We start from the raw sequence: 55,510 nt of genomic DNA, 5'->3' as shown, positions 1-55,510 counted from the left end.
ACGCTGAAGTCGATGTCGGTGGGGACGGCGTACGCGATCTGGGCCGGCGTCGGCACGGCCGCGATCGCCGCGATCGGCATGGTCTTCATGGGGGAGGCCGCGACCGCCGCGAAGATCGGCGGCATCGCGCTGGTGATCGCCGGGGTCGTGCTGCTGAACCTCGGGGGGACCACGCACTGATGGCCGCCGGAGTTCCGGCGGCCATCAGCGGGCGCCGGGGCTGTCGGGGGCTTGTCGGGTCAGGGGCGTCCGCTACCGGACGTCGACGAGGTCCTCGCGGCTCGCGGCGTTGAAGTAGTACGGCGTGGCCGGTTCGTAGCGGGCCTTCCAGGTCCCGTCCTTGCCGGCCGTGAAGGCCCTCTTGAACGTGCCGTCGGCACGCGTCGTGGTGGTACCCGTCAGCTTCCACGTGGTGGTGCCGGTCGCGCGGAAGTAGATGCGGACCGGCTGGTCGCCGTGCCCGGTCCAGTTCGGCTTGGAGTACCACTTCTGGGTGAGCCTGCCGGTAATGGTGATCGGCCGGCCTGCCTTGACCGGCTCCGGGGTGGCGTTGAATTCCGGGATCGCCGTCATCCCTCGGCCCGCGAAGGCGGACCCCGAGGCGGGTCCGGCGGGGATCTGGACGGCTCCGGCGTACCGCAGCCGCCAGTCGCCGGGGCCCGGGTAGGGCAGCGTCGTCGTGACGAGGGCCGTGCTGGTGCCGGCCGGGGCGCCGCTGTCCACGGTCGCCTTGGTGGTCCAGTCGGGGGCGCCGTAGGGACGGAACTCGGCTAGGACCTTCAGCTTCACGGGAGCCGGGATGTCGTACCGGTCGATCTTCGCGGTGACGGTGACCTTCTTGTCGGCGCTGACGGAGGTCGTCGTCTGCTCGTGGAAACCGGCGCTGGTGGAGGGGTCCACGACCACGGGCGTCGCCCCGGCGGCCATCCAGACCGAGTTGGACAGACTGATGCGCCCGGGCCGCGTGCCGTTGATCAGGACCTGTGTGGTGAACCGGCCGTTCTCGCCGGTCTTGAACTCCCCCGCGGTGTCGTGGCGCAGGGCGGTTCCGACGGGCACCGGCTTCGGGGTGCCGTCGCCGCCCACGAAGGTGACCCGGCCGCTCACCGGCGCCTTGGAGCCGTCCGGTCCGACCACCTTGGCGGAGTCCAGGGTGATCTTCGGGGTCGGGAAGCCGGCGATGTCCACCTCCCGCTCCTGCCCGTGCTCGGGGAGGCGGTCCCTGTCCTCCGGCCGGAGTTTCACCATGAGCCGGGCTATGTTCAGCTGCTCCGTGCCCGTGAAGGTGAACGGCGTCTCCAGATGCCCTGCGGCATCGGTGACCATCGGGGTGGCGGCCCCTGGTGTGTCGAGAACCAGCTTGCCGTTGGCGAGTGGCTGGTCGGTGTCGTTGCGGGGGTCGCGGGCCACGGCGTCGGCCTTGATGGTGACCGTCCGGTTCTCCAAGTGCGGCCTGCCGACCACCTCGAAGGCGGTGACCCGGGGGATCAGGCGGTAGTCGAGGGTGGCCTTGTTCTTGTGCAGGATCGTTTCGCCCAGGGTGTCGTCGTACTCGACGTCCAGGCTGTACTGACCCAGGTCCGCCAGCCGCAGCGGTGCGGACTGGATGCCCCAGAAACCCGGGTCGTCCTGGCAGGACGGGCTGCACGGGTCCTCGTCCTCCATGTACTCGAACGAGGTGACCGTCGCGACCGGGGTGTCCGTGCCGGTCTTGCGCAGGTGCACCTTGAGGTCCTTCGGCTGCTGGGTGCCGAAGTCCAGGTAGAGCCGCGTCTGGTCGGTCCAGGACCTGAAGCCGGACGGGTGGGGGTCGGCCGCCTGGGCGGTCGCGGGAATCGTCAGCACGACTCCGAGCGCCGTGACCGTACACAGAGCGGCCAGGCTGCGTTTCCTCATGGGTGTCCCTCCGGGAGGCTGATGGATGATCAGCATTCGGAGAGGAGACCCGTTTACGGGGCGAACGGTTGTACGGGGATCCGGCCGGACCGCGCCGCGATGCGGCCGGCGGTGTGCGGGGGCGTGCTTGTGTACTGTCGTACGCATGCCTTTCCTGTCGCCCGCCGCCGCGCTCACGGGCGCCGCCCGCTGATGGCCGGCTCGGTGCGCCGCTACGACCCGGACCGGCGGGACCGGATCATCGCCGCGGCCATCCGGGTGGTGGGCGCCCGGGGCATCGCCGGGCTCAGCCACCGCAGCGTGGCCGCGGAGGCCGATGTGCCGCTCGGCTCGACCACGTACCACTTCAAGACCCTGGACGACCTGCTGGTCGCCGCGCTGCGGCAGGCCAACGAGGGCTTCGCCCGGGCGGTGGCGGACTCCGCGGCGCTGGCCGATCCGGGTGCGGACCTGGCGGGCGCCCTGGCCGTCCTGCTGGGCGAGTTCCTGGGGGCGGGCCGGGCGCGGGCGGAGCTGGAGTACGAGCTCTACCTGGCAGCCCTGCGCCGCCCCGCGCTGCGTCCCGTGGCGGCGGAATGGTGCGAGGCCGTCTCCGCGGCGCTGTCCGCGCGGACGGACCCGGCCACGGCGCGGGCGCTGGTGGCGGTCATGGACGGGATCAGCCTGCAGGTGCTGCTGACGGGGGCGGAGTACGACCGGGCGTACGCCTGCGAGGTCCTGCGGCGGGTGCTGCGGGCCTGACGGCGGCAGGCCCTAAGCGCCGCGGACCGCCGCCAGGGCGGCGGCCACGCTCGCCTCGATGTCCCGGACCGGGTAGAAGACCTCGCGGACCGTCCGGTCTCGGTCCACGACCAGCGTCAGGCGCTTCAGCCGGCTGATGCCGCCCGCCCGGAACGTCGGCAGCCGCAGCGCCGTCACGAGCCCGAGTCCCGCGTCGGAGAGCAGGGGGAAGCGGAGCCCCTCGGCCTCCGCGAACTCTTGCTGCTCGTCCGGCCTCTGGGTCGACACCCCGTGCACCGTCGCGCCCGCCGCCGTGAACTCCCCGAGCTGGTCCCGGTAGGTGCACGATTCGAGGGTGCACCCCCGCGCCCCGGGGATCGCGGCCCACCCCGGCGGGTAGGACTCGGACCGGGCGAACGCGCCCGGGAAGCAGTACAGGACGGTGAACGGGGTGTCCGCCACCGGGTCGCGGAGCTCGCCGAAACGGTCCGGCAGCGTCAGCTCCGGCAGCCGGGTGCCGCGCAGCGCGTGGACCCGTACGGCCTCGCGCGAGGTCTCGTCCGTCGTCGCCGTCATTTCTCCCTCCCCCAGAATCCAGGTGTCCCCCCAGTCCTGGAGGGCGACCAGCACCGGCAGCAGCCCGCGTCCGCGCGGGGTCAGCCGGTACGCGTGGCGCACCGGGCGGTCCTGGTACGGCTCGCGGGTCAGTACGCCCGCTTCGACGAGCAGCTTCAGCCGTTCCGTCAGGACCTTGCGGGACATGCCCAGTTCGCGCTGGAACTCGTCGAAGCGGTGCACGCCGCGTGCGGCGTCGCGCACGATCAGCAGCGTCCACCAGTCGCCCACGACGTCGAGGGCCTGGGCGATGGAGCAGTCCGCGTCGTCGAGGTGCGTGCGCTGGGCCATGGGCACTCCTTTGTCCGTTGACCCGAGGCTGCCATGCTGACATGGTGAGTTCCCAAAGGGAACTCACTGAGGGTGCGGGGAGAAAGAGTGTGCTGCAGGGATTCAAGGACGTACCGAGGGTCGTGTGGCTGCTGGCTGCGGGGATCCTCGTCAACGCCGTCGTCAGCTTCACCTTCGTCTTCGTCTTCCTCTACCTGACCGGCCCGCGCGGCCTCGGCGCCGCCCAGGCCGGTCTGATCGTCGGCATCGGCGGCGTCGGACTGGTCGCCGGGAACTTCACCGGCGGCTGGTACGGCGACCGCTTCGGCCACCGCCGGGTGCTGCTCACCGCCTCCGCGCTCGGCGGAATCGCCCTGGTCGTCCTGCCGGCGGTCTCCACCGGCCTGCTGGCCCTCGTCCTGCCGCTCGCGCAGTACGCCTCGGGGGTGATCCGCGCCGCCAACTCCGCGCTGGTCGCGGTCACCGTGCCGGAAGGCTCCCGGCGCCAGGCCTTCGCGCTCACCCGCTTCATGTCCAACGCCGGCTTCGCGGTGGGCTCACCCGTCGGGGCCCTCATCGCGACCGGGCTCTCGTACGACTGGCTCTTCGTCGCGGACGGCCTCGGCACCCTCTTCTTCGCCCTCTGGACCGCCCGGGTCGTCCCGGCCAGGGCAGCCACCGCACCCCCCGCGGCCCCGGACGGGGGTCTGGGCCGCGGGGGCCTGTGGCGCGAGCTGCGCGCGCGGCCGGCCGTACTCGTCCTGCTCGGCGCGATCCTGGTCATCGACACCGTCTACCGGCAGCACTACACGACCTTTCCGGTCGTGCTGGCCGACCACGGTCTGGACACCCGCGCCTACGGACTGCTCATCGCGGTCAACGGCGGTGTGATCATGCTCCTGGAGATCCCCGCCGCCCTCGCCCTGCGCAAGCGCTCCCCGCTGCACATCATCGGCACCGGGCTCGTGCTGGTGGGCGGCGGCTACGCGATGCTGGCGCTCGGAGTGGGCGTCCTCACCGCCGTCACGATGATGGTGCTGCTCACCCTCGGCGAGATCCTCTACAAGACCACCGCCACGGCGTACGTCGCGGACGAGTCGCCCGAGCACGCCATCGGCCGGTTCCAGAGCCTCTACGCGGGCGTCTCCGTCAGCGGTGTGGTCCTCGCCGCGCCCCTCGGCGGAGCCCTGTACGACGCCGCGCCGGGCCTGCTGTGGCCGCTGTGCGCGGTCCTCGGCGCAGCCGCCGGCGGGACCGTCCTGGTCATGGGTTCGCGCGGGGCCCGGCGACGCGTGCGCCCGGCACATGAGACCGGTTCGCGACCGCGGGCCGTCGCCGGTTAGGTTTCGGGCATGACTGCTACGCGTACCACCGGCGCCGTCGCCGCCGGACTTGCCACCATCACCGCCGACGGCACCGTCCTCGACACCTGGTTCCCCGCCCCCCAGCTGGTCGCCGAGCCCGGCCCGGCCGGCACCGAGCGCCTCACCGCCGAACAGGCCGTGGAGCTGCTGGGCGCCACCGCGCCCAAGGCGATCCGCCAGGACGCGGTCCGCGGCGTCGAGGTCGTAGCCGTCCGCACCGTGATCGCCTCCCTGGAGGACAAGCCGCTGGACGCGCACGACGCGTACCTGCGCCTGCACCTGCTCAGCCACCGCCTGGTCAAGCCGCACGGCCAGAACCTGGACGGCGTCTTCGGCCTGCTGGCCAACGTCGCCTGGACCTCGCTGGGCCCGGTCGCGATCGACCAGGTCGAGACGGTCCGCCTGAACGCGCGCGCCGAGGGCCTGCACCTCCAGGTCACCTCGATCGACAAGTTCCCGCGGATGACGGACTACGTCGTCCCCAAGGGCGTGCGCATCGCCGACGCCGACCGGGTCCGCCTCGGCGCGCACCTCGCCGAGGGCACCACCGTCATGCACGAGGGCTTCGTCAACTTCAACGCCGGCACCCTGGGCACCTCCATGGTCGAGGGCCGGATCTCCGCGGGCGTCGTGGTCGGCGACGGCTCCGACATCGGCGGCGGCGCGTCCACCATGGGCACCCTGTCGGGCGGCGGCAAGCAGATCATCTCGATCGGCGAGCGCACCCTGATCGGCGCCGAGGCGGGCGTCGGCATCGCGCTGGGCGACGAGTGCGTCGTCGAGGCGGGCCTGTACGTGACCGCGGGCACCCGCGTCACCCTGCCGGACGGCCAGGTCGTCAAGGCCCTGGAGCTCTCGGGCGCCAACAACATCCTCTTCCGCCGCAACTCGGTCTCCGGCGCCGTTGAGGCCCGCCCGTACAAGGCGGCCTGGGGCGGCCTGAACGAGGTCCTCCACAGCCACAACTGACCGACCCCGGTCCGGTCACGCGAACGCCCTCCCACCCCGACGGGGTTGGGAGGGCGTTGTGCGTGGTGAGAGCCCTCCCGCCCCGAGCGGGGGAGGGACTTCGCGCACGCGGGTTCCGCGCGGGCCGGGGATCCGGCCGGCGGCGGCGTCAGTGCAGGGGGATCGTGCGGACCAGGCCGGCGAAGGCCTGCTGCTCCGCCTCGGTCAGTTCCACCGACTCCATCGGGTGGACGGACCTGCCGCGCTGGGCCGGGATGACCGCGAGGCCTTCGAAGGCGCCTGGTTCCGGGTGGTGGAAACGGCTGTCCCACAGCATGTGGCCGAGGCCGATCAGCCAGACGGCGGCGGCCACGAGCAGGACGGCGATGCCGATTTCCTGAGCGAGGGAGATGGAGGGGAACACGCGGTCCTCCAAAGGAGTGCTGGAGCGGTACAAGATCGGGCGTGGGGACACTCAACACCAGAACCGCCCGAATGGGTAGGGATGTGCTGAGCGTCACGCCAGGGCCAAAGGTCCCTTCCTCGGCTCCCGACCGTCCCGACTAGCGCAGCGGCAGCTTGAAGCCCTCGTGGCTCCGGGCGTAGCCCAGCCGCTCGTAGAAGCGGTGCGCGGCGGTGCGCCGCTTGTTGCTGGTGAGCTGCATCAGGCCGCAGCCGCGCTCGCGGGCCCGGTCCGCCGCCAGCTCCATCAGGCGGGCCCCGAGCCCCCCGCCCCGCCGGTCCGCGCGGATCCGTACGGCCTCCACGAGGGCCCGCTCCCGCCCGCCCCGGCCCAGACCCGGGATGTACGTCAGCTGCAGGCAGCCGACGAGGTGCCCGTCCTCCTCCAGGACCAGCATTTCGTTGCGCGGGTCCGCCTCGATCGCCGCGAAGGCCCGCTCGTGGGCCTCGGAGACCGGCTCGGAGATCGGCTCGGAGACCGGCTCGGGGGTCGGATCCCCGGTGCCGGCCGCGGCCGCATCCGGGTTCTCGTCCTGAGCCAGCAGGGCGAGTACGGCGGGCAGGTCCTGACGGGTCGCGGTACGGAAGATCATGCCGGGATCATGCCAAAGGGGCCGGGCGGCGGTGCGGCCCGGCCCCTTCGGCGCCGCCGCTACGGGCGGAAGCGCACGACCTGCGGGTCGTGGTCGCTGTTCTGGTTCGAGAACTCGGCGTTGATGTGCACGCTGTCGTAGCTGAACTGCTTGATGCCCGGGCTCGTCAGGATCTGGTCGAGGACCTGCGCGTTGCCCTGGTAGACGTACGAGTAGCGCTCCGGCCTCGGCAGCGACTTGATCGCCGCGTACAGCGCCCCGCCGTCTTCCAGCGCCTTCGTGGTGTCCGAGAACTCGAAGTCGTTGATGTCGCCGACCACGAGGACCGCGGCCTTCTTCTCCACCGCCAGGATGTCCTTCACGAAGCCGTTCACGGCCTGCGCCTGGAGCAGCCGCTTGGCCTCGGAGGAGCGCACCGGAGGCTGGTGCGAGGAGGTCAGGCCCTCGTCGCCGCCCTTCGACCCGAAGTGGTTGGCGATCACGAAGACCGTCTTGCCGCGGAAGACGAACTCTCCGGCCAGCGGCTTGCGGCTGTCCACCCACGCCGGGTTGGCCGGGTCGATCCGGCCCGGGGAATGGGTCAGGGCGGCCTTGCCGTTCTCCTTGACCACGCCGGTCGCCGTCACGGCGTCGCCCGGGGCGCGCTCGGTGAAGGAGACCCGCGCCGGGTTGAAGAGGAACACCTGGCGGATGTTGCCGCCGGGCTCGCCGCCGTCCTTCTTGTCCTCCGGGTTGATGGTTCGCCACTGGTAGGCCGGGCCGCCCGCGGCCGTGATGGCCGTGGTGAACTTCGTCAGCGTGGCCTCGGCCGAGACCGTGCCGTCGTTCTTGGCGCCGTTGTCGTCCTGGATCTCCTCCAGGGCGAGGATGTCGGGGGAGGCGAGGTTCTCGACGACGGCCTTCGCCAGGTTGTCGAACTTCTCCTGCGGGTCGGACGGGTCGAGGTTCTCCACGTTGTACGTGGCCACCGCGAGCTCGTTCGAGGCCTGCGCCTTGGTCTTCTCCGGGGCGAGGGTGCCCGGCTTGACCGTGCCGAGGGTGCGGGCCACCAGGGTGTAGCCGCCGAACTGGTTGAAGTCCAGCGGGCCTTCGGTGGGGCCGGTCAGCTTGTCGCCGACGTTGGCCACCGGGAACGGCTGCTGCGCGAGGGGCGCGAGCTGCTGGATCTGGAGGCGGCCGGTGTTCTGGGAGTCGTACGAACCGTAGACCGTGCCACCGCGCTTGGCGTTGTTCTCCCAGCCCTTCACCGTGACCCACAGCTCGGCGTACGGGTCGGTGGCGCCGACCACGCGCGAGTTGCCGATCGCGATGTTCATGCCCTCGAGGGACTCGTAGTAGTCCAGGGCGTAGCGCGAGGGCTCCAGGGTCAGGCCGTTGATGCTGCCGGCTGCGGCCGGGTCGCCCTCCGGGGCGTACGCGCAGGGGACGGAGTACTCGTTGACGGCGGTGGCCGCGGGCAGCGCGTTGCCGGAGGAGACCACGGTCACGACGGGCTTGGAGATCTGGGTGACCGACTGGTTGCCGGAGGCGACGCCGCCGGGGATGTACTCGCCGACCAGGCCGGAGACCGTGACGGCGTCGCCGACCGCGACGGTCGGGACCGAGCTGGTGAAGACGAACACGCCCTCGCTGGTGGCGTCGTCGTCGTCCGTGTCCGGGTCCTGGATCCAGAAGCCGCGCGAACCGTACGTACGAACGCCCGTGACGACGCCCGCGACATCGGCGACCTGCTTGCCGGCCAGCGGGGATATCCGGGTGGTGCCCTGGATGTCGTGGATGCGTATCGGATCGGCGGACGCGGCGCCTTCGGCCGCGTCGGCGGTGCCCGCGAGCAGGCCGGTGGCCAGCGCGGTGGCGACGAGGGCCGCGACGGCGGCGGAACGGGGATGCGAGGAGCGCATGGGCGGGAACTCCGGTGTGTGGAGGAGGAAGCAGATATCTACGCGCGTCAATTTCCTTCGTGGCCGGCAAAGTTGTCAAGCCCTACAGGGAATACGGAGGTTGACTGTGGGATGAACCAAAGGGGAGAGGCCGCCGGGAGCGCCCGAAATGCGTCTACTCTGGGGCGCCATAGGCCTGTACCCGAACCACAGGTACCCGAACGATCCGCACCGAATGCCCCGTACGCGAACCACCCGTATGCGAACGATCCGTACCCGAACGCCCCGTGCCCGAACGCCCCGTGCCCGCGAGGAGAACCGCCCCATGTCCGCAGACTCGCACCCCACGCTGCCGCCGGTACGGCTGCTCCCCGACGCGGAACTGGCCCGCGACGCCCTGGCCGCCCCGCTGTTCGCCCGCGCCGTGCGCCTCGCCCGCTGGGCCGGACCGGACACCCGCGTGGACACCGGCGGCGAGCTCGTCCCCGGGCAACTGCCCGAGGCCGTGGCCCTGCTGGGCCTCGACCCCGCCGACGAGGACTCCGCCGCCCACGCGAGCCAGGCCTGGCGGGTGGCCGTCGACACCGGCCTCGTCGACGTCACCGAACCGGAGGAGGACGGCTCCGACGCCGGCGGGGCGGCCGAGGGGGAGGGGGATTTCGGCACCGCCGAGCCCGGCGAGGACCTGGCACTGGTGACCGGCGGAGCCCCCGGTGACGTGCTCGACCTGTGGCTGGCCGCCCTGGACACCGTCCTCGCGGACGCGGCGGTGCCCGCCCTGGACGACCTCGTCGACGCCCTCGACGCGGGTGGCGAGATCGACTTCGACCAGCTCGACTGGAACCCGCGCCGCGAGGCCGACTTCCTCGACGGGGTTCTCGCCAACCTCTACCTGCTCGCCGTCGCCGAAGGCGGCACGGCCGACGGCCCGGTCCCCCTTCCGGTGCTCGCCGCCTCGATGGTGGTGCCGGACGGCATGGGCGAACCCACCGACGCCGTACTGGAGCAGGTCTCGGACGCGATGATGCGCCTCGACGACCAGTTCCGGCAGCTGGAGCCGATCGGGCTGGTCGAGTTCCGACCCGTCGACGAGGAGCTGATGGCGGAGGCCGAGGACGAGGAGTTCCTCGCGAGCGCGGGAGCGGGCGCAGGGGCGGGCCCCGGCTCCGGCTCCGCTCCCGACGAGGAGGACGTCTCCCGGTACGGGCTGGTACGCCTGACCCCGCTCGGGCTGTACGGGATCCGGGCGCGCATGCTGGAGGCGGGCGTGGAGGCGCCGGCCGTCGGAGAACTGGCCGGCAAGGGCGCGGACGTACTGCTCGACGTGATCTCCCGCTACTCCGAGGCCGCCGCCCAGGCCGAGATCGAACAGTGGCTGGCCGGCCGCCCCGTACCCGAGGCCGCCGCGGAACTGCTCGCAGCGGCGCGCGGCTCCGACACGGGCGGTCCGCTGCGCCGGCTGCGCTGCCAGCAGGCCCTCGCGCCGGCCGGAGCGGAGGCCGAACCGGCCGTCCGCGCGGTACTGGACGACGCGGAGCTCGGCGGGCTCGCCCGGGTCTGGCTGGCCGAGCGCGGGGTGGCCGACGTACCGGCGCCGGACGAGGAGATGGTGTTCTGGCTGACGGTCGACACGATCGCGGCGCAGCTCGCCACGGGCGGCGGGAGCGGCGGGGGAGCCGGGGGCGGGGAGGACGCCGAGGCGGAGCTTCCGCTCCTGATCGAATCGCTGACCGCCCATCACGCCGGGTTCTTCGAGCAGGCCTGGCGGGTGGAGCACCCGGCGACGGCCCACGTGCTGGAGGCGATGGGGCGCCTGCACCCCGACAAGAAGGCCGCCAAGGAGGCCCGGAAGGCCGCGTTCAAGGCGCGTTCCCGGGGCGTATGAGGCATGGACAACCAGCCGTTCCCGAACGGGACTCGGCCAACGCGGTCACCGGACAAGGGGTCGATTCGTTTTTCCGGGTAGTTCAGTCGGCGTTCACGTGCGGGCGGGAGCGTGTGCGCCGACGACCGCACGACAGGCGCACCACCTCCCCACCCCTGGAGACCCGATGCCGCTCAGCCGCAGAGACTTCACCACCCGCACCGCACTCGCGGGCGCGGGAGTCGCCCTCACCGGGACGGTCGGCGCACTCGCCACCGCCCCCGGGGCCCTCGCCGCGGACGACGGCGCACTGCAGGACGCAGACCGCGAAGGCCAGGGCGGCCACGGCCACGGCCCCGGCTACGGCCCGCTCGTGCCCGACCCGGCCGGCATCCTGGCCCTCCCCGCCGGATTCGCGTACCGGGTGATCACCCACAGCGGCGTCACGAAGCTCGACTCCGGCGAGAGCACCCCGTCCAACCACGACGCCACGGCCGCCTTCGAGGGCCACCGGGGAGTCACCCTCCTCGTCAACAACCACGAGCTGAAGGGCCCGCGCACGAACTGGACGCACCCCGTCCCGCTCACCGAGGGCCTCGTCTACGACCCGGCCGCGGCCGGCGGCTGCACGGTCGTCGAGGTCCGCCGCGGCGGCGAGGTCGCCGAGTGGGTGGGCATCTCCGGCACGTCGACCAACTGCGCGGGCGGCACCACCCCCTGGGACACCTGGCTGACCTGCGAGGAGAACTCGGACCTCGCCGGCAAGAACGGGATGACCAAGGACCACGGCTACGTCTTCGAGGTCGACCCGCACGACCGCCGCGCCAACCTCGCCCCCAAGCCGGTCAAGGCGTTCGGGCGCTACGACCACGAGGCCGTGGTCATCGACCCGCGCCACGGCCACGCCTACCTCACCGAGGACGCCTCCAACCCGAACGGGCTGCTCTTCCGCTGGACCCCGCCGGCAGGCTTCCGCCATGGGCGCGGCAAGCTCCGTCACCTCGCCGACGACGCCGGTGTGCTGGCGGCCGCCAAGTGCTTCGACAGCGCGGGGCGGTTCGTCGACGACCTCTCGCGGGCGACGAAGATCGGGACCACCTACGGGGTGGACTGGGTGCCGGTCCCGGACCGCGACGCGCGCACCCTGGCGGTGCGCAAGCAGTTCGGCGAGGCGGCCGTGACCCGCGCGCGCAAGCTGGAGGGCATGTGGTGGGCCGACGGCGGCGCGTACTTCGTCTCCTCCTACGCCCGTGAGGAGAGCCCGGGCGCGGCCCACGACGGCCAGGTGTGGTTCTACGACCCCAAGCGCCGCACGGTGCGGCTGCAGGTCCTGCTCGGGGTGAACGCCGATCCGTCGGTGGAAGGCGGGTACGACGGCCCGGACAACATCACGGTCTCCCCGTACGGCGGTCTGATCATCGCCGAGGACGGCTCGGGGCTGCAGCACCTGTTCGGCGCGACCGAGTCGGGGCGCACCTACCCGCTGGCCCGCAACGAGATGAACATGGGGACGGCCGAGGAGCCGGAGTACTCGGAGTTCACGGGCGTCTGCTTCTCGCCGGACGGGCGGACGCTGTTCGCCAACATCCAGGACCCGGGCATCATGCTGGCCGTCACGGGACCGTGGCGGCGCAGGCGCTGACCCGCCGGCCGCGGACATGAGAAGAGCCGCCGGCCTTCGGGCCCGGCGGCTCTTCTCTTTGCCTCATCTGTTCGTCTGTTCGTCTGTTCGTTTACTGAGCTTCGGCGCGGCTGGCCGCGGCCCACTCCTCGAGGAGGAACTCGTACGCCTCGGAGGGCCACTCGCCGTCCACCCGGCTCTCGACGAGCTGCCGGATCGCCTCGTTCGCCTCGGCGGCGGACGGGCGCGCGGGGCCCGCGGGCTGGAGTGTCTGGTGCATGGTTCCAAGGCTACGGGCGGGCACTGACAGCCACCTCCGTATTAAGGGTGGAACAGATCACCCGGGGAGGGTGTCCGTCGCTCCATGTGCCCGCCCACCTGCTCAGAGTGCCTGTGCGGCCGGTTTGACCATGCCCCGCACTGTGCGCGACTTCACAAACTCGCCCATGGCCGTCATCTCCCATTCGCCGGAAAACTGCTTGATCAGCTTGGCCATCATCACGCCGGTCTGCGGCTCGGCGCTCGTGAGGTCGAAGCGGACCAGCTCCTCGTTGGTCGCGGCGTCGATGAGGCGGCAGTAGGCCTTGGCCACCTCGGTGAACTTCTGGCCGGAGAAGGAGTTGACCGTGAAGACGAGGCCCGTCGCATCCGCGGGCAGCCGGCCGAGGTCCACGACGATCACCTCGTCGTCGCCCGCGCCCTCGCCGGTGAGGTTGTCGCCCGAGTGCTTGACCGATCCGCCGAGGATGGACAGCTTGCCGAAGTAGCAGCTGTCGATGTGGTTGCGCTGCGGGCCGTACGCGATGACCGAGGCGTCGAGGTCGATGTCCCGGCCGCGGAACGCGGGCTCCCAGCCGAGGCCCATCTTGACCTGGGAGAGCAGCGGGCGGCCGCCCTTGACCAGGGACACGGTCTGGTTCTTCTGGAGGCTGACCCGGCCCTTGTCGAGGTTGATCTTCCCGGCGCCGGGTGCGGCGGCGGCAGCGGCGACCGGAGCCGGGGCGACCGGTGCGGGGGCGACGGGCGCGGGTGCCGGGGTCGCCCCGGGTGCGCCGCTGGTGAGCCAGGGCGAGGCCGCGTACGTGGGCGGCGCCGCCGGGGGAGCCGGGGGCGCGGGCGGTACGGGCGGGGCGACGGGGGCCGGGGCGGCTGCCGCCGGAGCCGGCTCCTCCTCCACCGAGACGCCGAAGTCGGTCGCGATGCCGGCGAGGCCGTTCGCGTACCCCTGGCCGACCGCGCGCACCTTCCACACGCCGCCGCGCTGGTAGACCTCGACGACCACCAGGGCGGTCTCCGTGCCGAGCTGCGGCGGGGTGAAGGAGGAGATCACCGCTCCGCTGCCGGCGTCCCGGACGGTGGCGGTGGGCTCGATGCCCTGGAAGGACTGGCCCGCGGCGTCCGGGCTGGCGGTGATGACGATCCGCTCGATGCCGGGCGGGACCGCGGCGGTGTCCACGGTGATCGAGTCCGGTGCCGTGCCGCCGCCCGAGCGGTAGGTGACGCCGGGGCCGGACGGCTGGTTGAAGAAGATGAAATCGGCGTCGGAACGCACCTTGCCGTCGGCGCCGAGGAGCAGCGCGGACACGTCGAGCCGCACCGGGGCAGCCACGTCGACCGTCACGCGGACGGCATTGAGCGGCAGGTTGGAACCAGGGGTCATAGCGGTCATGCCGGGAGAACGACCGAGGTGGCTTTGCCGTTCCCTTACTTTCACCCGGTTTCCCGGTTCTTCACTCCCGCCACACTCCGGCCCCACTCTCGCTCCACTCCGGCCCCGCTCTCGCGCCCGCGCCTCAGGCGCGGCCCCGGTTGCGGGGGTGGTTCCTGGCGGTCCGCTCGTTGCCGAACTTGTAGGAGCCGGTCCAGCGCGCCATGACGAGCTGGGCGTCACCGGCTTCGACCTCGGCCAGGAACGCGGCGGCCCGACCGCCCCGGAGGGTGGCCGCGGACCGGCCCTGGTGGGTGATGACGACGCTCTGGTCGCCCCGCTGTTCGTACGAGAATCCGTGAGGTTTCGGCATGGGCCGAGGGTGCCGTCCCCGGGCGGCGGCCTGCAACGCAATTCCTCGACCCGCCTCGCGATGCGGTGTCAGCTCCGCCGAGTAAGATCCCTTTTGCGGCGATTTCATGCGCTATGGAAGAGGTTTGTCATGCCTGCTGGTGCAGCACTCACGGCCGAATCGATCGGCCCGGTGGACGTCGCCGTGGTCAGCTTCGACGGCAACCGGTTCAACGGCGATGTCGCCCCGGCCCTGCGCGAGCTCCAGGAGAGCGGAGTGGTGCGCATCCTCGACCTCACCTTCGTCCGCAAGGAGCGGGACGGCGCGGTGTCCGTGGTGGAGCTCGCCGACTCCGAGGTGGCCGATCAGTTCGAGCGGGTCCTCGGCGAGGAGTTCGACCTGCTGAGCGACGAGGACCTGGAGACCGTGGCGCAGGGCCTCGCCCCGGAGTCCTCCGCGCTCGTGGTGGTGTGGGAGAACGCCTGGGCCACGCGCCTGGCCTCGGCGGTACGGGAATCCAACGGGCAGGTGCTCTTCATGGAACGCATTCCACGGGACGGCGTCGAACGGGCCGTCGCCGCACTGACCGAGAAGTAGGGAGGAGAGTCATGCGTCGACGCATGGGGCGCCCGGGTCTGCTGGGCGCGATGGCCCGCACCGCGGTCGTGGCGGGTACGGCCACCGCGGTCTCCGGCAGGATGCAGCGGGGCCAGGCCGAGCGCAGCGCGCAGCAGCAGGCGGCGGCGGACGCCGAGCAGCAGGCCCTCGTCAACCAGGCGGCGGCCCAGGCGGCCGCGCAGCAGCAGGCCTGGCAGCAGGCGCAGCAGGCCCAGCCGCCGGCCGCCGCGGCTCCCGCGGTCGACCGGGTCGGCCAGCTCACGGCGCTGGCCGAACTGAAGGCCCAGGGCCTGCTCACCGACGAGGAGTTCGCGGCGGAGAAGGCCCGGGTCCTGAGCGCCTGACCCCGCCGCGGCCCCCGATGGCCGACCTAGCCTCCCGTGACCCGTCGCGGGAGGTTCAGGGGGTTGGCCTCGCGGAGTTCCGCCGGGAGCAGGGCGTCCGGGACCGACTGGTAGGCCACCGGGCGCAGCCAGCGCTCGATCGCGGTGCCGCCGACCGAGGTGGAGTGGGAGGTCGCCGCCGGGTAGGGGCCGCCGTGGTGCTGGGCCGGGGCCACCGCCACACCGGTCGGCCAGCCGTTGACCACGACCCGGCCCGCCAGCGTCGTGACCTGGGAGATCAGCTCCGCCGCCGGACCCGGGCCGCCGTCCGCCTCGGCGGCCGACAGCTGGAGGGTCGCGGTGAGGTTCCCGGGGAGCCGCCCGAGCACGGCGGCGGCCTCGTCCTGGCCCGCGTACCGGGCCAGCACGGTGACGGGGCCGAAGCACTCCTCCAGGAGCACCTCGTAGGGCCCGCCCTCGAGCAGGGTCCGCGCGGGCACGCTGAGATAGCCCGCGCCGACGGTGTGCTCGCCGCCGGAGCCGGGGGTGACGGGCGCGTCGACCCCGGGCAGCGCCGCGCGTTCGCGGACCCCGGCGACGAAGTTCGCCCGCATCCGGTGGTCGAGGAGCACTCCGGGCTCGGTCTCCCCGATCGCTTTGGTCAGGGCGCCCGCGAGCCGGTCCCCGTCCGCGCCCTCGGGTACGAGGACCAGGCCGGGCTTGACGCAGAACTGGCCGACGCCGAGCGTGACCGAGCCGGCCAGCCCGCCGCCGATCTCCTCGGCGCGCTCGGCGGCGGCCGCCGGGGTGACCACGACCGGGTTCAGGGAGCCCAGTTCCCCGTGGAAGGGGATCGGTACGGGCCGCGCCGCGGCGGCGTCGAACAGGGCCCGCCCGCCCCGGATGGACCCGGTGAACCCGGCGGCGCCGACCAGCGGGTGCCGGATCAGCTCCAGGCCCGCGTCGAACCCGTGGACCACGGCGACGACCTCGGCCGGCAGCCCGGCGGCGACGGCGGCCCGGCGCAGCAGCGAGGCGCACAGCTCGGAGGTGGCCGGGTGGTCGGGGTGCGCCTTGACCACGACCGGGCAGCCCGCGGCCAACGCGCTGGCGGTGTCGCCGCCGGGCACGGAGAAGGCGAGGGGGAAGTTGGAGGCGGCGTAGACCGCGACCACGCCCAGCGGCACCTTGTAGCGGCGCAGTTCGGGGCGGGGCGGGGTGGTGGTGGGATCGGCGTGGTCGATCCGGATGTCGAGGTAGGAGCCCTCGTCCACGGCGTCGGCGAAGGCGCGGAACTGGCCCGTGGTGCGGGCGAGCTCGCCGGTGAGCCGGCCGGGGCCGAGCGCCGTCTCGGCGTCGGCGGCCTCGATGACGTGGGAGCCCGCCTCGTCGAGCAGATCGGCGGCGGCCCGCAGGAAGGCGGCGCGCCTCCCGGCGTCGGCCAGCGAGCCGCGGGCGGCGTGGGCCGCGCGCACGGCTTCGTCCACCTCCCGGGGTGTGGCCTCCACCGCAACCTGCTCGCGGTGCTTCCCGGTGCGGGGGTCCACACTCCAGACTGGTGTTGCTGCCATGGCGAACTGCCTCCTGGATCTACGCTGACCCGCGCGGATGCGTTCAGTATTGTGAACGCTGTTCCGTTGGATGAATGATCACATCCACCGTGGACTCTATTTCCGTGTCTTCCGGGTTGACAAGAGACAGCAAGAGACAGAGGGGCACGAAGGCGGATGACCACCACAGCTGAGTCGGGGGGCTCGGGAGCGCCGGCGGCCGTCAAGTCGGCGGTACGCACGGTCCAGTTGCTGGAACACTTCGCTTCCCGGCCGGGGCTGCACAGCCTGGCCGACATCCAGAGCGATCTCTCCCTTCCCAAATCCAGCCTGTACATGCTGCTGCGCACCCTGGTGAACCTGGGCTGGGTGGAGACGGACGCGACGGGCACGCGGTACGGCATCGGCGTGCGGGCGCTGCTCGTCGGCAGCTCGTACATCGACGGGGACGAGGTGGTCGCGGCGGCGCGGCCCACCCTGGACCGGCTCTCCGACGACACGACGGAGACGATCCACCTGGCCCGGCTGGACGGGACGAGCGTGGTCTACCTGGCGACCCGGCAGTCCCAGCACTACCTGCGGCCCTTCACCCGCGTCGGGCGGCGGCTGCCGGTGCACTCGACGGCGCTCGGCAAGGCGCTGCTGGCCACGCACACGGACGAAGAGGTACGCGCACTGCTGCCGCGGCGGCTCGAAGCCGTCACCGAGCACACCATCACCGACCGGGAGCGGCTCATCGAGGACCTGGCACTGGTGCGGGAGCAGGGGTACGCGGTGGACCGGGAGGAGAACACGCTCGGACTGCGCTGCTTCGGGGTGGCGGTGCCGTACCGGACCCCGGCGCGGGACGCGGTGAGCTGTTCGGTGCCGGTGGCGCGGCTGACGCCGGGGCACGAACGGGGCATCAAGGCGGCGCTGTTCGCGGCGCGCGACCGGCTGTCGGTGGTGACGCGGCGGATGTAGCCGCGGGTGGTGCGGCGGACGGCCTGGTTCCTCCCCCGGGTGGGGGAGGCGGTTCCCCTTCAAGGGGGAGGTGGCGGGGGCGCGGACGCGGGACCGTTGAGTCATGACCACACGAGCCGTTCACACGCCGCGGTCACCACGACCGACGCACGACGCAGCACAGCCCTCCTCCCCCCGGCTGGGGGCCTGGCGCGGGATCCTGACCGCGGTGGCCATCGCGGCCACCCTCCCGTACCTGACGCTGAAGATCGCCTGGCTGGCCGGGAGCCACATCGGAATACCCGCGGGCAGCGTGCTGCTGGAACCCCGGTTGTTCCTCACCGTGGCGAATGCCGTCACGGTGCTCATGGACGCCAGCGTGATCGCGCTCGTGCTGGTGCTCACCAGGCCCTGGGGCAAGCGGGTGCCGTCCTGGCTGCTGACTGTCCCGACCTTCGTCGCCACCGGCCTGCTCACACCCATCGTGCTCGGGTTCCCCGGCCAACTCCTCCTGAGGGGAATGGGGCTGGGACCGGACACGGCCAAGCAGGCGGCCAATCAGCCCTTCCTCGATGACTGGGTGTTCCAGGTCGTCTATTCGGGCTTCATCCTCCAGGCGATAGCCCTGGCGGGTCTGTTCGTGCCCTATGCGCGGGAGCGCTGGGGCCGGCGCTGGCAAGGCCCTCTCGGAGCGCGGCTTCCGTCACCCACGGGGGTGGTGGCGGGAGCCGCGGCGGCGCTGGCCGTGGTGGTCGCTGGGGCGCACTTCTACTGGGCCTTCGGCGGCACGGCCGGACAGAACGCGTCGCAGATCGCGCAGTACTCCTCGGACACCGCCGTGGGCACCGCGGTCCACGGGATATGCGCGCTGACCGCCGGGGCGGGGGCGGTACTGCTCGCCAGAGGCGGGGTCAGGCGGGCCAGGTGGCCGCTGGCCGTGGCGTGGACCGGGTCGGCGGCGACCCTGTGCTGGGGGATGTGGATGCTGATCGCCTTCACGGGCGGGGACCCCGGCCCGGACGAACGGACCACCGCGGCGACCTACTTGATCTACGCTGGCCAAGTGATCACCGCCATCCTCGCAACGGCCGTCATGGGACGGTTCCTGGCCGGCCGCCGAGCGGGCTGAAGGGGGCAGGGGTGGAGCGGCGACCGGGGGCGCGGATACGGCCGCGCCGGAGGCTCCTGAGGCAGGTGGCTTCGAGCCGGGTTCATCTGAGGTGGGTCCATCTGATCCTCGGCGGAGCCCTGTTGATGCCGTACTTCCTGCTGACACAGGTGGGGGTCGGTATGGCGGCCGGCCGCAGCAACGTCCTCGGTTCCCTCCCCCTGGCCCTCGCCGCCTACGCGGCGGCCCTGCCCCTGATCGCCATGACCGCGATGGCCCCGCTGGTCAGGCCGATGTCGGTGGCCGCGGTCCGGTCCCTGTGCGGGGTGGCGGGGGAGCGGCTGGCCGAGGGACCGGCCCGGAGCTGGGCGGCCCGGGGGCGGACTGCCGCCTGGTGGACCCTGCACCTGGGGGTCGGTGCACTGGTCAGTGCGCTGAGCCTCGCGGTACCGCCCTGGGGGGTGGCGATGATTGCCGTGCCGTTCGTGAGCGCGCTACGGGAAATGCCGCTCGGGCTCGGCTGGTTCAGTACGGGCGCCGAGCCGTACGTGGCCCCCTTGCTCGGGATCGGGCTGCTGGCCGGGCTCGTGCTGTGCGCCGCCGCGGCGGGGGCGGTGCTGGCGCGGCTGGCGCCCGTACTGCTCGGGCCGACGGCGGCGGACCGGCTGGCGGCCGCCGAGGAGCGCGCCGCGGACCTGGCGGTCCGCAACCGGCTCGCGCGGGAGCTGCACGACGCCGTCGGACACGCCCTGAGCGCGGTCACCCTCCAGGCGAGCGCCGCCCGGCGGGTGCTCGACAGCGACCCCGGCTTCGTCCGGGAGGCGCTGGCCGCGATCGAGGACACCACCCGGCGCACGGTGGGGGAGCTGGACGCCGTTCTCGGCCTGCTGCGCGAGGGCGACGGAGCGGGCGCCGGAGGCCCCGGGCTGCCCGCCGCTCCGACGCTCGACGCAGACCTCGACGGGCTGCTGGCCCGCAGCCGGGCATCCGGCACCCCGATCGCCGCCCGCCAGGACCCGGGACCGGCCGGTGACTGGGGGTGGCTTCCGGCGATCGCCTCCCGCGAGGCGTACCGGATCGTGCAGGAGGGGCTGAGCAACGCACTGCGGCACGGGACGGGCCCGGTCGACCTGCGGATCCGCGTACGGGTGCGCGGCGGACACGGGGAACCCGGTGGGCAGGGGAAGTCCGGCGGGCGGGGGCGATCCGGCGGACAGGGGGAAGCAGGTGGGCATGAGGAACACGGCGGGTACGAGGAGCGCGGTGGGCATGAGGAGCGCGGTGGGCACGAGGAACTGGAGATCATCATGACGAACGATCCGGCGGCGGCGGCGGCGGCCGAGGCCGCTCCGCGGGCCCGGGCCACCGGGGGCCGGGGGCTGCACGGCGCCGCCGAGCGGGCCGCGCTGCTCGGCGGGCGGGTCGAGGCCGGGCCGCACGAAGGCCGGTGGCGGCTGCGGGCGGTCCTCCCGCTGGGCGAGGCAGCCCGATGAGGCCTCCTTCGCCGCAGCCGCAGCCGCAGCTGCCGCCCGGGGCCCCGTCCCCGGTCGTGTCCGGGACCGCGGCTGCGGAGCCGGCCGCGCCCGCGACCCGGGAGGCGACTCCGCCCGCGGCCCCGGTGGCATCCCCGGCGCCCCGCCCGCCGCTGCGCCTGGTCGTGGCCGACGACGAGCGGATGGTCCGTACCGCCCTGCGGGTCATCCTCGACGCCGAGCCCGACCTGGAGGTCGTCGGGGAGGCGGCCACGGGAGCAGAGGCCGTTGCCGTGGTCCGGGCGCTCGCCCCCGACGTGGTGCTGATGGACGTGCGGATGCCGGAGATCGACGGCATCCGGGCCACCGAGCGGATCCTCGCCACCATGGCGGAGCCGCCCCGGATCGTGGTGGTCACCACCTTCGAGAACGACGCCTACGTGTACGAGGCGCTGCGCGCGGGAGCCGCCGGGTTCCTCCTCAAGCGGGCCGATCCCGACGAGCTGACCGCCGCGGTCCGGCTCGTGGCCCGAGGGGACTCGCTGCTCTTCCCGGCGGCGGTCCGCTCCCTGGCCGCCGCCCACACCGGGCCCGGGGCGGTCCCGGCCGCCGCGCCCTGGGTCGCCCGGCTCACGGACCGGGAGGCCGACGTACTGCGGCTGATGGCCACCGGGCTCTCCAACCACGAGGTGAGCGAGCGGCTCGGGGTCGGCCCGCAGACGGTCAAGACGCACGTGGCCGCGGTCCTGGCCAAGACCGGGTCCCGGGACCGCACCCAGGCGGTCATCGCGGCGTACGAGGGGGGCTTCCTCATGAAGAAAGGCTGAGAACTCCGCCACAATCGGGGCAGAGCGGAACGGCTGGGGCGGCCGGGACGTCCTTCTGGGGGATGAACAAGACGATCAGGCGTGCGTCGGTCTTCTGTCTGCTTCTGGTGCTGGCCCTTTTGGTGCGGGTCACCTGGGTGCAGGCATATCAAGGCCAGGCCCTCGCAGACGACACCAACAACCGGCGCAACCTCATCGGGAAGTACGAGAACCCGTTGGGGAACATCATCGTGGGCGGTGAGGCGATCACCGGTTCCCAGGACACCGGCGGCAAGGACTTCCGGTACAAGCGGACCTATACGGACGGCCCGCTGTACGCGCCCATCACCGGCTACAGCTCCCAGGCCTTCGGGTCGAGCATGCTGGAGGGCGTCTACAAGAACATCCTCAACGGCACCGACAACCGGCTCAAGACGATCATGGACACGCTCACCAACAAGCGGGCCGCCCCGGGCAACGTCCTCACCACGATCGACAAGGACGTCCAGAAGGCCGGCTACGACGCGCTCCAGGGCAAGCAGGGCTCGGCCGTGGCGATCGACCCGGCGACGGGCGAGATCCTGGCCGTCGTGAACAACCCGTCCTTCGACCCCGGCAGCATCTCCGGCGCGGGCGAGGCGGAGCAGAAGGCCTGGTCGGCGCTCAGCGCCGACCAGGGCAAGGCGATGGAGAACACCGCCCTGCGCAAGCCGCAGGCGCCGGGCTCCACCTTCAAGCTGGTCACCCTCGCCGCGGCCATCGAGAACGGTCTGGTCACGAACATCGACACGCCGACCGGGATCCCCGGCGACTACACGATCCCCGGGACGCGGACCAAGCTGCGCAGCGAGGTGGACGACTCGCTCTGCAACAACGTTTCCCCCCGGACCGCGCTGAAGCTGTCCTGCAACAACGTCTACGCGGAGTTCGCCCACAAGCTCGGCCAGGACAAGATGCGCGCCATGGCGGAGAAGCTCGGCTTCAACGTGGTGCAGAAGACCCCCGTCTGGACCAGCCCGTCCAGTAAGTACCCGACGAAGAAGATGTCGGTCGACCAGGTCGCGCAGACCGGTATCGGCCAGTTCGACGTCCAGGCCACCCCGCTGCAGATGGCGATGGTGACGGCCGCGATCGAGAACGGCGGCAAGCTGGTCTCCCCGCACGAGGTCTCCGAGGTCACCGACTCCAACGGCAACGTGCTGGAGAGCTTCAAGGACCCGAAGTCCGCGCAGGTGATGAGCGGGAAGACCGCCTCGATGCTCCAGGACGCCATGCGGACGGTCGCCACCGAAGGCGGCGGCAAGAACGTCCAGATCCCGGGCGTCGAGTCGGGAGCCAAGACCGGTACCGCTCAGCGCGGCGTGAACAACAGCCTGCCGCCGCTGGCCTGGTACACCACGTATGGAAAGACGAACGGCAAGCAGATCGCGGTCACCGTCGTGATCGAGAACTCGGACACGGACCGCTCCGAGATCGGCGGCGGCAAGCTGGCCGCCCCGGTGGCGCAGAAGATGATGAAGGCCTGGCTGAAGAAGTAGCCCGTGGAGCGCGCCGGGAACCGGCAGGATTCCCGGCGCGTTCTCCATCCCGTGATCAGGACCGCGCAGCCCGAAGACCTCGACGCCATCGCCGCCCTCCACACCCGGGCCCGCGCCACCTACTACCGGGGCCGGGTACCCGAGGAGACCTACGGCGGCGCCGCCGAACTGGCGCGGACCCGCGAGGGCTGGTCCCGTGCGGTGGCCCGGTCCACGGCCGACGGCGGGGTGCTCTGCGCCGAGAGCGGCGGCGAGCTCACCGGGGTGGCGGCCTTCCGCACCGCCGACGGCGAGACCACCCTCACCCAGCTGCACGTGGACCCCGTCCACTGGCGCCGCGGCACCGGGGCGGCCCTGCACGCCGCCTGCCTCGACACCTGGCGCCGCGCGGGCGTCCGCAGGGTCCGCCTGGAGGTCTACGAGCACAACCTCCGCGCCCAGGCCTTCTACGCCACCCGTGGCTGGCTCCCGGACCCCGTCGGCGCCCGGGCCGCGGGCTCCCACCGCATCCTGTGGCTCACGGTGGAGGACCCGTCCGGGGAATGAGACGCGGGCGCAGATGGTTGAACACGGAACAGTTGATTCCGTGGAGGGAAGAAGGAACATGCGCGTCGAGATCTGGAGCGACATCGCCTGCCCGTGGTGCTACATAGGCAAGGCCCGGTTCGCCAAGGGGCTGGCCGGCTTCGCACACCGCGAGGAGGTCGAGGTGGTCTACCGCTCCTTCGAGCTCGACCCGAACGGCCCCAAGGGCCAGGTGGCGCCGGTCGTGGAGATGCTGGCCAAGAAGTACGGCCGCACCCTCGACGAGGCCCGCGGCATGGAGGAGCACGTCGCCGCGAGCGCCCGCGCCGAGGGGCTGACGTACCGCACCGAGGGCCGTGACCACGGCAACACCTTCGACATCCACCGCCTGCTGCACCTGGCCGCCGACCGCGGCCGTCAGGAGGAGCTGCTCGACCTCGCCTACCGCGCCAACTTCGGCGAGGAGCGCTCCGTCTTCGACCCCGAGGTGCTGGTCGCCCTCGCGGTCGAGGCCGGACTGGACGAGGCGGAGACCCGCTCGGTGCTGGCGGACGGGTCCGCGTACGCCGCCGAGGTGCGGGCCGACGAGCGCGAAGCGTCCGAGCTGGGCGCGAACGCCGTACCGTTCTTCGTGCTCGACCGCAGGCTCGGGATCTCCGGGGGTCAGCCCGCCGAGGTGTTCACGCAGGCGCTGGAGCAGGCCTGGGCCGGTCGCGAGGTCCTCGCGACCGCCGCCCCCGAGGGCGAGGCGTGCGAGCCCGACGGCGCGTGCGCGGTGCCGCGCCCGTAGGGCGTGGTCATAAGTAATCCTTTGGTGTAGAGCGTGGAACTCGTCAATGGACTTTGTGATGGTCCTGGCGCAGAGTGAAGGGCATGGACCTCTCTGCGCCCGGGACCGTCCGCGACGAGTTCGCGCACTCCATCACCTATCTCAACACCGCCAACTACGGGATCCTCCCGCGAGCCGCCGTCGCCGAGGTGCGGCGGCTCGCGGAGGCGGCGGGGGACGGACTCCCGGAAGGCTTCGGCGACTTCGGCCGCGTCGAACGGGTCCACGCGTCGTTCGCCCGCCTCGTCGGAGTCCGTGCGGACCGCGTGGCCGTCGGCTCGGCCGTCTCCACCCACGTCGGCCTGGTCTCCGCCTCCCTCCCGGCCGGATCCGAAGTCCTGTGCCCCGAGGGGGAGTTCGCCTCGGTCATCAACCCCTTCGTGGTCCGCGACGACCTCAAGGTCCGCTTCGCCCCGCTGGAGTCCCTCGCCGAAGCCGTGGGCCCGGACACCGCACTGGTCGCGCTGAGCGCCGTACAGTCCGCCGACGGGCGTACGGCGGACCTGGAGGCCGTCCGCGCCGCGAGCGCCGCGCACGGGGCGCGGATGCTGGTCGACGCCTCCCAGGCGGCGGGCTGGCTGCCCTTCGACGCGAGCCCCTACGACTACACGGTCACCGCCGGGTACAAGTGGCTGCTCGCCTCGCGCGGGGTCTCCTACCTGACGGTCTCGGAGGAGGCGCAGGACTCCCTGACCCCGCTGCACGCCGGCTGGGTGGCGCTCGCCGACATGTGGGACGCCATCTACGGCCCGCTGCGGGAACTGGCCCACGGAGCCCGGCGCTTCGACGAGTCCCCGGCCTTCCTGGCCTACCACGCCGCCGAGCCCTCGCTGGCCCTGCTGGAGCGGATCGGCATCGACGCCGTCCACGCCCACGACACCGCCCTGGCCACCCGCTACCGCGCCGGCCTCGCCCGCCTGGGCCACGAGCCCGTCCCGGGCCGATCCCCGATCGTCTCGGTGCCGGGCCTGGCCGGCCGTCAGGGCGCCCTGCTCGCCGCGGGCATCTCCACGTCCGCCCGCGCGGGAACCCTGCGGGCCTCCTTCCACCTCTACAACACCGAGGCGGACGTGGACCGGCTGCTGAACCTCCTGGAGGGCTGATCCCGGACGGGTGATCCCTGACGGACCGACGGACGGACGGACCGACGGACGGGAGGGAGGACGGGTGGGCGGGCGGTGGCCGTCCGTCCGGCTCAGGCTGAGGGCAGGGCCGCCGACCAGGCCGAGCCCGCCGCCGCGAGGGCACCGGCCGGGTCCAGGGACAGCGCCGCGGCCAGGGCCGTCAGGCCGGCGCCGACGGCGTCCGGGGAGGCCGCCGTGCCGTAGTGGTTGACCCGGACCATTTCCCCGGCCGGCGCGCCGCCGCCCGCCGCGAGGGGGGCCGCCGGATCCGCCGCCAGGGCCTTCGCCACCACCAGGGAGGCCTCCGGGACCCGCAGGGTGGTGGCCACCGGGGCCGCCGCGGCCTCCCGGCCGACGTACGGGGCGATGCCCAGCGCCACGGCGCCCGCGCGGGTCGCCGCGGCCGCGGCCGAGTGACGGGCCGTCACCGCCGGCAGGCCCTCGGCCGCGATGCGGTCCAGGCAGGCCTCCAGCGCCAGCATCTCCAGCTGCGCCGGCGCGTGCGGCAAGGCCTTGCGCCCGCCGTCGATCCAGCGCTCCTTCCAGTCCAGCAGGGAGAGGTAGGAGCGGCGCGGCGCCGAGGGGTTCTCCGCGAAGCGGGCCCAGGCGCGGTCGGAGACCGACACGGCGGAGACGCCCGCCGGTCCGCCCATCGCCTTCTGCGCGCCGATCACGCACAGGTCCACGCCCCACGCGTCCGGCAGCAGCGGCTCCGCGCCCACCGAGGCCACCGCGTCCAGCATGAACAGCGCCCCGTGGGCCCGTACGGCCTCGCCGATCTCCGCCACCGGGTTGGTGTTCCCGGTGGCCGCCTCCGCGTGGACCAGGGAGACGAAGTCGATCTCCGGGCGCTCCGACAGGGCCCGGTCCACCTGGGCGGCGGACACGGCCGTGTCGAAGGGGACCTCCAGGTCCACGACGCTCGCCCCGCAGTCGCGCAGCCAGTTGCCGAAGGTGGTCCCGTAGGGGCCGGTCACCACGTTCAGCGCGGTCGAACCGGGTCGCGCGCCCGACCGGATGCACCCCTCCAGCGGCAGCAGGGCCTCGCCCTGGGTGATCACCACGTCGGCCCGGGTCCCGAGCAGCTCCGCGACCCCCCGCTCGATCGACGCGAAGCGCGCGGCGGTCAGGGGCGGAAGGTCCAGGAGGGGGTGGGTCACGGCGCCGCTCTCTTCGTTCTCTCGGTCCGGGGTCGTTCTCCCGGGGCGGACCGCCCATGCGGTCCCGGGGCGTTCGTCCGGAAAGGTCCGGACCGACCTGGAGAGCCTACCGAGCCCGCGCATAGAGTGCCGCCATGAGCGACGAGGTCAAGGGTGACAGCGCGAGTTCGGGGCCGCTGCACGTCAAGGGGCGGGTACTGGTCGGACCCGAGGAGGTCCGCGACGAGCTCTGGGTGGTGGGCGGCCGGATCTCCTACGAGCGTCCGCGCGGCGCCGGGGAGGTCACCGAGGTCACCGGGTGGGTGCTGCCCGGACTGGTCGACGCGCACTGCCACGTGGGGCTCGACGCCCACGGGCCGGTGGACGCGGACACCGCCGAACGGCAGGCCCTGGCCGACCGGGACGCCGGCACCCTCCTCATCCGCGATGCCGGATCCCCGTCCGACACCCGCTGGATCGACGGCCGCGAGGACCTGCCGAAGATCATCCGGGCGGGCCGGCACATCGCCCGCACCCGCCGCTACATCCGCAACTTCGCCCACGAGATCGAGCCCGCCGACCTCGTCGAGTACGTCGGCCGCGAGGCCCGGCGCGGCGACGGCTGGGTCAAACTGGTCGGCGACTGGATCGACCGCGAGGCCGGGGACCTGGCCGCCTGCTGGCCGCGCGCCGAGGTCGAGGCCGCCATCGCCGAGGCCCACCGGCTCGGGGCGCGCGTCACCGCGCACTGCTTCGCCGAAGACTCCCTGCGCGACCTCGTCGAGGCGGGCATCGACTGCGTCGAGCACGCCACGGGGCTGACCGAGGACACCATCCCGCTGTTCGCGGAGCGCGGGGTGGCCATCGTCCCGACCCTCGTGAACATCGCGACGTTCCCGAAGATGGCCGCGGGCGGCGAGGCCAAGTTCCCGCGGTGGTCGGCGCACATGCGCAGGCTGCACGAGCGCCGCTACGACACCGTCCGCTCCGCCTACGACGCGGGCATCGGGGTCTACGTCGGCACGGACGCGGGGGGTTCCCTGCCGCACGGCCTGGTGGCGGCCGAGGTCGGCGAGCTCGTCAAGGCCGGGATCCCGCCGCTGGAGGCCCTCTCGGCGACGGCCTGGGGCGCGCGCGAGTGGCTCGGCAGGCCCGGCCTGACCGAGGGCGCGCCGGCCGACCTGGTGGTCTACGAGGCCGATCCGCGGGCCGACGTACGGGCGCTGGCGCAGCCGCTGCGGGTGGTGGTGAACGGCAGGGTGGTGGCCTGAGGGCCGCAGGGGCGCGCGGCGTGGGGCCGCGGGGGCCTGGGGTCGCAGGAGCGCAGGCGTACGGGAGTTGACGTGGCGTGACGTCGGTGGCCGCGCGGTCGTTGTGCATGCCCGGTGGGGGTCCCGGCGGCCGGGTTTCCCGGGACGGGAGGGAACTCCCGTTCCGGTTGGGGCGTGTCTATTCGAACCTATGCCTGGAAACCACCCTTTGGGGTGAACTCACGCCGGGTTCACCCCTGTTCACTCTCAGTGCGTAAAGATTCCGGGGTCGAGGCCGTCGGCGCGCGCAATGTCCCCCATTGGCGGCGCGACGGCTCCCATCTCCCTGGGGGTTCCACCACCTTGAACAGCAACACCTTCCGCATGCCCGCGGCCGCGCTCGTCGCCACGGGAGCGGTTGCCCTGCTTACCGCCCCGCCCGCCTTCGCCACCGGATCCCACCCGGCTCAAGGCAAGGCGAGCGCCGTCGTCCTGCGCACCACGCTGGACGTGGGCCTGCTCAACAAGACCGTGCACGTCCCGCTGAAGGCGACCCTCAACGAGGTCAGCGCCCCGGCGGACGCTGAGAAGACCGCGCTGACCGTCACCCTCGACGGGGTCGAGGGCGGGCGGCCGGTGAGCATCCTGCGCGCCGACGTCGCCACCTCCAAGGCCACCGCCGACTCCGGCCGCGCCGCGGCGGAGGCCAACCTCGCCAAGGCCCGGGTCCACGTACCGGGCCTGCCCCTGCTGTCCCTGATCCAGGTGGAGAAGGTCAGCTCCAAGGCCGTCTGCGAGGCGGGCAAGAAGCCGGTCGCCACTTCCAACGTCCTGGGCACCGTGACCGTCCTGGGCAAGAAGGTCACCCTCTCGGCCGGCGGCCCCACCAAGGTCGAGGTCCCCAAGGTCGGCGTGGTGAGCCTGGAGCTCTCCGCCGCCGAGACCACCTCCACCACGGCCGCCGCGGCCGCGCTGCGGCTCAAGGTGTCGGTGAACCCGCTCGACCTGAACGTCGCCCAGGTCGAGGGGGAGATCGTGCTCGCCGAGGCCCGCTGCCAGTCCCCGGCAGCCCCCGCCCCCAGCGCCAGTGCTTCGAAGCTGCCCGACGTCAAGCCCCAGACGGGAACCGCGGGCGGGAGCCAGGCCGGCCTCGCCGAGACGGGAGGCGGCTCGCTCACCCCGTTCGTGACGGGCGGTGCGCTGCTCCTGCTCGGCTTCGGCGCCGCCGCGCTGGTCGTGACCCGGCGCGGCAGGGCCTCGTAGGCCGGGGCCGGCCCGGGGCGGGTCCTTCGGGCCGAACCGGGCCCGCACCGCCCGCCGCCGCACCGCCCGCCGCCGCACCGCCCGCCGCCGCACCGCCCGCCGCCGTGCCGCGTCCTACTCCGTCGCGCGCGTCAGTCCCTGCTCCCCGGCGCCGCGTGACATCACGGCCTTCGTCACCTCGCGGTCGGCGGCGGCGTACGTGCTGTCGGCGGAGGAGGCGGCCGCCTCGCAGGATGTGCAGACGACCCGGAACGGCGGCCGCATGTCCGAGAACTGCGTGAGGTACTCGGCCTTCACCACCTCCCAGCGGCCCGGATGCGCGGCCGCCGGGGCGAAGGTGAAGCGGGGGACCGAGGACATGTTGCCGCGGGCCTTCTCGGCCTCGTAGAAGCTGGCCACCTGGTCGCCCATGCCGTACACCACCCAGGTGCCGTTGACCTTCTCGTACGGCTGCGGCACGTGGTTGTGGGTACCGAGGATCAGGTCGATGTCGGGGAGGCCGTCCGCCCCGCGCGAGGCGGTCAGCGTCCGGGCCAGCTCCAGTTGCTGCTTGTCCGGGGCGGTCTGCCACTCGGAGCCCCAGTGGACGCTGAGGAGGACGACGTTCGCGCCGGCCGCGCGCGCGGCGCGGGCGTCGGCGATGATCCGGGCCGGGTCGATCAGGTTCACGGCCCAGGGCTTGCCGTCGGGGAGCGGGATGCCGTTCGTCCCGTACGTGTAGTCCAGTTGCGCGACCTTGGCCCCGCCGGCTTCGAGCAGGGCCGGAGCCTTGGCCTCCTCGGCGCCGCGGGCCGAGCCGACGTGGCGGATGCCGACGCGGTCGAGGTGGTCGAGGACGCGGACGAGGCCGTCGTACCCGTCGTCCAGGGTGTGGTTCGAGGCGGTCGAGCAGCTGTCGTAGCCGGTGTCCTTGAGGGCGTCGGCCAGTTGGTGCGGGGCCTTGAAGAGGGGGTATCCGGTGTAGGGGCCGCCGGGCCGGCCGTACGGTATCTCGTGGTGGCATATCGCCAGGTCGGCGGCGGAGACGATGGGCTTGACCCCGGCGAGTATCTTCCGGAAGTCGTAGCCGCCCTTCTCCGCGGCGTCGTCGGCGGCCCGCTGGATGATCGACGGGTACGGGATGATGTCGCCGGTGCCGACGAGGGTGAACGGCTTTCCTCCGGGGACGGCCGATGCCGTGGCCGTCGCCGTGGGTCCGGCCGCGGCCTCGCGGCTCGGACTCGCCGCCGCCCCCGGCTTCGCCCCCAGCCGCTGTCCGGCTGACGCGCCGCCGTCCCGGCCGGCCAGGTGCGTCACGCCGTAGGCGGCGCCTCCCACCACGGCCAGCCCGGCCACGGCCGCGCCTATCTTGCCGGCTGTCTTCATCCCCGTACCCCCCGGTGTCGCATGGTTGCCGCCTGCGGAAATGGTCGCGCACCGGCACGGGCGTTGCCATGCGCGACCCGCGGAAACGCGCCGTTGGGGTGATGGGTCCGGTGATCGGGCGGGTGCGTGGCCGGGTGCGAGCTCAGCGCGAGCTCCGGGTGCCGGCGAGGGCGAGGTCGAGGGCCTGGAGGAGGCGGCCCGTCGTCGCGCGGTCGCGGACCGCCAGCCGCAGCCAGGAGCGGTCCAGCCCCGGGAAGGTGTCGCCGCGGCGCACGGCGAAGCCCAGCGCGCGCAGGCGGGTGCGGATCTCCGCCGCGCCCTCCACCCGGATCAGCACGAACGGCCCCGCCGCCGTCCCGGCCACCGAGATCTCCTCGAACTCCGCGAGCCCCGCGAGCAGGTGCTCGCGGTCCACCGCGATCTGCCGGGCCGCGGCCTCCGCCTCGGCCAGCGCCGCGGGGGAGACGCACGCCTCGGCCGCCACCAGCGCCGGCGTGGACACCGGCCACAGCGGCTGCGCCGCCGCCAGCTTCGCGATCACCCCGGGCTCGGCCAGTACGTAACCGATGCGCAGTCCGGCCAGGCCCCAGGTCTTGGTCAGGCTCCGCAGCACCACCAGGCCCGGTACGTCCGTCCGCCCGGCCAGCGCCTCGCGTTCGCCGGGGACCGCGTCCATGAAGGCCTCGTCGACCACCAGGATCCGCCCGGGCCGGGCCAGCGCGGCCAGGGTCGCCGCGGGGTGCAGCACCGAGGTCGGGTTGGTCGGGTTCCCGACCACCACGAGGTCGGCCTCCTCGGGTACCGCCGCCGGGTCCAGCCGGAAGTCGTCCGCGGCCCGCAGCACCACCCGCTCCACCCGGTGTCCCGCGTCGCGCAGGGCCGCCTCCGGCTCGGTGAACTGCGGATGCACCACCACGGGCCGGACGGCGCCCAGCGCTCGCGCGATCAGTACGAACGCCTCCGCGGCGCCCGCGGTCAACAGCACCCGCTCGACCGGCAGCCCGTGGCGAAGGGCCACGGCCGCACGGGCGGCGCGGCCGTCGGGGTACGCGGACAGGACGTCGAGCGAAGCCGCGATCCGGTCCTTCAGCCACTGCGGCGGGGTGTGGGACCGTACGTTCACCGCGAGGTCGACCAGCCCCGCACCCCCGTCCGAGACCTCCGCGTCCCCGTGGTGGCGCAGGTCGTGCGTGTGGGCCGTGGCGACGGCGCAGGTGGCCGCCACCGACCGCCGCTTGGGTACGAGGAGTTCCCCGCCCCCGGCGAGCGCGGCGGCCTCCGCCACCGACGCGGTGCCGGCGGCCTCGCGGGCGGCGTCCGAGGGGTGCGGTACCGGGATCGCCGCGAGCCGCTCGGCGGGGTAGCTCAGCAGGGGCACGCCGAAACGTTCCGCCGCACCCGCTATCCCCGCCTCCAGGACCTTGCCCTCCACGGTGGCCAGGGCCGTCACCGACTCCGACGCCAGGCCGGCACCGCGCAAGGTCTCCTCCACCAGCGCGCACACCTCCGCCACGGACACGCCCGCGCGGCCACCGACCCCGACGACCAGTTGCGTCGCGTACTCGCCCAACAGGTTCACCCGTTCTCCGTCGTCGTGTTCGTGGTGCGGATCGCGCACGTGTTCGCGCTCGTGTTCATGCGCGTGTTCGTGCATGGTGCCGTACGCGTGCGCGAAGGCTCAGTGCGCCGGGACTTCGGGTGCGGCCGGCCCGTCAACCATCCGTGCTCCGCCACCTCGGCGCGGAAGTGCGCGGGCGGCGCGGAGTCGGTATGCAGGGGCACATGGCCGTGATCGTGGCGTTGGGCGCGTTCCTGATGACCCTGGCAGGCGGATGGACGGCGCAGCGCGTCACCGACCGCCGCCACCTCGTGCTGGGCCTGGCCGGCGGGCTGATGCTCGGCGTCGTGGGCCTCGACCTGCTCCCGGAAGCCATGCACGCGGCCGGCGACGAACTGTTCGGAGTCCCGCTCGCCCTGCTGCTCTTCGTCGGCGGGTTCCTCGCCGCGCACTGCGTGGAACGGGTCCTGGCCGTCCGCCAGGCCTCCCACGGGGCCACGAACGGCGACGGGCAGCCCGACCCCGGGGAACGGGTCCCCCAGGTCGGCCTGACGGCGGCGGCCGCCATGGTCGGCCACAGCCTCGCCGACGGGGTGGCCCTCGGCGCCGCGTTCCAGGTCGGCGGGGGGATGGGCGTGGCCGTGGCGCTGGCCGTCATCACCCATGACTTCGCCGACGGGTTCAACACGTACACCCTCACCCGGCTGTACGGGAACGCCCGCCGCAAGGCCCTGCTCATGCTCTTCGCGGACGCGGCGGCCCCCGTCGTGGGCGCCGCGTCCACCCTGCTGTTCACCCTTCCGGAGGAACCGCTCGGGGCCTACCTCGGCTTCTTCGGCGGCGTCCTGCTGTACCTGGCCGCCGCCGAGATCCTGCCCGAGGCCCACCACAAGCACCCCGCGCTGTCCACCCTGATGTGCACCGTGGGCGGGGTGGCGGGGATCTGGCTGGTCGTGGGCCTGGCGGAGTGACCGGACCGGCCCCGGGCGTCTCCGGTTCACCGATGCGCTGCCGCGGCCTCGGCGAAGCGCAGGGCCACGGACGGCTCCGCCGCCCAGTGCGTGTGCAGGTAGCTGGCGTGCACTCCGTCCGCCACGAAGCCCTCGATCCGGCGTTCCGGATGCGTGAAGCCCCACGCCGGTGAGCCGCCGGCGCCCGGCTCGATCACCGTCCGGTGGAACTCGTGCCCGCGCAGCCGGGTCCCGGCCGCCGCGAGGACGCTGTCGGAGACGGCGACCGCCTCGCGGTAGCCGAGCGTGAGCCGCTCCGACATCCGCGCATCGGCGTCGAGCACCCCGCACATGGGCTTGCCGTCCAGCGACCGGGCCAGGTACAGCAGCCCCGCGCACTCCGCCGCCACCGGGCCGCCGGCCGCGGCGAAGGCCGCGACGGCCTTGCGGAGCGGCTCGTTCGCGGACAGCTCCGGGGCGTACACCTCGGGGAACCCGCCGCCGATCACCAGGCCGGTGGTGTGGTCGGGGAGCTTCTCGTCCCGGAGGGGGTCGAAGGTGACGACCTCCGCTCCGGCGGCGGTGAGCAGTTCCGCGTGCTCGGCGTAGGAAAAGGTGAACGCGGCCCCGCCCGCAACGGCAATGACAGGTCCCCCACCCCGCCCCTTCCCGCTGTGCCGGATTGCGGCTTCGCCGCGGGCGTGCTCCGCCCGGACCCGGTCCTCAAACGCCGGACGGGCTGGAAAATCCAGCCCCGCCGGCGTTTGAGGCGCGGGGTTCGGGGCGGAGCCCCGAGTGCCCGCGAGGGCACGCTCCGGAACCCAGGCTTCGCAGTCCAGCGGCGGGGCCGTACGGGCCAGGGCCATCAGGGCCTCCAGGTCGCAGCCCGCCCGGACCTGGTCGGCCAGGGCGGCCACCGAAGAGACCGCGTCCGAGCGCCGCTCGGCGACCGGCACCAGCCCCAGGTGCCGCGAGGGCGCGGCCACCTGCGGAGCCCGCCGCAGGACGCCGAGTACCGGCATCCCCGCTTCCTCCAGCGCCTCCCGCAGCATCACCTCGTGCCGGTCGGAGCCGACCTTGTTCAGGATCACGCCGCCGAGGCGCACCTGCGGGTCGAAGGAGGCGAAGCCGTGCACCAGCGCCGCCACCGACCGCGACTGCGAGGACGCGTCGACGACCAGCACCACCGGTGCCCGGAGCAGCTTCGCGACCTGCGCCGTCGACGCCAGTTCGCCCCGCCCCGCGGCACCGTCGTAGAGCCCCATCACGCCTTCGATGACGGCCAGATCGCATCCGGCGGCCCCGTGCGCGAACAGCGGGGCCACCAGGTCCGGCCCGCACATGAAGGCGTCCAGGTTGCGTCCGGGTCGGCCCGTGGCCAGCGCGTGGTAGCCCGGGTCGATGTAGTCGGGCCCGGCCTTGTGCGGGGACACGGCGAGGCCGCGCTCCGAGAAGGCCGCCATCAGGCCCGTCGCGACGGTGGTCTTGCCGCTGCCGGAGGAAGGCGCGGCGATGACCAGTCTCGGTACGTTGAACGAGGTCACCACTCGATGCCCTTCTGGCCCTTCTGGCCGGTGTCCATCGGGTGCTTGACCTTGGTCATCTCGGTCACGAGGTCCGCGAACTCCACCAGCTTCTCCGGTGCGTTGCGCCCGGTGATCACCACGTGCTGGGTACCGGGACGGTTCCGCAGCACCTCGACGACCTCGTCGACGTCGATCCAGCCCCAGTGCATCGGGTACGCGAACTCGTCCAGCACGTACAGCTTGTGCGTTTCGGCGGCCAGATCGCGCTTGACCTGTTCCCAGCCCTCCTTGGCCGCCTGCTCGTTGTCGAGCTGCGCGTCGCGCTGGACCCAGGACCAGCCCTCGCCCATCTTGTGCCAGACGACGGAGCCGCCCTCGCCGGAGGCGCCGAGCACCTTCAGCGCGTTCTCCTCGCCGACCTTCCACTTCGCCGACTTGACGAACTGGAACACCCCGATCGGCCAGCCCTGGTTCCAGGCGCGCAGCGCCAGACCGAAGGCGGCCGTCGACTTGCCCTTGCCCGGCCCCGTGTGGACGAAGACGAGCGGGCGGTTGCGGCGCTGACGCGTCGTGAGTCCGTCGTCCGGAACGACGGACGGCTGTCCCTGCGGCATTACGCGGCCCTCCTGAGGGTCGGGGATGGGGTACGTACGTTTTTGACGAGCCCGGCGAGCGAATCGGCCCGCAGCCCGTCGAGGGTGACGGCCAGGCCGCCCAGATCGGCGGCCAGTACTCCGGCCAGGCCGAGCCGGACCGGCCCCGACTCGCAGTCCACGACCACGGAGGCGACCCCGCCGGCCGCGAGCAGCCGCGCGCTGCGCGCCGAGAGGGCGCGGGGATCGCCGCCCACGGAGCCGGCCGAGGTGGCCCGCCCGTCGGTGACGACCACGAGCAGCGGGCGCCGGCTCGGGTCCCGCAGCCGCTCGATCCGCAGGACTTCGTGGGCCTTGAGCAGCCCGGCGCCGAGCGGGGTGCGCCCGCCGGTGGGCAGGTTCTCCAGCCGGGCCGCGGCGGCGTCGACGGAGGAGGTGGGCGGCAGGGCCAGGTCGGCCGAGGCGCCCCGGAAGGTGATCAGGCCGACCTTGTCCCGGCGCTGGTAGGCGTCGAGCAGCAGGGACAGCACCGCCCCCTTGACCGCGCTCATGCGCTGCCGGGCGGCCATGGAGCCGGAGGCGTCGACGAGGAACAGGACGAGGTTGCCCTCGCGGCCCTCGCGGGTCGCCTGCCGCAGATCGTCCTTGCGGACGACCAGCCCGCGCCCGGTGCGTCCGCGCGCCTTCTGGTGCGGGGCGGCGGCGTGGACGGTGGCCGACAGGTGCAGTTTGGTCAACTGGCCGCGGGGGCGCTGGGCGCCGGTGGTGCGGCCGTGCGCGGTGCGGGCGCGCGAACGCCTGCCGGACGCGCCCTCGCCGAGGCCCGGCACGCTGAGCATCTTGGTGCGGAACGGCTCGGCGGCCCGTACGGGTGCCTGCTCGGCCGGACCGGCCGCCTCGGTCTTCTCCTGGGCGGAGGGCTGGGCCTCGGGCTGCTGCTCGGGCCCGGTCGGCGCCTCGGGTTCGGCCCCGGGCGCGTCGGGTCCGGAGCCCTGCGGCGGTACGCCGCCCTCGCCGTCGGGACCCTCGCCGTCGGGACCACCGTCATCGGGGCCGTCGTCCGTGGGCCCCTCGCCCGGACCCTCCTGCTCGGGCTCCGGCTCCGGGTCCGGCTCGTCGTCCGGGAACCCGTCGAGGATCCGGTCCAGCTTCTCCTCGTCGAGACCGGGCGCGTCGAAGGGGTTGCGGCGGCGGCGGTGGGGGAGCGCCAGCAGGGCGGCCTGCCGCACGTCCTCCTTGCGCACCTCGGTCCGCCCGGCCCAGGCGGCGAGCGCGGTCGCGGTACGGGCCATCACGATGTCGGCGCGCATGCCGTCGACCTCGAAACCGGCGCAGGTCGCGGCGATCTGCAGCAGCGAGGTGTCGCCGAGCCGCACCTGCGGGAGCAGAGCCCGCGCGGCCACCACCCGGGAGCGGACCTCGTCCTCGTCCCCGGACCAGCGGCCCGCGAACCCCGCGGGGTCGTCCTCGTAGGCGAGCCGGCGACGCACCACCTCGACCCGCTGGAGGGGTTCCCGGGAGGCGGCGACCTCGACGGTCAGCCCGAACCGGTCGAGCAACTGCGGGCGGAGCTCGCCCTCCTCGGGGTTCATCGTGCCGACGAGGAGGAAGCGGGCGGCGTGCCGTACGGAGACGCCCTCGCGTTCGACGTAGGAGGCGCCCATCGCGGCGGCGTCGAGGAGCAGGTCGATGAGGTGGTCGTGGAGCAGGTTGACCTCGTCGACGTACAGGATCCCGCGGTGCGCGTCGGCCAGCAGGCCGGGCTCGAAGGCCTTCACGCCTTCGGAGAGGGCGCGTTCGATGTCGAGGGCGCCGACGAGCCGGTCCTCGGAGGCGCCGACGGGCAGCTCCACCATGCGGGCGGGCCGCGCGGCGGCCGGTCCCGGCTCGTGGGGGCCGTCGGGGCAGACGGGGTCCGGGGCGGTGGGCGCGCAGCTGAACCGGCAGCCGGGGACCACGTCGACCTGCGGCAGCAGGGTGGACAGGGCGCGGACGGCGGTGGACTTGGCGGTCCCCTTCTCGCCGCGCACGAGAACACCGCCGACCGCGGGGCTCACGGCGTTGAGCAGCAGTGCGAGGCGCAGGTCGCTCTGGCCGACCAGTGCGGTGAACGGGTAGGGCGTGCTCATGCGGTGGCCCCTTCTTGTATGCGGGTACGGATACGAGTGCGCGGGCGGGTGGGGACGGCGGGGCCGGGTCGGGTGCGCCGCTGCGCGGGGCGAAGTCCCCGACCCCCCCTTCCACCGTTCCCCGGGCTCCGCCCGGACCCGGTCCTCAAACGCCGGACGGGCTGGATTTGGTCGGCGTCGTCCTGCACTTGACCGCCGGGGGCTGGAAAATCCAGCCCCTCCGGCGTTTGAGGAGCGGGGGTCCGGGGGCCGGCCCCCGGGAACGGCGCCGCACGAGGGAGGGGGTCCGGGGCGGAGCTCCGGGGAACGGGGGAAGGGCGGGTAGGGGACGGCCCCCGCAGGGCTGCGCCGCTCACGGCGCGCCCGGCGGGAGGAAGGGGAGGCCCGACGGGGCTCCGGTCTCGATCAGGCGGAGCAGGGCGTCCGTGTCCGCGTGCTCCTCGATCAGGTCGCCGAGGAGGTCGAGCTGCTCTTCCCGCAGGGAGGAGAAGGACGTGTCCGGGGCCGGGACGAAGCGGCGGCCCGCGGCCGAGGCGACCTCGCGGAGGAACGCCCGGCGGAAGCCGTCCGACTCCAGCGAGCCGTGCCAGTGCGTGCCCCACACCTCCCCGACCCGGCACCCGTCCAGGAAGGGGGTGCCGCCGAGGACTTCGGCCACCCCGTGGTGGATCTCGTAGCCCTCGACGGGCTCGCCCAGCGCCGAACCGACGGGCCGGGCCAGGGTCTTCTCCCGCTCGAAGCGGACCCGTACGGGAAGCAGCCCGAGCCCCGGCACGGAGCCGGCCTTCGACTCGACCTCGTCCTCGATGTGTTCGCCCAGGACCTGGAACCCACCGCAGACGCCCAGGACCGGCCGGCCCTCGGCTGCCCGCCGGACCAGTGCGTCCGCCAGGCCCCGTTCGCGCAGCCAGGCCAGGGCCTTGACCGTGCCACGGGTGCCGGGGACGACGACCAGGTCCGCGTCGGCCAGTTCCTCGGCCCGGTCCACGAACCGCACCACCACGCCCGGCTCGGCCGCCAGCGCGTCGACGTCCGTGAAGTTGGACATCAGCGGCACCGCGCAGACCGCGACCCGCAGCACGTCCTCGCCCACGGGCGGGGCGACCACGGATTCCCGTACCGCGCCCCGCAGTGCTGTGTTTTTGAAGAGGGGCCGCAGGCCGTCCTCCTCGTCGATGCCCAGCCCGTGCTGGAAGGGGAGCACGCCGTACGTGGCCCGACCGGTCAGGCCGCGCAGCATCTCCATGCCCGGTTCCAGCAGGGTGACGTCGCCGCGGAACTTGTTGACCAGGTAGCCCGCGATCAGCGACTGGTCCTCGGGGGAGAGCAGGGCCGTCGTACCGAAGAAAGACGCGAAGACCCCGCCCCGGTCGATGTCGCCGACGACGACCACCGGGAACCGCGCGGCCCGCGCGATGCCCATGTTCACGATGTCCGTCCGGCGCAGGTTGATCTCGGCCGGGCTGCCCGCCCCCTCGCAGATCACGGCGTCATACGTGCCCCGCAACTGCTCCAGGCAGTCCGTGACGATGCCGAGCAACTGCTCCTGCCTGCCCCCGTGGTAGCCGCGTGCGCTCATCTCACCCACCGGCTTGCCCAGCAGCACCACCTGGCTGCTGCGGTCACTGCCGGGCTTGAGCAGCACCGGGTTCATCAGCGCGGTCGGCTCCACGCGGGCCGCCTGGGCCTGCATGGCCTGCGCGCGGCCGATCTCGGCGCCCTCCCGCGTCACGAAGGAGTTCAGCGACATGTTCTGCGCCTTGAACGGGGCCACCTTCACGCCCTGCCGGGCCAGCCACCGGCAGATGCCCGCCGTGACCACGCTCTTGCCCGCGTCCGAGGTCGTACCGGCGACGAGGAGACCCCCGCCGCGCTTCGCTCCGCCGCTCATGCGCGCCGCCCCTTCTTCGTCTTGTCCGCCGTACGGGAGACCAGCGTCCGGGCGGCCACGCAGGCCCCCAGCGCCACCCACGTCACCTGGCGCGACAGCCGGACCGCGCGTTCGATGTCGGCGACCTCCACGGGCCGCCCGGCCGCTCCGTTGAGCACGGCCCGGTGCTCGACCCGGCCCGCGTACGCCAGGGTGCCGCCCAGCCGTACCCCGAGCGCCCCGGCGAAGGAGGACTCCACGGGCCCCGCGTTGGGGCTCGGGTGCTTGGCGGCGTCCGCGCGCCAGGCCCGTACGGCGCCCCGCCGGTCGGGCCCGGCCAGTACGGCGGCCAGGGCCGTCAGCCGGGCGCCCGGCCAGCCGGCCACGTCGTCGAGCCGGGCCGAGGCCCAGCCGTAGCGCAGGTGGCGGGGGGACTTGTGGCCGACCATCGCGTCCAGGGTGTTCACGGCCCGGAAGGCCAGCAGCCCGGGGACGCCCGCGACGGCGCCCCACACGAGGGCGCCGACCACCGCGTCGGAGGTGTTCTCGGCGACCGATTCGACGACCGCGCGGGCCATCTGCTGCTCGTCCAGTGCCTGCGGGTCGCGCCCGCACAGGTGGGGCAGCCGTTCGCGGGCCACTTCGGCGTCCCCGGCGGCGAGCGCCCCGCCGATGGCGCGGGCCTCCCGGCCCAGCGAGGTGCCGCCTACGACGGCCCAGGTGGCGGCGGCGGTGAGGGCGATGCGGGCGGCCGCGGGCCGGGAGCGCACGGCGCGGGCGCCCAGCGCGCCGACGGCGGCCGCGCCTCCGGCGCACAGCAGGGTGTGCAGGACGCCGCGGGCGCGGTCGTCGCGCCACAGGGCGCGTTCGACGGCGGCGGCGGCTCGTCCGAAGGCGGCCACGGGGTGCCCTCGGCGCGGATCCCCGAGGATCCGGTCGCCGATCAGGCCCGCCGTGACGCCGTACGCGAAGACGCGATCGGCACGCATGGTGGCAGGTATGTCCTCACTCAGGGTCCGCGCCCTGGTTCGACGTGTCCGGCGGCGAGAGTTCCTGGCTCCCGGCCGCACACGGCCAGAGGTCCGCGTGCGCCGGTGACAGTGGCGGGACCGCGCCGGATTCGCACCGGACTTCCTCTCCATGCCGCCGTAATGGCTCGGGCAGTCCACCACGCAGCGCGAAGGCCCGTCAACTCGCCGTTGACCTGCGGTGGGGTGGCGGGGGAGGGGGCGGGGTCAGGCCCGCCCGCCGGGGGGCCGGGGCGGGTCCGGGGTGGGCCCTGGGCGGGTCCGGGCATGCGAAGGCTCCCTCCGGTACGAACCCGGAGGGAGCCTTCGTACGTGCCGTCCCGCGCCTCAGGCGACGATCAGGTAGATCCCGTAGGCCACGGCCGCCGCGCAGAGCGCGAAGCAGGCGTACGCACCGCTGCGGGCCAGGGTGGCGGCGCCGCCCTGTTCGGTGGCGGCCTCGTGCTTGGAGAGCCCCATCAGACCCAGGGTGAACAGGGTCACCAGGACGACGGTGGCGGAGAGGCTGACCCCGAAGACGGAGCCGAGTGCTTCCCAGTCGATCTTCATACCGCTGAATCCTCTGTCGTTCTCGGGTCAGACCGCTGCGGCCGGAGCTGCGGGGGTCGTCGTCGCGGAGGCCGGGATGGTGGCCTTGAGGTCCTCGTCCGTCACCGCTGCGGTGCTGCCGGCGACGGCCGCGGTCGGCGGGACGCTGACGGCCGCGATGGCCGTGGTGACGACACCCGGCTCCTCGGCGCCGGCGGACCCGACCTCGTTGACGTTGGTGTGGTCGACGACCTGGCGGCGGGAGATCAGCCAGATGGCGACGCAGGAGCCGATCAGGAAGACCGTGACGCCGGCGACGCCGATGTCCCCGGTGCGCATGACCAGCTCGGCACCGGCGGCGACCAGGGCCGCGGCCGGGAGGGTCAGGCCCCAGGCGATGAACATGCGGGAGGCGGTGGACCAGCGGACCACGCCGCCCTTGCGTCCCAGACCCGAACCCATGACGGCACCGGAGCACGCGTGGGTGGTGGAGAGGGAGAAGCCGAGGGAGGAGGAGGCCAGGATGACGCTGGCGGCCGAGGTCTGGGCGGCGAAGCCCTGCTGCGGCTGCAGGTCGGTCAGGCCACTGCCCATGGTGCGGATGATGCGCCAGCCGCCCAGGTAGGTGCCCATCGCGATGGCCATGCCGGCGGAGACGATGACCCAGACCGGCGGGTTGGAGCCGGGAGCCAGGGCGCCACCGGCGACGAGCGCCAGGGTGATGATGCCCATCGTCTTCTGCGCGTCGTTGGTGCCGTGCGCGAGGGAGACGAGACCGGCCGAAGCGATCTGGCCGGCGCGGTAGCCCTTGGCCGAGGTCTTCTCGCCCATGCCCTTGCCGACCTTGTACGTGACCTTCGTGGCCAGGTACGCGGCGAAGCCGGCGACCAGCGGGGCGGCGATCGCGGGGATCAGCACCTTGGTGACGACGACGCTGCCGTTGACGGCGCCCATGCCGGCGGAGGCCACGGCCGCACCGATCAGGCCGCCCATCAGGGCGTGCGAGGAGCTGGAGGGCAGTCCGACCAGCCAGGTGACGAGGTTCCAGAGGATCGCGCCGACCAGGGCGGCGAAGATGACCTCCGGCTGGATGCCTTCCTCGTTGACCAGGCCCTTGGAGATCGTCTTGGCGACCTCCACGGACATGAACGCGCCGACGAGGTTGAGCACGGCGGACATCGCCACCGCGGTCTTGGGCTTGAGGGCGCCGGTCGAGATGGTGGTGGCCATCGCGTTGGCCGTGTCGTGAAAACCGTTCGTGAAATCGAACACGAGAGCGGTGATGATCACGATCCCGAGGAGAAGCGTTATGTGCTCCATTTACCCAGGCTTCTGTTTGACGTCAGTGGTTCGTGGACCGTAGGCAACCTGGATGAACGGAAGGTGAACTGACAGGGGTCATGCGGTGTATCGGTACGGCACCCGATCGGGACCTTCGTCCCGGGAAGGGCGTTGATATATCGATTAATGCACGTCACGGCGGGGTGTCCGCACGTTTCGGGGAGGGACTTCCGGTAGGCGCTTCCGTGCGCCGGGACCCCCGAAGAGACCTAGATCACCTCCCGTGACGCCCCTGCGGGGTGCCGACCGGAAGTCTCCCCTCCGGTGGCCCGCCGACCCGTCCGCCTCGACACTGGAGCAGTGCGTACCGCTACAGCGACGGCAGCGGCCGTCACCACGACCCTGCTAGGCGCCGGCGCGGCCGCGCTCACCGCCGCCGCGCTCGCCGGCCGGTACGCCGCCGACGCGGCCCTGCGGACCGAGCCCGGCCGTCCGCTCCCCGGCAGCCCCCGGCTCAGCGTCCACTCCGCCGCGGCCGGCCGGGTCGAGCTGACCCGCTCGCTCGCCTCCCTGCGCCCCGGCACCTACGGGCTCACCGCGCCCGGGGTGCACGCCGTGGTCGGCCCCGTCCTCCCCGGCGCCCCGCACGGCCCCGACACCGTGGTGCGCCGCCTCGTCGCCGTCACCCACGGCAGCCTCGACCCCGGAACCCGCGTCACCCTCACGCCCCAGGTCCACCTGGGCAACCCGGGCACCGCCCTCGGGCTGGACCACGCCGACGTGGACGTCCCCGGGGAGCTCGGCGCGCTGCCCGCCTGGTTCGTACCCGCGGCCCGCGACACCTGGGTGATCACCGTCCACGGGCTCGGCGCCACCCGCGAGCACCCGATGGTGGTCATGCCCTTCCTCCACCGCAACAAGCTCCCCGTCCTGGACCTCGGCTACCGGGGCGACCTCGGCGCCCCCGAGTCACCGGACGGCCTCGGCCACCTCGGCGAGTCCGAATGGCGCGATCTCGACGCCGCCATCCGCTACGCCCTGCGCTACGGCGCCCGCCGCGTGGTCCTGCACGGCTGGTCGACCGGCGCCACCATGGCCCTGCGCGCCGCCGAGCGCTCGGCGCTGGCCGACCGGATCTCCGGACTGGTCCTCGACTCGCCCGTCCTGGACTGGCACGCCACCCTGCGCGCCCTCGCCGCCGCGCGCCGCACCCCGGCCCCCCTGCTCCCGTTCGTGGTCAAGGCCGCCGAGGGCCGCGCGGGCCTGCGCGCCGACCGGCGGGCCCCGGGGTCGGATCCGGCCGCCCTGAAGATGCCCGTCCTGATCTTCCACGGCCCCGACGACGCGCTCGCCCCCTGGGAACCCTCCCGCCGGCTCGCCGCGGCCCGCCCCGACCTCGTCACGCTGCACTCCGTTTCCGGCGCCGCCCACGGAGCGATGTGGAACGCCGACCCGGCCGCGTACGAAGAGGCGCTGCGCCGCTTCCTGACCCCTCTCATGTGAAGGACCGGTTGACGGACCGTCGGACGAGTTGTCCGAAGACTGCGGGGCGGACGGGGCAGGGAGGGTGGGTTGTCCCGTTCTGTCCATGCGAGGCCTTGTGGCAATGGCTGGTTCCGTTTGGGCTTTCGGCCAGTGACGGGCGAGACTGCTCACGTGACGTCCCGAAAGCCTGATGAGCAGTTGGCTCGCGACTCCAGACTCCGACTCGTCGCCCCGCGGTCCGTGGCCACGGCCCGCAAGGCGGTGACCGACCGGCGCACCCGGACCGCCCCGCGGCCTCCGGCGGGCACGCCCGCCACGGCCGACCTGGCGAACAGGGCCCGCGCCTCCCTCGCCGACGCGGTACGGCTCGCCCGCTGGGCCGAGCTCCACCTCGGCGTGGCGGACGGCGCCGGGCCCGCCCCGGCGGGCGCCCTGCCCGCCGCCGAAGCCGAACGCGCCGCCGCCCAGCTGAGCCTGACGCCGGGCCAGATCCGGGTCGGCTGGGACCGCGCCCGGCTCGCCGGCCTGATCGAGATGCACGGCGGACACGCCCGCCCGGGCTGGCGCCTGCGCGCCTGGAACCGGGACGACACCGCCGTCCTGCGCGGCTGGGTCGCCCTCTTCGACGCCTGGTCGCTGGTCCACCCGGCCCCCGCCGACATCGCCCCCGCGGCCGTCGCCGAGGTGGTCGAGGCCATGCCCCAGCTGCTCTCTCTGCTCCAGCTCTCCGCCGGTCCCGTGACCGTCCCCGATCTGCTGGACCTGCTCGGACAGCGCGTCGCCGAACTGCGCGACGAGCGGTGCGAGGTCCCCTACGAGTCCACGGCGCAGGCCACCGGGACCCCGCACGCCGGTCCCGTGCCGGCCGCGCCGCCCGTCCCGCTCGCCCGGCTGCTGCGCTGGGCGCTCGGCGGGCTCGCCGCCGTGGACGCCGTCACCCTCGGCCCCGCCCGGGCCACCCTCACCCCGCTCGGGAGCTGGGCCGTCTGGGTCAAGCTGGAGCAGATCTGCGTCGCCGCGCAGAGCCCCGCCGGGAACATCGAACAGTCCGCCGCCGCCATGCTCCACGGCTGCGCGCGGCTCACCCCCGGCCCGGCCCGCGCCGAATACCAGGCCTGGCTCGCCGCCCGGCCCGTCGGCCACGCGGTCTCCGAGCTGCTGCACGCAGCGCGCGGCGAGGACGCCCTGCTGCGCGGGCTCGCCTTCGAAGCCCTGCGCGTGGTCGGAGCCCCCGCCGAACCGGAGGTGCGGGCGGCCTCCCGGGAGGCCGCGCTGCGCCCCTACGCCCTGCTCTGGCTCGCCGAGCACGACGGGGTCGACCCCGACGAGGCGCAGGACGTGCTCACCGCCGAGGAGCAGACCTGGCTCTGGGTGGACACCGCGGCCGCCATCGCCGACCACGGCGAAGCCGAGCTGCTGGCCCGCCACCTGGACTCGGCGGTGCGGACCACGGTCCCGCGGCTGCTCGACGAGGTCCGCGCGGTCGGGCACCCCCGCACGGTGCAGGTGCTGGTCGCGCTGGCCGCCGCCCATCCCGACCCGGCCCTGGCCAAGGCGGTGCGCCGGGCCGCCTTCCAGGTGCACACCGGCGGCGTGTAGCGCCGCCCGCGGCGGGAGCGCGTGCGCGCCGCGGGTCTCAGACCTGCGGCGCGTACGTCCCGAAGCTCCACACGTTGCCCTCGGCGTCGCGGGCCATGTAGTCCCGCGAGCCGTAGTCCTGGTCGGTCGGCTCCATCAGGATCTCCACACCGTGCTCGACGGCCCGGCGGTGGTGGGCGTCCACGTCGTCGACGCGCACGTAGACCCCGGTCGGGCCGGCCGTCGCCATCGCCTTGTCGAAGGCGCTGCCGGTGCCCTTGCTGCCGAGCATCACCATGCCGTTCCCGTAGGACAGCTCGGCGTGCACCACCGCGCCGTCATCGCCCTCGTAGGCCGCGACCTGGGTGAAGCCGAAGGCTTCCGTGAGCAGGTGGATGGCGGCCTTGGCATCGGTGTACAGCAGGGTCGGGCAGATGGACGGAACGCCTGCCATGACGACCACTCCCTCTCGTACCGCGGGTGGACAGTGAGCCACGTCACAGCATGACAGGCGTCGTGAGAAGTCAGCGGAAGGTGTTGCACTGGGCCATGTCGCCCGTGCGGTAGCCCTGGTAGAACCACTGCTGGCGCTGCTCGGCCGAGCCGTGCGTCCAGGACTCCGGGGTCACCCGGCCCTGGAACTTCTCCTGGATCCGGTCGTCGCCGACCGCGGCCGCCGCGTCGAGGCCGTCCTTGATGTCCTCGTCGGTGAGGGTGGTGATCAGGGGCTTGCCCGTGGACTCGTCCGGGGTCTTCGTCGCGTTGTGGGCCCAGACCCCGGCGTAGCAGTCGGCCTGCAGCTCGACCCGTACCGCGTTGCTGCTCGCGCCCTGCCGGCCGTCCTGGGCCTTCTGCAGGGTGCCGGTCAGGTTCTGGATGTGGTGGCCGTACTCGTGGGCCACCACGTACGCCTGGGCGAAGGGGCCGCCGCTCGCGCCGAACTTGGTCCGGAGCTCGTTGAAGAAGCCGAGGTCCAGATAGACCTGCCGGTCACCGGGGCAGTAGAACGGGCCGACCGCCGAGGTGGCCGCCCCGCAGGCGGTGCCCACCTTGCCGGTGAAGAACACCGTCTGCGCCGGGGTGTACTGGGCGCCGCGCCTGGCGAACTCCTGCTTCCAGAAGTCCTGGGTGCTGTTGATCACCGCCACCAGCCGGCAGTCCTCCTTGGCGTTCGCGTCCGCGCCCGTCTTGCAGCTCTGCTGCACCTGGGCGGCGGAGGAGGAGGTCGACGCGGGCTCGGGGCTTCCGTCGGACAGGCCCAGCTGCTCCGGGCCCACCCCGAACAGCAAGCCCATGATCAGCGCGATGAAACCGATGATGCCGCCACCGATCGTGGCCTTCCCGCCCGGGATGCGGCTGCCGCGTACGTCCTTGACCTCGGAAGTGTCCAGATTGGCGTTGTCGTCGAACTGCATCCCGCACCGCCCTCCATTCCTACCAAGGGGGGTACGAGTACGCCCCTGCGGCGAGTATCAACCCGTTCATCCTCATACGCCCCCCGGCCGGGAGGCGTGTTCCCTGGGCCGAACGGGGGACGCACGGGTGAGGGCGGGGCCGGTCCCCGGAGGGGCGGGCGGGCCCGAAAGTAGTTGCGCACCCCCGGTAGAATGACTCCCATGGCAAATCTCCTCGCGGATTAGCGGCGTAGAAGCTTCGCGTCCTGCCCCCCTTCCGCCGTCCCGACCCGCCCTGGAGTATTTCCGTGATCACCGCCACCGGCATCGAGCTGCGCGCCGGCGCCCGCATCCTCATCGAGAACGCCTCCTTCCGCGTCGCCAAGGGCGACCGCATCGGCCTCGTCGGCCGCAACGGAGCCGGCAAGACCACCCTCACCAAGTGCCTCGCGGGCGAGGGGACCCCGGCCGGCGGCAGCATCGCCCGCTCGGGCGAGGTCGGCTACCTCCCGCAGGACCCGCGCACCGGCGACCTCGACGTGCTGGCCAGCGACCGGATCCTGTCCGCGCGCGGACTCGACGTGCTGCTCAAGAAGATGCGGATGAACGAGGAGCGCATCTCCTCCGGCTCCGGCGCCACCCGCGAGAAGGCGATGCGCCAGTACGAGCGCCAGGAGACCGAGTTCCTCACCAAGGGCGGTTACGCCGCCGAGTCCGAGGCCGCGACCATCTCCGCCGCCCTCGGCCTGCCCGACCGGGTGCTCGGCCAGCCGCTGCACACCCTCTCCGGTGGTCAGCGACGCCGCGTCGAGCTCGCCCGGATCCTCTTCTCGGACGCCGACACCCTCCTGCTCGACGAGCCGACCAACCACCTCGACGCCGACTCGATCGTCTGGCTGCGCGACTACCTGAAGACCTACCGCGGCGGCTTCATCGTCATCTCCCACGACGTGGACCTGGTCGAGACGGTCGTCAACAAGGTGTTCTACCTGGACGCCAACCGCTCCCAGATCGACGTCTACAACATGGGCTGGAAGCTCTACCAGCAGCAGCGCGAGGCCGACGAGAAGCGCCGCAAGCGCGAGCGCCAGAACGCCGAGAAGAAGGCCGCGGCGCTGAACTCGCAGGCCGACAAGATGCGCGCCAAGGCCACCAAGACCGTCGCCGCCCAGAACATGGCCAAGCGCGCCGACCGCCTGCTCGCGGGCCTGGACGCCGTCCGCGTCTCCGACAAGGTCGCCAAGCTGCGCTTCCCCGACCCGGCGCCCTGCGGCAAGACCCCGCTGACCGCCGAGGGCCTGTCGAAGTCCTACGGCTCGCTGGAGATCTTCACCGACGTCGACCTGGCCATCGACAAGGGCTCCCGCGTGGTCATCCTCGGCCTCAACGGCGCCGGCAAGACCACGCTCCTGCGCCTGCTGTCGGGCACCGAGAAGCCCGACACCGGCACGGTCATCCCCGGCCACGGCCTCAAGCTCGGCTACTACGCCCAGGAGCACGAGACCCTGGACCCCGAGCGCTCGGTCCTGGAGAACATGCGCTCCTCGGCGCCGGACCTGGACCTGGTCTCCGTACGCAAGACGCTCGGCTCCTTCCTCTTCTCCGGCGACGACGTCGACAAGCCCGCGGGCGTCCTGTCCGGTGGCGAGAAGACCCGCCTGGCCCTGGCGACGCTGGTCGTCTCCTCGGCCAATGTGCTGCTGCTCGACGAGCCCACCAACAACCTCGACCCGGCCAGCCGCGAGGAGATCCTGGGAGCCCTGCGCACCTACAAGGGCGCCGTCATCCTCGTCACCCACGACGAGGGCGCGGTCGAGGCGCTGGAACCGGAGCGGATCATCCTGCTCCCGGACGGCGTCGAGGACCTGTGGGGTCCGGACTACCGGGACCTGGTGGCGCTCGCCTGAGGCGCTTCCGCTTCCGTGATCCTTTGCTTATGGATCATTCGGCTCAGACGTGATCCATCATCTGAGTGAGACGGTCTCATACCGTTCCGCGCTCGACGAAGGCCCCGGCTGCGCATCCTCACCGATGCCGCCGGGGCCTTCCGTTTTCCCGTTCCGGCCCCTGACCTGGTGATTCATACCGGCCGAGTGGAAATGTGACGGAGGTCATGCAGCGGAAGAGGAGATTCCGTTCTGCTCGGGTGTCCACGGCTGAAGAAATGCCGTACCACCGACCTTGCTGAATGGGTGGCCAGGAAGCCGGGGAGGGGTGATCATGAGAAGTCCAGAGCGCACTTCCCATGAGGAGGCACGGGTGGCCGAAACTCTGAAGAAGGGCAGCCGGGTAACCGGCGCCGCGCGCGACAAGCTCGCGGCAGACCTGAAGAAGCAGTACGACTCCGGTGCGAGTATCCGGGCGCTGGCCGAATCGACTGGCCGGTCCTACGGATTCGTCCATCGGATGCTCAGCGAGTCCGGAGTCACGCTGCGTGGTCGCGGAGGCGCGACGCGCGGCAAGAAGGCGGCTACGGCCTGACCATTTGGTTCCCCTTGGTTCCAACGGTTCTTCCGTATTCAGCTTCACGGTTCCAGTTCCACTTCCACCGTCCTTCGGTGACCCCCCGGTCGGCTCCATGGCCGACTGGGTGGTTACTGTGCAGTCACTTAGGCCGAGATCGCGGCCGAACGACGGCACAACCACCGGAGGCACACAGATGGCTCTGCTCGACAAGGACGGCGTACGGCTCACCGTCGACGACACGGTCGCCACGGTGACACTGACCAATCCGGCCAAACGAAACGCTCAATCCCCCGCGCTCTGGCGGGCGTTGACGGAGGCTGGAAGGTCGTTGCCGGGCACCGTCCGGGTCGTCGTGCTGCGTGGCGAAGGGCAGTCCTTCTCCGCAGGGCTCGACCGGCAGGCATTCACCCCCGAAGGCTTCGAGGGTGAGCCGTCCTTCCTTGACCTGGCGCGCGGTTCGGAGGAACTGCTCGACTCCACCATCGCCGAGTACCAGGAGGCGTTCACCTGGTGGCGGCGCAACGACATCATCTCCGTCGCCGCCGTTCAGGGGCACGCGATCGGTGCCGGTTTCCAGCTTGCCCTCGCGTGCGATCTGCGCGTCGTCGCGGACGACGTGCAGTTCGCCATGCGCGAGACCGGGCTGGGCCTGGTGCCCGACCTCGGCGGCACCCAGCCGCTGACCTCGGCGGTCGGCTATGCCCGCGCGCTCGAAATCTGCGCGACGGGCCGCTTCGTCCAAGCCGAGGAGGCGGAACGGATCGGCCTCGCGAACCTGGTCGTCCCCGCGGGCGAACTCGACGCGGCCGTCCAGGACCTCACCACCGCGCTGCTGGCTCCGCCGCGCGATGCGGTGATCGAGACGAAGGCGCTGCTTCGCGGTGCGGTGTCGCGCCCTTACGAGGACCAGCGCGCCGCCGAGCGTGCCGCCCAGGCCCGCCGCCTGCGCGATCTGGCCGGCCTCTCGGACTAGCCGCGCCGCCGCTGCCGGGGACCAGCCCCCGGACCCCCGCTCCTCAAACGCCGGAGGGGCTGAAAAGATCGCCTCAAACGCCGGCGGGGCTGGATGTATCCAGCCCCGCCGGCGTTTGAGGCGCGGGTCCGGGCGGAGCCCGGGGAACGGTGGAAGGGCGGGTAGGGGACTTCGCCCCGCGGGGCCGACCACCCGCAGCCGCGTCGGGACGGGCAGCGGAACCGGTCCCGACTTACCGTGGTCGGGAGCCCACCGTGCGAAGGGATCCGCCATGACCGAATCCGCCGCCACAGGCGGCAACGCCGCCAAGCCCCCCGCCGACCGCGGGAGGACGAGCATCGCCGACGGCGTGGTCGAGAAGATCGCCGGCCTGGCCGCCCGCGAGGTGGTCGGCGTTCACGCCATGGGCAGCGGCAGCGGCCTCTCCCGTACCTTCGGCGCCGTCCGCGACCGCGTCCCCGGCGGGGCCAAGTCCACCGTCAGCCGGGGCGTGAAGGCGGAGGTCGGCGAGGTGCAGACCGCCCTCGACCTGGAGATCGTCGTGGATTACGGCGTGTCGATCCGGGACGTGGCCCGGGCCGTCCGTGAGAACGTCGTCTCGGCGGTGGAGCGGATGACCGGCCTCGAGGTCGTGGAGGTCAACATCGCGGTCAGCGACGTCAAGCTGCCGGACGAGGACGACGAGGAGCCGGAGTCCCGACTGCAGTAGAGGAGTCCGCATGAGCATGGCGGTCGTCGGCCTGGTGGCCGGCATGGCACTGGGGTTCGCCGGGTACTTCGGCGGCTTCGGGGCCTTCCTGCTGGTGGCCGCCCTCGGCGCCATCGGCTTCGTCGTGGGGCGGTTCTTCGACGGGGACCTGGAACCGGGGGACTTCTTCCGCCCCCGGGGCCGCCCCGGGGACCGAGACCGCGACCGAGGTCGGGACCGGGATCGGGACCGGGACCGGGACCGATGAGCACCCCCCGCCCCACCCCGCCCCAGGTGCCCGCCGCCGAGCGGGGAGCCACCCGGATCGCCGACCGGGTCGTGGCGAAGATCGCCGCCCAGGCCGCCCGGGAGGCGCTGACCCGGCCCGCTCCGGACGCGGCCCCGCCGCACGCCACCGTCACCGTGCACCACGACATCGCCCGCGTACGGGTGGTCCTGGAGCTGCGCTACCCCTCCGACCTCGCCGCCCAGTGCGCGGCCGTACGCCGCCACGTCGCCCAGCGCGTCGAGGAGTACGCGGAGATGGCCGTACCCGAGGTGGACGTGGACATCGAGCACCTGCGCCCCGCGCGGCCCGCCGCCGGGCGCGACCGGCGGGTCCGGTGAGCGCCCGCTTCCGGTCGCCGCGGCGGTTCCCGGCCGCGGTGGGGGCGTTCGCCGTGCTCGGGGTCGCGGGGCTGTTCCTGTACGACCTGGCGGCGGTACGGGCCCACCGCCCGGGCATGCGCTGGCGCGACGAGCTCTCCCGGGCACTGGAGCGGCACACCCCGGCCGACCCCGGCGTGCTGATCGGCGGCGGATTGCTGGCCGCGGCCGGGGCCGCGCTGCTGCTGTACGCACTCGCCCCGGGCCTGCGCGGGATCCTCCCGATGGGTTCGGGGCACCCGGAGGTCCGGGGCGGACTGGAACGCAAGGCCGCCGCTCAGGTGCTGCGCGACCGGGTCATGGAGGTGGCCGGGGTGCGGTCGGTGCGGGTCAGCGTGGGCCGGGCCCGGATCGGGGTCCGGGCCGTGTCCCACTTCCGCGAACTGGACGACGTACGGGCCGATCTGGACGCGGTGCTGGCCGTCGGCGTCGACGAACTGGGGCTGGCCCACGAGGTACGCCCGAGGGTGCGGGTGAACCGCCGGTGACGCTGGGGACGGTGAACCGGGTCCTGCTCGCGCTGCTCGGACTGGTCCTGCTGGCGGCGGGGGCGTCGGTGCTGACCGCGTCCGGGCCGTTCGAGGGCCGTCATGACCCTCTGCTGGCGCCGCACGGGCCGGGCTGGCCGGCGCCCTGGTGGGTGGTGCTCGCCGTCCTCGGGGTCTGCGTACTGCTGGCGTTGTGGTGGCTGCTGTCCCAACTGCGGCGGGCCCGGCTCGCGGAGGTGCTCGTCGACACCGGGGACGGCGCGTTCGCGGTGCTGCGCGGGCGGGCGCTGGAGGAGGCCGTCGCGGCCGATGTCCAGGAGGCCGTGGAGGGAGTCGCCCGGTGCCGGGTCACGCTGCGGGGCCGGCGCGGGGCCCCGGCCCTGGGGGTCGCTCTGGAGCTGGAGCCGCACGCGGTCCCGGCCGACGTACTGGCGGCCCTCGCCGGCCCGGTGCTGGGCCGGGCCCGCACCTCGGCGGCGCTCCCGGCCCTCCCGACGGAGGCCCGCCTGTACGTCACCCCCCGCCGGGCGCGGCGGGTGACGTGAGGCGGAGCCGGGGCGGACGGCTCAGAAGCCGTGCCGGGAGCCGCCGTCCACCGGGAGCATGAGGCCGGTCAGGTAGGAGGCCGCCGGGGACAGCAGGAACGCCGCCGAGCGGCCGAACTCCTCCGGGGTGCCGTACCGCCGCAGCGGGATCCCCGCCTCGTTGCGGGCGCGGGCGAGCTCCGCGTCCCCGGACAGGGCGTCGAGCTCGCGGACCCGGTCGGTGTCGATGCGGGCGGGCAGCAGGCCGACCACCCGGATGCCGCGCGGGCCCAGCTCCACGGAGAGGGACTTCGCGAAACCGGCCAGGCCGGGGCGCAGGCCGTTGGAGATGGTGAGTCCCGGGATCGGCTCGTGCACGGAGCCCGACAGGACGAAGCCGATGACCCCGCCTTCGGAGAGCTCCGCGGCCGCCGCCCGGGCGAGACGGACCGCGCCGAGGAAGACCGAATCGAAGGCCGCCGTCCACTGCTCGTCGGTGTTGTCCGCCGCCGAACCGGGCGCCGGGCCGCCGACGCTGATGAGGATGCCGTCGAGGCGGCCGAAGTGCTCCCGGGCCGCGGCGACGAGCCGGGAGGCGGCCCCGGGGTCGGAGTTGTCGGCGGCCACGCCGACCGCGTTCGGGCCCAGCGCCTTGGCGGCGGCCTCGGCGCGCCCCGCGTCCCGGCCGGTCAGCACCACCTTGGCGCCGTCGGCGGTCAGTTCGCGGGCGGAAGCGTAGCCGAGGCCCCTGGTGGCGCCGGTGACGACGTAGACACGGTCCTTCAGTCCAAGATCCATGCCGACACGCTACGCGGTCGCCACCGGCTCCCGCTCGGCAGCGTCGGTCCCGGCGGCGGCCGCCGCCTCGCGGTCGCGCTTCTCGCGCCGTACGAGCACGATCCAGCCCACCGGCACCGCGAAGGTGAACAGCCACCACTGGATGGCGTACGCCATGTGCGGGCCGATCGAGTCGTGATCGGGCTCGGCGACCACCTCGGGCTTGCCGTCGGCCGGGACCGGGGCGGTGAGTTCCAGGTAACCGCCGAGGACGGGCTTGCCCAGGTTCTTCGCCTGCCGGCCGCTGTTGATCAGCATCACCTGGCGGTCCGGCAGGCCCTTGCGGTCCTTGATGCCGCTGCCGCCGCTGGTCTCGTCGGCCTTCAGCCGCCCGGTGACCGTGACCTCGCCGGTGGGCGCGGCCGGCACCGGCGGGTAGGCGCGCGGGTCGTCGCCGCCCGCGACCCAGCCGCGGTTGACGAGCACGACCCGGCCGTCGGCCAGGACCAGCGGGGTGAGGACGTGGAAGCCGACCTTGTCGTCGTTGTCGGTGCGCATGCGCACGACGACCTCGTGCGCGGAGTCGTACGTACCGGTGGCGGTCACGGCCCGCCAGTAGTCGGCGCGCGGGACCACGTGGCCGGGGGAGGTGACCTCGGTCATGGGGACCGGCTTCGCCCGCAGGTTCGCGTCGATCAGCTCGTTCTGCGCGACACGGTGCTCATGACGGTGGAACTGCCAGAACCCCAGCTTGATCATCGCGGGGATCAGGGCGAGGCCGATGAGGGTGAGGCACACCCACTGCCGGGTCAGCACAAAGCGGTACACGCCCACGACGGTACCCCCAGCGGCGAGGACCCCGGCGGCCGGGTGGCCGTCCGGGGTCGTGGCGGAGGGGGAGTAGGGGGGGAAGCCGGGGAGGGCGGGACGGGAGTCAGACGCGGTCGGTGATGCCCACCTTCCCCTCCGCGCGGGCGCAGTGCCCTCCGCAGAACCACTGTCCCTCGACCTCGACGCCCTGCCCGATGATCTGGACCCGGCAGTGCTCGCAGATGGGCGCCATGCGGTGAATGGCGCAGGAGAAGCAGTCGAAGACGTGCACAGCACCCTGTGCGTGGACTTCGAAGGACATGCCGTAATCGTTCCCGCAGACTTCGCAACGTGCCATGCGCGGCATGCTGCGCAGGGCGGCCCGCCGGAACAAGATCCACCGGGGTGAGTCGCCGAGCGTGCACCCGGCCGGCCCAACGGGCGGCCCCCGAACGTCCCCGCGGTCAGTCCCCCGCCGGAGCCACGTCCCGCAGCAGCTGGGTGAAGGCCGCCTCGTCGACGACGGGGGTCCCGTAGGACTTCGCCTTCACCGTCTTGGAGGTCGAGGAGTCCGGGTCGTTCGTCACGAGCAGGCTCGTGAGCCGGGACAGGCTCGTCGCGACGTGCAGGCCCGCCTCCACCGCGCGGTCCTCCAGCAGCTCCCGGTCCACCGAGGTGTCACCGGAGAACGCGATCCGCATGCCCTGCTTCAGCGGGGTGCCGTCCGCCCACCGACCCGGGTTCGGGTACGGGCACGGCGGCCGCTTGCGCGAGGCCCGCCAACCGGCCCCGGCATTCCCGCCGCCCGCCCCGTACGAGGCCTGGTACCCGACGCGCGGCGCGGCGGGGGTGTCCGACCACTCCGTCAGCGGCCGGCATTCCAGCAGGGGCAGCCGTACGTTGTCCCGCGCGGCCGCGTGCAGGGACGGGCGGAACGCCTCCGCGAGGACCCGGGCGTCGTCGAGCGCGTGGTGGGCGCGCTGCTGGACCACGCCGAAGTGCGCGGCGAGCGACTCCAGCTTGTGGTTGGGCAGCGGGAGGTTCAGTTCCTTCGACAGGGCGATGGTGCACAGCCGCTGGCGCACCGGGGCGGTGGCCTCGGCCCGCGCGTACTCGCGGGCGATCATCTGCCAGTCGAAGATCGCGTTGTGCGCGACCAGCACCCGGTCGGCGAGCCGGCCCGCGAACTCCTCGGCGATGTCCTTGAAGAGCGGCGCGTCCTGGAGCATGTCGCTGGTCAGACCGTGGATCCACACGGGACCGGGGTCCCGGAGCGGGTTGACCAGCGTGTACCAGTGGTCCTCGACGTTGCCCTGAGCGTCGAGCCGGTAGACGGCGGCGGAGATTATCCGGTCGTCGCGAGCGAGCCCGGTGGTCTCCACGTCGACGACCGCGTACCCCTGTGGGTACGCGGTCGGCCACATCGTCTCTGCGGTCGTACGGTCGGCGAGCATGGTCACAGAGGATATCGGCCCGCGCCGACACTCGAAGCCCTACGGCCTTTCAGCTCGGCTCGGCCCAGCTCCGCCACGAGGTCCCCGGCCGTCACCCGGGCGAAGGACCCGGGTACTTCGGCGGGGCCCGGGAAGAGCCGGCAGGCCGTCCCCGAACCGCCTTCCGGTGCCACGCTCGCGTGGGTCAGTGCCAGGAACACGCGCTTCCCGGATGCCAGTTCGGCGGCCTCCGCGTCCGCGTCCGCGCGGGGCCGGAGCTCCTCGGGCGGCTCCAGGGCGGCGATCCGCGCGGCGAATCCGGCCGGTTCCTCGCCGGCCGCGGCCCGGTACAGCCACACCTCGTCGGTGGCCGAACTCTCGGTGGCCCGCCGGATCACGGCCACCTCCCGGGTGCGGGCCGCCGCCCGCCACACGGTGAGGTCCCACAGGGTCGTGCGGGTACCGGAGGTGAAGTGTGCCCACGCGTCCGAGGCCACGGCCGCGACCCGGTCGCCCGGCGGGGTGACGCTCTCGAAGGCGTCCGAAGGCGGCAGGCGCAGGTCCGGCCACAGCGCCCGCCGTGTGGCCAGTTCCACGACCATCGGAACCCGGGCCCGCGTCGCGGGGCCCCTCAGCTCGAAGCGCGGGCCGGCCGTGCGCGGGTCCTCCGGGGAAGGGGA

Annotated in this window: 54 protein-coding genes, 1 pseudogene and 1 riboswitch (2 of these 56 running past the window's edge); of the genes and pseudogenes, 29 read left to right on the top strand and 26 right to left on the bottom strand. The window is 73.2% G+C overall.

Annotation, left to right across the window (positions count from 1 at the left end; translation table 11 throughout):
• Window positions 1–180: the 3' portion of a DMT family transporter gene (locus OG247_RS11320; protein WP_327252115.1), read on the top strand. The gene continues 144 nt to the left of window position 1, outside the view; only the last 180 of its 324 coding nucleotides appear in the window; its start codon lies beyond the left edge, outside the window; it ends in the stop codon at window positions 178–180.
• 72 nt (window positions 181–252) lie between these two features.
• Here OG247_RS11320 and OG247_RS11315 read toward each other — a convergent pair whose 3' ends face one another.
• Complete coding sequence (locus tag OG247_RS11315; RefSeq protein ID WP_327252114.1) at window positions 253–1,896, bottom strand: hypothetical protein; 1,644 nt, start codon at window positions 1,894–1,896, stop codon at window positions 253–255.
• Window positions 1,897–2,088: 192 nt separating this feature from the next.
• Between OG247_RS11315 and OG247_RS11310 the strand changes: the two genes are divergently transcribed.
• Window positions 2,089–2,637, top strand: coding sequence for a TetR/AcrR family transcriptional regulator (locus tag OG247_RS11310; protein WP_327252113.1), 549 nt, complete (start codon window positions 2,089–2,091; stop codon window positions 2,635–2,637).
• Window positions 2,638–2,649: 12 nt separating this feature from the next.
• On the opposite strand, the gene OG247_RS11305 is transcribed toward OG247_RS11310, so the two are convergent.
• Window positions 2,650–3,522 (bottom strand): winged helix-turn-helix transcriptional regulator, encoded by an 873-nt coding sequence (locus OG247_RS11305; RefSeq protein ID WP_327252112.1) that lies wholly within the window; start codon window positions 3,520–3,522, stop codon window positions 2,650–2,652.
• Window positions 3,523–3,614: 92 nt separating this feature from the next.
• On the opposite strand from OG247_RS11305, the gene OG247_RS11300 reads away from it, so the two are divergent.
• The gene (locus OG247_RS11300; protein ID WP_327257425.1) at window positions 3,615–4,844 is read left to right on the top strand and encodes an MFS transporter; all 1,230 of its coding nucleotides are present in this window, start codon (window positions 3,615–3,617) and stop codon (window positions 4,842–4,844) included.
• 9 nt (window positions 4,845–4,853) lie between these two features.
• A complete protein-coding gene (gene dapD / locus OG247_RS11295; protein ID WP_327252111.1) occupies window positions 4,854–5,834 on the top strand; it encodes a 2,3,4,5-tetrahydropyridine-2,6-dicarboxylate N-succinyltransferase in 981 nt (326 codons plus the stop codon).
• Window positions 5,835–5,982: 148 nt separating this feature from the next.
• Here dapD and OG247_RS11290 read toward each other — a convergent pair whose 3' ends face one another.
• The 3 genes from OG247_RS11290 to OG247_RS11280 all read right to left on the bottom strand — a co-directional run bounded on the left by OG247_RS11290 (window position 5,983) and on the right by OG247_RS11280 (window position 8,769).
• Complete coding sequence (locus OG247_RS11290) at window positions 5,983–6,237, bottom strand: hypothetical protein (protein ID WP_327252110.1); 255 nt, start codon at window positions 6,235–6,237, stop codon at window positions 5,983–5,985.
• 139 nt (window positions 6,238–6,376) lie between these two features.
• Window positions 6,377–6,868 (bottom strand): GNAT family N-acetyltransferase, encoded by a 492-nt coding sequence (locus OG247_RS11285; protein WP_327252109.1) that lies wholly within the window; start codon window positions 6,866–6,868, stop codon window positions 6,377–6,379.
• A gap of 59 nt (window positions 6,869–6,927) precedes the next feature.
• On the bottom strand, window positions 6,928–8,769 hold the full coding sequence (locus OG247_RS11280) for an endonuclease/exonuclease/phosphatase family protein (RefSeq protein ID WP_327252108.1): 1,842 nt from the start codon (window positions 8,767–8,769) through the stop codon (window positions 6,928–6,930).
• Between the two features lie 304 nt (window positions 8,770–9,073).
• Between OG247_RS11280 and OG247_RS11275 the strand changes: the two genes are divergently transcribed.
• Together OG247_RS11275 and OG247_RS11270 are read left to right on the top strand one after the other, a co-directional pair.
• Entirely contained in the window at window positions 9,074–10,633 is a 1,560-nt protein-coding gene (locus OG247_RS11275) for a hypothetical protein (protein WP_327252107.1), read from the top strand.
• A gap of 166 nt (window positions 10,634–10,799) precedes the next feature.
• On the top strand, window positions 10,800–12,254 hold the full coding sequence (locus OG247_RS11270) for an alkaline phosphatase PhoX (RefSeq protein ID WP_327252106.1): 1,455 nt from the start codon (window positions 10,800–10,802) through the stop codon (window positions 12,252–12,254).
• A gap of 91 nt (window positions 12,255–12,345) precedes the next feature.
• On the opposite strand, the gene OG247_RS11265 is transcribed toward OG247_RS11270, so the two are convergent.
• The 3 genes from OG247_RS11265 to OG247_RS11255 all read right to left on the bottom strand — a co-directional run bounded on the left by OG247_RS11265 (window position 12,346) and on the right by OG247_RS11255 (window position 14,254).
• A complete protein-coding gene (locus OG247_RS11265) occupies window positions 12,346–12,513 on the bottom strand; it encodes a hypothetical protein (protein ID WP_243338429.1) in 168 nt (55 codons plus the stop codon).
• A 102-nt stretch (window positions 12,514–12,615) separates the two neighbouring features.
• Window positions 12,616–13,893, bottom strand: a complete 1,278-nt coding sequence (locus OG247_RS11260) for a TerD family protein (RefSeq protein WP_327257424.1) — start codon at window positions 13,891–13,893, stop codon at window positions 12,616–12,618.
• Between the two features lie 133 nt (window positions 13,894–14,026).
• Complete coding sequence (locus OG247_RS11255; protein ID WP_327252105.1) at window positions 14,027–14,254, bottom strand: hypothetical protein; 228 nt, start codon at window positions 14,252–14,254, stop codon at window positions 14,027–14,029.
• A gap of 129 nt (window positions 14,255–14,383) precedes the next feature.
• Between OG247_RS11255 and OG247_RS11250 the strand changes: the two genes are divergently transcribed.
• Together OG247_RS11250 and OG247_RS11245 are read left to right on the top strand one after the other, a co-directional pair.
• Window positions 14,384–14,830, top strand: coding sequence for a DUF6325 family protein (locus tag OG247_RS11250; protein WP_327252104.1), 447 nt, complete (start codon window positions 14,384–14,386; stop codon window positions 14,828–14,830).
• 11 nt (window positions 14,831–14,841) lie between these two features.
• The gene (locus tag OG247_RS11245; RefSeq protein WP_327252103.1) at window positions 14,842–15,195 is read left to right on the top strand and encodes an SHOCT domain-containing protein; all 354 of its coding nucleotides are present in this window, start codon (window positions 14,842–14,844) and stop codon (window positions 15,193–15,195) included.
• A gap of 26 nt (window positions 15,196–15,221) precedes the next feature.
• On the opposite strand, the gene OG247_RS11240 is transcribed toward OG247_RS11245, so the two are convergent.
• A complete protein-coding gene (locus tag OG247_RS11240; RefSeq protein WP_327252102.1) occupies window positions 15,222–16,745 on the bottom strand; it encodes an aldehyde dehydrogenase (NADP(+)) in 1,524 nt (507 codons plus the stop codon).
• A gap of 156 nt (window positions 16,746–16,901) precedes the next feature.
• Between OG247_RS11240 and OG247_RS11235 the strand changes: the two genes are divergently transcribed.
• The 8 genes from OG247_RS11235 to OG247_RS11200 all read left to right on the top strand — a co-directional run bounded on the left by OG247_RS11235 (window position 16,902) and on the right by OG247_RS11200 (window position 25,047).
• The gene (locus OG247_RS11235) at window positions 16,902–17,687 is read left to right on the top strand and encodes an IclR family transcriptional regulator (RefSeq protein WP_327252101.1); all 786 of its coding nucleotides are present in this window, start codon (window positions 16,902–16,904) and stop codon (window positions 17,685–17,687) included.
• A 103-nt stretch (window positions 17,688–17,790) separates the two neighbouring features.
• Window positions 17,791–18,795 carry a hypothetical protein gene (locus tag OG247_RS11230; RefSeq protein WP_327252100.1) on the top strand — a complete coding sequence of 335 codons (1,005 nt, stop codon included), beginning with the start codon at window positions 17,791–17,793 and terminating at the stop codon, window positions 18,793–18,795.
• A gap of 125 nt (window positions 18,796–18,920) precedes the next feature.
• Window positions 18,921–20,267, top strand: a complete 1,347-nt coding sequence (locus OG247_RS11225) for a sensor histidine kinase (protein WP_327252099.1) — start codon at window positions 18,921–18,923, stop codon at window positions 20,265–20,267.
• Window positions 20,264–21,073, top strand: coding sequence for a response regulator transcription factor (locus tag OG247_RS11220; RefSeq protein WP_327252098.1), 810 nt, complete (start codon window positions 20,264–20,266; stop codon window positions 21,071–21,073). The genes OG247_RS11225 and OG247_RS11220 overlap by 4 nt, the downstream gene beginning before the upstream one ends.
• 62 nt (window positions 21,074–21,135) lie before the next feature.
• Window positions 21,136–22,590: a penicillin-binding transpeptidase domain-containing protein gene (locus OG247_RS11215; RefSeq protein WP_327252097.1), complete on the top strand. Its 1,455-nt coding sequence runs from the start codon at window positions 21,136–21,138 to the stop codon at window positions 22,588–22,590.
• 51 nt (window positions 22,591–22,641) lie between these two features.
• Entirely contained in the window at window positions 22,642–23,136 is a 495-nt protein-coding gene (locus tag OG247_RS11210; protein ID WP_327252096.1) for a GNAT family N-acetyltransferase, read from the top strand.
• A gap of 58 nt (window positions 23,137–23,194) precedes the next feature.
• Window positions 23,195–23,905, top strand: a complete 711-nt coding sequence (locus OG247_RS11205) for a DsbA family oxidoreductase (protein WP_327252095.1) — start codon at window positions 23,195–23,197, stop codon at window positions 23,903–23,905.
• 83 nt (window positions 23,906–23,988) lie between these two features.
• Window positions 23,989–25,047 carry an aminotransferase class V-fold PLP-dependent enzyme gene (locus OG247_RS11200; RefSeq protein WP_327252094.1) on the top strand — a complete coding sequence of 353 codons (1,059 nt, stop codon included), beginning with the start codon at window positions 23,989–23,991 and terminating at the stop codon, window positions 25,045–25,047.
• A 92-nt stretch (window positions 25,048–25,139) separates the two neighbouring features.
• Here OG247_RS11200 and OG247_RS11195 read toward each other — a convergent pair whose 3' ends face one another.
• Window positions 25,140–26,228: a pyridoxal-phosphate-dependent aminotransferase family protein gene (locus OG247_RS11195; protein ID WP_327252093.1), complete on the bottom strand. Its 1,089-nt coding sequence runs from the start codon at window positions 26,226–26,228 to the stop codon at window positions 25,140–25,142.
• Between the two features lie 134 nt (window positions 26,229–26,362).
• Between OG247_RS11195 and OG247_RS11190 the strand changes: the two genes are divergently transcribed.
• Window positions 26,363–27,478 carry an amidohydrolase family protein gene (locus OG247_RS11190; protein WP_327252092.1) on the top strand — a complete coding sequence of 372 codons (1,116 nt, stop codon included), beginning with the start codon at window positions 26,363–26,365 and terminating at the stop codon, window positions 27,476–27,478.
• A 342-nt stretch (window positions 27,479–27,820) separates the two neighbouring features.
• Window positions 27,821–28,720 (top strand): SCO1860 family LAETG-anchored protein, encoded by a 900-nt coding sequence (locus OG247_RS11185; RefSeq protein WP_327252091.1) that lies wholly within the window; start codon window positions 27,821–27,823, stop codon window positions 28,718–28,720.
• Between the two features lie 114 nt (window positions 28,721–28,834).
• Here the strand turns inward: OG247_RS11185 and OG247_RS11180 are convergent, their stop codons facing one another.
• On the bottom strand, window positions 28,835–30,085 hold the full coding sequence (locus OG247_RS11180; protein ID WP_327252090.1) for a CapA family protein: 1,251 nt from the start codon (window positions 30,083–30,085) through the stop codon (window positions 28,835–28,837).
• 142 nt (window positions 30,086–30,227) lie between these two features.
• On the bottom strand, window positions 30,228–31,739 hold the full coding sequence (gene cobC / locus OG247_RS11175; RefSeq protein WP_327252089.1) for an Rv2231c family pyridoxal phosphate-dependent protein CobC: 1,512 nt from the start codon (window positions 31,737–31,739) through the stop codon (window positions 30,228–30,230).
• Between the two features lie 128 nt (window positions 31,740–31,867).
• Between cobC and OG247_RS11170 the strand changes: the two genes are divergently transcribed.
• A complete protein-coding gene (locus OG247_RS11170) occupies window positions 31,868–32,614 on the top strand; it encodes a ZIP family metal transporter (protein WP_327252088.1) in 747 nt (248 codons plus the stop codon).
• Between the two features lie 26 nt (window positions 32,615–32,640).
• Here the strand turns inward: OG247_RS11170 and OG247_RS11165 are convergent, their stop codons facing one another.
• The 7 genes and pseudogenes from OG247_RS11165 to OG247_RS11135 all read right to left on the bottom strand — a co-directional run bounded on the left by OG247_RS11165 (window position 32,641) and on the right by OG247_RS11135 (window position 41,587).
• Entirely contained in the window at window positions 32,641–34,140 is a 1,500-nt protein-coding gene (locus tag OG247_RS11165; protein WP_327252087.1) for a cobyrinate a,c-diamide synthase, read from the bottom strand.
• Window positions 34,134–34,733, bottom strand: a complete 600-nt coding sequence (gene cobO, locus OG247_RS11160) for a cob(I)yrinic acid a,c-diamide adenosyltransferase (protein ID WP_250742265.1) — start codon at window positions 34,731–34,733, stop codon at window positions 34,134–34,136. The genes OG247_RS11165 and cobO overlap by 7 nt, the downstream gene beginning before the upstream one ends.
• Window positions 34,733–36,841 carry a putative cobaltochelatase gene (locus OG247_RS11155; RefSeq protein ID WP_327252086.1) on the bottom strand — a complete coding sequence of 703 codons (2,109 nt, stop codon included), beginning with the start codon at window positions 36,839–36,841 and terminating at the stop codon, window positions 34,733–34,735. The genes cobO and OG247_RS11155 overlap by 1 nt, the downstream gene beginning before the upstream one ends.
• A pseudogene (locus tag OG247_RS11150) lies at window positions 36,838–38,732 on the bottom strand (cobyric acid synthase). Before OG247_RS11150 ends, OG247_RS11155 begins: the two are co-directional and overlap by 4 nt.
• Window positions 38,729–39,700: a cobalamin biosynthesis protein gene (locus tag OG247_RS11145; protein ID WP_327252084.1), complete on the bottom strand. Its 972-nt coding sequence runs from the start codon at window positions 39,698–39,700 to the stop codon at window positions 38,729–38,731. The pseudogene OG247_RS11150 and the gene OG247_RS11145 overlap by 4 nt, the downstream one beginning before the upstream one ends.
• A gap of 58 nt (window positions 39,701–39,758) precedes the next feature.
• A riboswitch (cobalamin riboswitch) is annotated at window positions 39,759–39,848 on the bottom strand.
• A 218-nt stretch (window positions 39,849–40,066) separates the two neighbouring features.
• Complete coding sequence (locus OG247_RS11140; protein ID WP_243338472.1) at window positions 40,067–40,288, bottom strand: hypothetical protein; 222 nt, start codon at window positions 40,286–40,288, stop codon at window positions 40,067–40,069.
• Window positions 40,289–40,315: 27 nt separating this feature from the next.
• Window positions 40,316–41,587, bottom strand: a complete 1,272-nt coding sequence (locus OG247_RS11135) for an inorganic phosphate transporter (protein ID WP_327252083.1) — start codon at window positions 41,585–41,587, stop codon at window positions 40,316–40,318.
• Window positions 41,588–41,908: 321 nt separating this feature from the next.
• Between OG247_RS11135 and OG247_RS11130 the strand changes: the two genes are divergently transcribed.
• Entirely contained in the window at window positions 41,909–43,051 is a 1,143-nt protein-coding gene (locus OG247_RS11130; protein WP_327252082.1) for an alpha/beta hydrolase family protein, read from the top strand.
• 153 nt (window positions 43,052–43,204) lie between these two features.
• The gene (locus OG247_RS11125; protein ID WP_442813254.1) at window positions 43,205–44,632 is read left to right on the top strand and encodes a hypothetical protein; all 1,428 of its coding nucleotides are present in this window, start codon (window positions 43,205–43,207) and stop codon (window positions 44,630–44,632) included.
• Between the two features lie 37 nt (window positions 44,633–44,669).
• Here OG247_RS11125 and OG247_RS11120 read toward each other — a convergent pair whose 3' ends face one another.
• Together OG247_RS11120 and ypfJ are read right to left on the bottom strand one after the other, a co-directional pair.
• A complete protein-coding gene (locus tag OG247_RS11120) occupies window positions 44,670–45,065 on the bottom strand; it encodes a VOC family protein (protein ID WP_327252081.1) in 396 nt (131 codons plus the stop codon).
• Window positions 45,066–45,135: 70 nt separating this feature from the next.
• Window positions 45,136–46,026 (bottom strand): KPN_02809 family neutral zinc metallopeptidase, encoded by an 891-nt coding sequence (gene ypfJ, locus OG247_RS11115; RefSeq protein ID WP_327252080.1) that lies wholly within the window; start codon window positions 46,024–46,026, stop codon window positions 45,136–45,138.
• 287 nt (window positions 46,027–46,313) lie between these two features.
• Here ypfJ and OG247_RS11110 point away from each other — a divergent pair, with 287 nt between their 5' ends.
• The 8 genes from OG247_RS11110 (at window position 46,314) to OG247_RS11075 (ending at window position 51,831) form a co-directional block, all read left to right on the top strand.
• Window positions 46,314–47,912: an ABC-F family ATP-binding cassette domain-containing protein gene (locus OG247_RS11110; protein WP_266909769.1), complete on the top strand. Its 1,599-nt coding sequence runs from the start codon at window positions 46,314–46,316 to the stop codon at window positions 47,910–47,912.
• A 352-nt stretch (window positions 47,913–48,264) separates the two neighbouring features.
• Window positions 48,265–48,486, top strand: coding sequence for a helix-turn-helix domain-containing protein (locus OG247_RS11105; RefSeq protein ID WP_204357858.1), 222 nt, complete (start codon window positions 48,265–48,267; stop codon window positions 48,484–48,486).
• Between the two features lie 178 nt (window positions 48,487–48,664).
• Window positions 48,665–49,444, top strand: a complete 780-nt coding sequence (locus OG247_RS11100) for an enoyl-CoA hydratase/isomerase family protein (RefSeq protein WP_327252079.1) — start codon at window positions 48,665–48,667, stop codon at window positions 49,442–49,444.
• 271 nt (window positions 49,445–49,715) lie between these two features.
• A complete protein-coding gene (locus OG247_RS11095; RefSeq protein WP_327252078.1) occupies window positions 49,716–50,153 on the top strand; it encodes an Asp23/Gls24 family envelope stress response protein in 438 nt (145 codons plus the stop codon).
• A gap of 10 nt (window positions 50,154–50,163) precedes the next feature.
• Window positions 50,164–50,400, top strand: a complete 237-nt coding sequence (locus OG247_RS11090; RefSeq protein ID WP_327252077.1) for a hypothetical protein — start codon at window positions 50,164–50,166, stop codon at window positions 50,398–50,400.
• Window positions 50,397–50,759 carry a hypothetical protein gene (locus OG247_RS11085; protein ID WP_327252076.1) on the top strand — a complete coding sequence of 121 codons (363 nt, stop codon included), beginning with the start codon at window positions 50,397–50,399 and terminating at the stop codon, window positions 50,757–50,759. Before OG247_RS11090 ends, OG247_RS11085 begins: the two co-directional genes overlap by 4 nt.
• Window positions 50,756–51,286, top strand: a complete 531-nt coding sequence (locus OG247_RS11080) for a DUF6286 domain-containing protein (protein ID WP_327252075.1) — start codon at window positions 50,756–50,758, stop codon at window positions 51,284–51,286. Before OG247_RS11085 ends, OG247_RS11080 begins: the two co-directional genes overlap by 4 nt.
• Window positions 51,283–51,831, top strand: a complete 549-nt coding sequence (locus OG247_RS11075) for an alkaline shock response membrane anchor protein AmaP (protein ID WP_327252074.1) — start codon at window positions 51,283–51,285, stop codon at window positions 51,829–51,831. Before OG247_RS11080 ends, OG247_RS11075 begins: the two co-directional genes overlap by 4 nt.
• A 21-nt stretch (window positions 51,832–51,852) precedes the next feature.
• On the opposite strand, the gene OG247_RS11070 is transcribed toward OG247_RS11075, so the two are convergent.
• The 5 genes from OG247_RS11070 to OG247_RS11050 form a co-directional block, all read right to left on the bottom strand.
• On the bottom strand, window positions 51,853–52,608 hold the full coding sequence (locus OG247_RS11070) for an SDR family oxidoreductase (RefSeq protein WP_327252073.1): 756 nt from the start codon (window positions 52,606–52,608) through the stop codon (window positions 51,853–51,855).
• A gap of 9 nt (window positions 52,609–52,617) precedes the next feature.
• Complete coding sequence (locus tag OG247_RS11065) at window positions 52,618–53,415, bottom strand: SURF1 family cytochrome oxidase biogenesis protein (RefSeq protein ID WP_327252072.1); 798 nt, start codon at window positions 53,413–53,415, stop codon at window positions 52,618–52,620.
• Between the two features lie 106 nt (window positions 53,416–53,521).
• Complete coding sequence (locus OG247_RS11060) at window positions 53,522–53,755, bottom strand: hypothetical protein (protein WP_112453882.1); 234 nt, start codon at window positions 53,753–53,755, stop codon at window positions 53,522–53,524.
• A 106-nt stretch (window positions 53,756–53,861) separates the two neighbouring features.
• The gene (locus tag OG247_RS11055) at window positions 53,862–54,851 is read right to left on the bottom strand and encodes a DEDDh family exonuclease (protein ID WP_327252071.1); all 990 of its coding nucleotides are present in this window, start codon (window positions 54,849–54,851) and stop codon (window positions 53,862–53,864) included.
• Between the two features lie 2 nt (window positions 54,852–54,853).
• Window positions 54,854–55,510 carry the final stretch of an MXAN_6230/SCO0854 family RING domain-containing protein gene (locus OG247_RS11050; protein ID WP_327252070.1) on the bottom strand. It continues 2,100 nt past the right edge of the window, so only the last 657 of its 2,757 coding nucleotides appear in the window; the start codon falls outside the window, past its right edge; the stop codon is at window positions 54,854–54,856.

The sequence above is a fragment of the Streptomyces sp. NBC_01244 genome, assembly GCF_035987325.1.
Taxonomy (GTDB): Bacteria; Actinomycetota; Actinomycetes; order Streptomycetales; family Streptomycetaceae; genus Streptomyces.
Note: the sequence above shows the minus strand (reverse complement) of the source record. Positions and strands in the feature narration are given on the sequence as shown.

Coding starts and splice junctions, on each gene's coding strand:
- OG247_RS11220 (WP_327252098.1), top strand. CDS start 20,264: ATGAGGCCTCCTTCGCCGCAGCCGCAGCCGCAGCTGCCGCCCGGGGCC.
- OG247_RS11205 (WP_327252095.1), top strand. CDS start 23,195: ATGCGCGTCGAGATCTGGAGCGACATCGCCTGCCCGTGGTGCTACATA.
- cobO (WP_250742265.1), bottom strand. CDS start 34,733: ATGCCGCAGGGACAGCCGTCCGTCGTTCCGGACGACGGACTCACGACG.
- OG247_RS11085 (WP_327252076.1), top strand. CDS start 50,397: ATGAGCACCCCCCGCCCCACCCCGCCCCAGGTGCCCGCCGCCGAGCGG.
- OG247_RS11060 (WP_112453882.1), bottom strand. CDS start 53,755: ATGGCACGTTGCGAAGTCTGCGGGAACGATTACGGCATGTCCTTCGAA.
- ypfJ (WP_327252080.1), bottom strand. CDS start 46,026: ATGCAGTTCGACGACAACGCCAATCTGGACACTTCCGAGGTCAAGGAC.
- OG247_RS11100 (WP_327252079.1), top strand. CDS start 48,665: ATGGCTCTGCTCGACAAGGACGGCGTACGGCTCACCGTCGACGACACG.
- OG247_RS11260 (WP_327257424.1), bottom strand. CDS start 13,893: ATGACCCCTGGTTCCAACCTGCCGCTCAATGCCGTCCGCGTGACGGTC.
- OG247_RS11090 (WP_327252077.1), top strand. CDS start 50,164: ATGAGCATGGCGGTCGTCGGCCTGGTGGCCGGCATGGCACTGGGGTTC.
- OG247_RS11055 (WP_327252071.1), bottom strand. CDS start 54,851: ATGCTCGCCGACCGTACGACCGCAGAGACGATGTGGCCGACCGCGTAC.
- dapD (WP_327252111.1), top strand. CDS start 4,854: ATGACTGCTACGCGTACCACCGGCGCCGTCGCCGCCGGACTTGCCACC.
- OG247_RS11275 (WP_327252107.1), top strand. CDS start 9,074: ATGTCCGCAGACTCGCACCCCACGCTGCCGCCGGTACGGCTGCTCCCC.
- OG247_RS11305 (WP_327252112.1), bottom strand. CDS start 3,522: ATGGCCCAGCGCACGCACCTCGACGACGCGGACTGCTCCATCGCCCAG.
- OG247_RS11225 (WP_327252099.1), top strand. CDS start 18,921: ATGCCGTACTTCCTGCTGACACAGGTGGGGGTCGGTATGGCGGCCGGC.
- OG247_RS11200 (WP_327252094.1), top strand. CDS start 23,989: ATGGACCTCTCTGCGCCCGGGACCGTCCGCGACGAGTTCGCGCACTCC.
- OG247_RS11120 (WP_327252081.1), bottom strand. CDS start 45,065: ATGGCAGGCGTTCCGTCCATCTGCCCGACCCTGCTGTACACCGATGCC.
- OG247_RS11235 (WP_327252101.1), top strand. CDS start 16,902: ATGACCACCACAGCTGAGTCGGGGGGCTCGGGAGCGCCGGCGGCCGTC.
- OG247_RS11265 (WP_243338429.1), bottom strand. CDS start 12,513: ATGCACCAGACACTCCAGCCCGCGGGCCCCGCGCGCCCGTCCGCCGCC.
- OG247_RS11250 (WP_327252104.1), top strand. CDS start 14,384: ATGCCTGCTGGTGCAGCACTCACGGCCGAATCGATCGGCCCGGTGGAC.
- OG247_RS11190 (WP_327252092.1), top strand. CDS start 26,363: ATGAGCGACGAGGTCAAGGGTGACAGCGCGAGTTCGGGGCCGCTGCAC.
- OG247_RS11230 (WP_327252100.1), top strand. CDS start 17,791: ATGACCACACGAGCCGTTCACACGCCGCGGTCACCACGACCGACGCAC.
- OG247_RS11180 (WP_327252090.1), bottom strand. CDS start 30,085: ATGAAGACAGCCGGCAAGATAGGCGCGGCCGTGGCCGGGCTGGCCGTG.
- OG247_RS11270 (WP_327252106.1), top strand. CDS start 10,800: ATGCCGCTCAGCCGCAGAGACTTCACCACCCGCACCGCACTCGCGGGC.
- OG247_RS11255 (WP_327252105.1), bottom strand. CDS start 14,254: ATGCCGAAACCTCACGGATTCTCGTACGAACAGCGGGGCGACCAGAGC.
- OG247_RS11145 (WP_327252084.1), bottom strand. CDS start 39,700: ATGCGTGCCGATCGCGTCTTCGCGTACGGCGTCACGGCGGGCCTGATC.
- OG247_RS11135 (WP_327252083.1), bottom strand. CDS start 41,587: ATGGAGCACATAACGCTTCTCCTCGGGATCGTGATCATCACCGCTCTC.
- OG247_RS11240 (WP_327252102.1), bottom strand. CDS start 16,745: ATGGCAGCAACACCAGTCTGGAGTGTGGACCCCCGCACCGGGAAGCAC.
- OG247_RS11245 (WP_327252103.1), top strand. CDS start 14,842: ATGCGTCGACGCATGGGGCGCCCGGGTCTGCTGGGCGCGATGGCCCGC.
- OG247_RS11140 (WP_243338472.1), bottom strand. CDS start 40,288: ATGAAGATCGACTGGGAAGCACTCGGCTCCGTCTTCGGGGTCAGCCTC.
- OG247_RS11070 (WP_327252073.1), bottom strand. CDS start 52,608: ATGGATCTTGGACTGAAGGACCGTGTCTACGTCGTCACCGGCGCCACC.
- OG247_RS11155 (WP_327252086.1), bottom strand. CDS start 36,841: ATGAGCACGCCCTACCCGTTCACCGCACTGGTCGGCCAGAGCGACCTG.
- OG247_RS11310 (WP_327252113.1), top strand. CDS start 2,089: ATGGCCGGCTCGGTGCGCCGCTACGACCCGGACCGGCGGGACCGGATC.
- OG247_RS11280 (WP_327252108.1), bottom strand. CDS start 8,769: ATGCGCTCCTCGCATCCCCGTTCCGCCGCCGTCGCGGCCCTCGTCGCC.
- OG247_RS11215 (WP_327252097.1), top strand. CDS start 21,136: ATGAACAAGACGATCAGGCGTGCGTCGGTCTTCTGTCTGCTTCTGGTG.
- cobC (WP_327252089.1), bottom strand. CDS start 31,739: ATGCACGAACACGCGCATGAACACGAGCGCGAACACGTGCGCGATCCG.
- OG247_RS11285 (WP_327252109.1), bottom strand. CDS start 6,868: ATGATCTTCCGTACCGCGACCCGTCAGGACCTGCCCGCCGTACTCGCC.
- OG247_RS11315 (WP_327252114.1), bottom strand. CDS start 1,896: ATGAGGAAACGCAGCCTGGCCGCTCTGTGTACGGTCACGGCGCTCGGA.
- OG247_RS11095 (WP_327252078.1), top strand. CDS start 49,716: ATGACCGAATCCGCCGCCACAGGCGGCAACGCCGCCAAGCCCCCCGCC.
- OG247_RS11170 (WP_327252088.1), top strand. CDS start 31,868: ATGGCCGTGATCGTGGCGTTGGGCGCGTTCCTGATGACCCTGGCAGGC.